At 36.5% G+C, this 40,871-nt stretch carries 29 protein-coding genes, 2 tRNA genes, 1 pseudogene and 3 riboswitches; of the genes and pseudogenes, 8 read left to right on the top strand and 24 right to left on the bottom strand.

Annotated elements, in window-relative coordinates:
- Nucleotides 1-129 precede the first annotated feature (129 nt).
- From AC3WOM_RS18790 to AC3WOM_RS18770, 5 genes are all read right to left on the bottom strand, one after another.
- Nucleotides 130-651, bottom strand: a complete 522-nt coding sequence (locus AC3WOM_RS18790) for a DUF2179 domain-containing protein (protein ID WP_427549047.1) — start codon at nucleotides 649-651, stop codon at nucleotides 130-132.
- Between the two features lie 121 nt (nucleotides 652-772).
- A complete protein-coding gene (locus AC3WOM_RS18785) occupies nucleotides 773-2,158 on the bottom strand; it encodes an aspartate ammonia-lyase (RefSeq protein WP_492447928.1) in 1,386 nt (461 codons plus the stop codon).
- A gap of 33 nt (nucleotides 2,159-2,191) precedes the next feature.
- Complete coding sequence (locus AC3WOM_RS18780; protein ID WP_427549051.1) at nucleotides 2,192-3,301, bottom strand: Zn-dependent alcohol dehydrogenase; 1,110 nt, start codon at nucleotides 3,299-3,301, stop codon at nucleotides 2,192-2,194.
- A gap of 25 nt (nucleotides 3,302-3,326) precedes the next feature.
- On the bottom strand, nucleotides 3,327-4,838 hold the full coding sequence (locus tag AC3WOM_RS18775; RefSeq protein WP_492447927.1) for an aldehyde dehydrogenase family protein: 1,512 nt from the start codon (nucleotides 4,836-4,838) through the stop codon (nucleotides 3,327-3,329).
- A gap of 14 nt (nucleotides 4,839-4,852) precedes the next feature.
- The gene (locus AC3WOM_RS18770) at nucleotides 4,853-6,133 is read right to left on the bottom strand and encodes a lyase family protein (protein WP_492447926.1); all 1,281 of its coding nucleotides are present in this window, start codon (nucleotides 6,131-6,133) and stop codon (nucleotides 4,853-4,855) included.
- Nucleotides 6,134-6,375: 242 nt separating this feature from the next.
- Between AC3WOM_RS18770 and AC3WOM_RS18765 the strand changes: the two are divergent.
- The 3 genes and pseudogenes from AC3WOM_RS18765 to AC3WOM_RS18755 all read left to right on the top strand — a co-directional run.
- Nucleotides 6,376-6,573: pseudogene (locus tag AC3WOM_RS18765) on the top strand (helix-turn-helix domain-containing protein); the annotation flags it as partial.
- On the top strand, nucleotides 6,574-7,164 hold the full coding sequence (locus tag AC3WOM_RS18760) for an IclR family transcriptional regulator (RefSeq protein ID WP_427549080.1): 591 nt from the start codon (nucleotides 6,574-6,576) through the stop codon (nucleotides 7,162-7,164).
- 299 nt (nucleotides 7,165-7,463) lie between these two features.
- Nucleotides 7,464-8,804, top strand: a complete 1,341-nt coding sequence (locus AC3WOM_RS18755; RefSeq protein WP_427549057.1) for an MFS transporter — start codon at nucleotides 7,464-7,466, stop codon at nucleotides 8,802-8,804.
- A gap of 56 nt (nucleotides 8,805-8,860) precedes the next feature.
- Here AC3WOM_RS18755 and AC3WOM_RS18750 read toward each other — a convergent pair whose 3' ends face one another.
- The 7 genes from AC3WOM_RS18750 to AC3WOM_RS18720 form a co-directional block, all read right to left on the bottom strand.
- Nucleotides 8,861-10,159: a nucleobase:cation symporter-2 family protein gene (locus AC3WOM_RS18750; protein WP_427549059.1), complete on the bottom strand. Its 1,299-nt coding sequence runs from the start codon at nucleotides 10,157-10,159 to the stop codon at nucleotides 8,861-8,863.
- A complete protein-coding gene (locus AC3WOM_RS18745; protein WP_427549061.1) occupies nucleotides 10,159-10,743 on the bottom strand; it encodes a xanthine phosphoribosyltransferase in 585 nt (194 codons plus the stop codon). Before AC3WOM_RS18745 ends, AC3WOM_RS18750 begins: the two co-directional genes overlap by 1 nt.
- A gap of 198 nt (nucleotides 10,744-10,941) precedes the next feature.
- Nucleotides 10,942-11,043, bottom strand: a riboswitch (purine riboswitch).
- 184 nt (nucleotides 11,044-11,227) lie between these two features.
- A complete protein-coding gene (locus tag AC3WOM_RS18740; RefSeq protein ID WP_492447925.1) occupies nucleotides 11,228-13,051 on the bottom strand; it encodes an APC family permease in 1,824 nt (607 codons plus the stop codon).
- A gap of 187 nt (nucleotides 13,052-13,238) precedes the next feature.
- Nucleotides 13,239-13,388: riboswitch (cyclic di-AMP (ydaO/yuaA leader) on the bottom strand.
- A 185-nt stretch (nucleotides 13,389-13,573) separates the two neighbouring features.
- A complete protein-coding gene (locus AC3WOM_RS18735; protein ID WP_492447924.1) occupies nucleotides 13,574-14,098 on the bottom strand; it encodes a PepSY domain-containing protein in 525 nt (174 codons plus the stop codon).
- Between the two features lie 89 nt (nucleotides 14,099-14,187).
- Nucleotides 14,188-14,859: a PepSY domain-containing protein gene (locus tag AC3WOM_RS18730; protein ID WP_492447923.1), complete on the bottom strand. Its 672-nt coding sequence runs from the start codon at nucleotides 14,857-14,859 to the stop codon at nucleotides 14,188-14,190.
- Nucleotides 14,856-16,151, bottom strand: a complete 1,296-nt coding sequence (locus AC3WOM_RS18725; protein WP_492447922.1) for a sensor histidine kinase — start codon at nucleotides 16,149-16,151, stop codon at nucleotides 14,856-14,858. Before AC3WOM_RS18725 ends, AC3WOM_RS18730 begins: the two co-directional genes overlap by 4 nt.
- On the bottom strand, nucleotides 16,141-16,836 hold the full coding sequence (locus AC3WOM_RS18720; protein WP_492447921.1) for a response regulator transcription factor: 696 nt from the start codon (nucleotides 16,834-16,836) through the stop codon (nucleotides 16,141-16,143). Before AC3WOM_RS18720 ends, AC3WOM_RS18725 begins: the two co-directional genes overlap by 11 nt.
- Nucleotides 16,837-17,294: 458 nt before the next feature.
- On the opposite strand from AC3WOM_RS18720, the gene AC3WOM_RS18715 reads away from it, so the two are divergent.
- Nucleotides 17,295-18,560, top strand: coding sequence for an Nramp family divalent metal transporter (locus AC3WOM_RS18715; RefSeq protein ID WP_492447920.1), 1,266 nt, complete (start codon nucleotides 17,295-17,297; stop codon nucleotides 18,558-18,560).
- Between the two features lie 73 nt (nucleotides 18,561-18,633).
- Here the strand turns inward: AC3WOM_RS18715 and AC3WOM_RS18710 are convergent, their stop codons facing one another.
- From AC3WOM_RS18710 to AC3WOM_RS18690, 5 genes are all read right to left on the bottom strand, one after another.
- Nucleotides 18,634-19,323 (bottom strand): ABC transporter permease, encoded by a 690-nt coding sequence (locus AC3WOM_RS18710; protein ID WP_427549073.1) that lies wholly within the window; start codon nucleotides 19,321-19,323, stop codon nucleotides 18,634-18,636.
- A complete protein-coding gene (locus AC3WOM_RS18705) occupies nucleotides 19,316-20,239 on the bottom strand; it encodes an ABC transporter ATP-binding protein (protein WP_427549075.1) in 924 nt (307 codons plus the stop codon). The genes AC3WOM_RS18710 and AC3WOM_RS18705 overlap by 8 nt, the downstream gene beginning before the upstream one ends.
- A 135-nt stretch (nucleotides 20,240-20,374) precedes the next feature.
- Nucleotides 20,375-21,310, bottom strand: coding sequence for a sensor histidine kinase (locus AC3WOM_RS18700; RefSeq protein ID WP_492447919.1), 936 nt, complete (start codon nucleotides 21,308-21,310; stop codon nucleotides 20,375-20,377).
- 3 nt (nucleotides 21,311-21,313) lie between these two features.
- On the bottom strand, nucleotides 21,314-22,006 hold the full coding sequence (locus AC3WOM_RS18695) for a response regulator transcription factor (protein ID WP_492447918.1): 693 nt from the start codon (nucleotides 22,004-22,006) through the stop codon (nucleotides 21,314-21,316).
- Between the two features lie 182 nt (nucleotides 22,007-22,188).
- Nucleotides 22,189-23,652 (bottom strand): amino acid permease, encoded by a 1,464-nt coding sequence (locus AC3WOM_RS18690; protein ID WP_492447917.1) that lies wholly within the window; start codon nucleotides 23,650-23,652, stop codon nucleotides 22,189-22,191.
- A gap of 83 nt (nucleotides 23,653-23,735) precedes the next feature.
- Nucleotides 23,736-23,912, bottom strand: a riboswitch (Lysine riboswitch).
- Nucleotides 23,913-24,090: 178 nt separating this feature from the next.
- Here AC3WOM_RS18690 and AC3WOM_RS18685 point away from each other — a divergent pair.
- The gene (locus AC3WOM_RS18685) at nucleotides 24,091-25,299 is read left to right on the top strand and encodes a CynX/NimT family MFS transporter (RefSeq protein WP_492447916.1); all 1,209 of its coding nucleotides are present in this window, start codon (nucleotides 24,091-24,093) and stop codon (nucleotides 25,297-25,299) included.
- 62 nt (nucleotides 25,300-25,361) lie between these two features.
- Here AC3WOM_RS18685 and AC3WOM_RS18680 read toward each other — a convergent pair whose 3' ends face one another.
- Both AC3WOM_RS18680 and AC3WOM_RS18675 read right to left on the bottom strand, forming a co-directional pair.
- The gene (locus AC3WOM_RS18680; protein ID WP_492447915.1) at nucleotides 25,362-25,904 is read right to left on the bottom strand and encodes a hypothetical protein; all 543 of its coding nucleotides are present in this window, start codon (nucleotides 25,902-25,904) and stop codon (nucleotides 25,362-25,364) included.
- A 271-nt stretch (nucleotides 25,905-26,175) separates the two neighbouring features.
- A complete protein-coding gene (locus AC3WOM_RS18675; RefSeq protein ID WP_492447914.1) occupies nucleotides 26,176-27,222 on the bottom strand; it encodes a nitric oxide synthase oxygenase in 1,047 nt (348 codons plus the stop codon).
- 628 nt (nucleotides 27,223-27,850) lie between these two features.
- On the opposite strand from AC3WOM_RS18675, the gene AC3WOM_RS18670 reads away from it, so the two are divergent.
- Nucleotides 27,851-28,753: a hypothetical protein gene (locus AC3WOM_RS18670; RefSeq protein ID WP_492447913.1), complete on the top strand. Its 903-nt coding sequence runs from the start codon at nucleotides 27,851-27,853 to the stop codon at nucleotides 28,751-28,753.
- A 90-nt stretch (nucleotides 28,754-28,843) separates the two neighbouring features.
- Nucleotides 28,844-30,811, top strand: coding sequence for an ATP-binding protein (locus AC3WOM_RS18665; RefSeq protein WP_492447911.1), 1,968 nt, complete (start codon nucleotides 28,844-28,846; stop codon nucleotides 30,809-30,811).
- 80 nt (nucleotides 30,812-30,891) lie between these two features.
- Here AC3WOM_RS18665 and AC3WOM_RS18660 read toward each other — a convergent pair whose 3' ends face one another.
- The 3 genes from AC3WOM_RS18660 to AC3WOM_RS18650 form a co-directional block, all read right to left on the bottom strand.
- Nucleotides 30,892-36,861, bottom strand: coding sequence for a DUF8202 domain-containing protein (locus AC3WOM_RS18660; protein ID WP_492447910.1), 5,970 nt, complete (start codon nucleotides 36,859-36,861; stop codon nucleotides 30,892-30,894).
- Between the two features lie 479 nt (nucleotides 36,862-37,340).
- Nucleotides 37,341-38,489 carry a response regulator gene (locus AC3WOM_RS18655; RefSeq protein ID WP_492447909.1) on the bottom strand — a complete coding sequence of 383 codons (1,149 nt, stop codon included), beginning with the start codon at nucleotides 38,487-38,489 and terminating at the stop codon, nucleotides 37,341-37,343.
- 685 nt (nucleotides 38,490-39,174) lie between these two features.
- Entirely contained in the window at nucleotides 39,175-39,549 is a 375-nt protein-coding gene (locus AC3WOM_RS18650; RefSeq protein ID WP_492447908.1) for a winged helix-turn-helix transcriptional regulator, read from the bottom strand.
- Nucleotides 39,550-39,677: 128 nt separating this feature from the next.
- On the opposite strand from AC3WOM_RS18650, the gene AC3WOM_RS18645 reads away from it, so the two are divergent.
- Nucleotides 39,678-40,304 (top strand): nitroreductase family protein, encoded by a 627-nt coding sequence (locus AC3WOM_RS18645; protein WP_492447907.1) that lies wholly within the window; start codon nucleotides 39,678-39,680, stop codon nucleotides 40,302-40,304.
- 417 nt (nucleotides 40,305-40,721) lie between these two features.
- Here AC3WOM_RS18645 and AC3WOM_RS18640 read toward each other — a convergent pair.
- Together AC3WOM_RS18640 and AC3WOM_RS18635 are read right to left on the bottom strand one after the other, a co-directional pair.
- Nucleotides 40,722-40,793: transfer RNA gene (locus AC3WOM_RS18640), tRNA-Glu, on the bottom strand.
- A gap of 1 nt (nucleotide 40,794) precedes the next feature.
- Nucleotides 40,795-40,871: transfer RNA gene (locus tag AC3WOM_RS18635), tRNA-Asn, on the bottom strand.

The following is a 40,871-nucleotide window of genomic DNA, read 5'->3' as shown; positions in this document are numbered from 1 at the left end:
AGCCTGGAACGGAAATCACCTTCATTTTGACTAAATATTCACAAAGAGTCCCTTGACTATTTAATTTTTCAACACTACAAACATAGACCTCTGCCAAAAAACAGAGGTCTATGTTTGTAGTAAATCGCATTATTTTTGCTTTACCTTCATTCGATTCAGCAAAAATCCACCTTTGAAAGACTTAGGCTCATAAGAAATAATAAACGCATTTGGTTCAAATTGCTCCACGATTTGAAAAAGTTCCGTCTCACGATTTCTCTTTGTTAATATTTCATATTTATAGCGATTACTATCTCGTCCTTCACCAACATAGATGGTCACAGCAAAGCCTTCATTACGCAGATAATTTATGAGCTCTTCGTTTTTATTCTGAGTATTGATAGTCGAATAAACGTAGCCTATCGCTAATTTTCGTTCGATTTTTGCACCTAAAAAAATGCCTAAACCAAAACCAATAGCATAAACGACCATGGCTAACATACTTTGTTTTCCACTAAAAACAAGGGAAAGGCCAAATACATACACTAACATCTCCATCATACCGAATAAAGCAGCAAGAAACGTTATATTTTTTACCAAAAATATTGTTCGTAACGTTAAAAAAGGTACATAAACCAATTGAAGTATTAAAATCAGAACTATACTTTGCATTTGTAAGAGACCTTTCAAAAAGTAATGGATATACACTATAAATTATATGTTTATTTAAGTAGTTGCATTCTATTAATAAACAAGCCTATAGTTTATTTAGCAATTCCCTATTCTTTTTATTTTAAACATCTACATGGACTAAATTCATCGGATTTAGTAATTCTTCAGCGTCTTCCTTACTAAGCAAACCGTTCTTAATAACAATTTCTTTAATGGTAGCGTCTGTTTTAAAAGCTTCAGTTACTACTTTGTTTGCCATTTCATAGCCAAATAATTTAGAGATGACAACAGAAATTGAATAGGAACTTTCAGCGCGCATCTGATTTATTGCCTCATTTATTTGAATGCCCTGTACACATTTATGATTAAAAATAGGAATGCTTGCTATTAAAAGTGAAAATGCATCAAATAAATTTTTCATAATAATAGATTCCCATATATTCAGCTCTAGCTCGCCTCGATCAACAGCGATTGTAATCGTCTGATCCATCCCATATATATCAAAACAAACCTGCATCATCATCTCCGGAATACACGGATTGATTTTCCCAGGCATAATGGATGAACCTGGCTGTACAGATGGAATAGTAATTTCAGCTATGCCTGCTCTAGGTCCTGAGGCAAGTAGTCTAAAATCACCAGCCATTTTAGATAACCCACTACACAATCCCTTTAAGCAGCCGGAAATTTTTATATAACTATCTGCATGTTGTAAGCCATCAAAATAATCTTCTATTTTGGTCACTGGCATTCCGGAAACTTTAGGTAAATATTGATACATTGCTTCGATATAGCCTTTTGCTGCACCTAAGCTTGTACCTATAGCGGTAGCACCAATCACTAGTTTTAGACAGTCTTGTTGAACCTTTTGTAATTCTTTCTTCTGTCTTGTAATAAATGATAAATAAGCATTAAATTGCTGACCAAAAGTCATGGGGAGAGCGTCCTGCAAGCAAGTTCTAGATAATTTAATGCTTGATTGCAACTCATTGACTTTACTGTCTAGCGTCTTCTCAAGCTGCTCTAAGTGTTTAATCAAGTCCTCCATATAAAGATAGCAAGCCATTTTCATAGCACTTGGCAATACATCATTTGTAGACTGAGACATATTCACATGCTCATTGGGATGTACACATGTATAGCCTTTTTCACCAGTAATAATTTCATTCGCACGATTGGCAATGACCTCATTAACATTCATATTTGTTGAAAGACCCCCGCCCCCCTGATAAATATCAACAGGAAATTGGTTTTCAAATTTTCCTACTAAAATTTCATCTGTCGCCTCTACAATGGCAGCTTTGATATGGCTATCAAGTGCTTCAACATGATGATTTGAAAGTGCTGCTGCTTTTTTTATATAAGCCATAGACTTTATGAGGTAGGGATAATTTTCAATGGATCTCCCTGAGATAGGAAAATTCTCTAGGGAGCGCATTGTTTGAATACCATAATATACATCGGAACTAATCTGCATTTCACCTAAGAAATCTTTTTCTATACGCATCCTTTAATCCCTTTTCTTCTATTATGAATTGCCTTAAAATTCAATGACAGCTCGACCAACATTAACACAGCTACAATCATGGAAGGAATCAAATGCTTTATTAATATTTTCTAGCTTAATACGCTCTAAAACTAGCTCGTCAAGCTTAAATTTCCCATCTAAATATAATTGTGCAATCATTGGGAAATCACGGAATGGCTGTGTATCTCCATAGAAGCTGCCTTTTAGTACCTTTCCAACCCGATGGAATCCACCCGCAGGTAAATTTAATTTCTGCTCTGGATTAAAGGCACCCACTACAACCACTGTTCCACCTTTACGTGTTATTTTCCACGCATTTTCAGTAGCAATCGTATGACCTGAACAGTCAATTGCATAATGGACACCCACACCGTTTGTAATTTCCTTAACAATTGCTTCAACATCTTGATCTTTTGTGTTAATAGTGTGCGTTGCGCCAAATTCCTTAGCAATTTCAAGATTGGCATCTTTTACATCACAGGCAATTATTTTAGCTGCCCCCGCTATGGCAGCTCCTTGTATTGCATTTACACCAACCCCACCAATTCCGAAAATCGCTACTGTGGAGCCTGGTTTTACACCCGCCGCATTGACTGCAGCACCATAGCCAGTAGCTACACCACAGCCAATAAGTGATGCTTGGGCAAGTGGCATTTCATCTGGTATTTTAATACAAGACATCTCTGGCACAACTGCATATTCAGCAAATGTTGAAAGCAATGAATTATGGTACACCTTCTCATTGTTCATGCTTAATCGAGTAGTACCATCCAGTAAAGTACCATCAAACATTGGTCCAAACGCAGATTCACAAAGATGGACCTTTCCTGTTACACAGAATTCACAAGTACCACAGTAAGGAACCCAGCTCAACGCCACCTTATCGCCGACTTTCACATTCGTTACACTTGAACCAATAGCCTCCACAATGCCTGCGCCCTCATGACCTAGAATAGTTGGTGTTGGTGTTGTTGCATCACCTAATGCATTTAAATCACTATGGCATACACCTGTAGCCGCTATTTTTACTAATACTTCATTGTGCTTTGGCTCCGCAAGGTCCACTTCTAAAATTGCTAATGGTTTATTTATTTCTGTCATAACAGCAGCTTTCATTTTCATAATGATTTCCCCTTATAATATCAAATTAATATGCAAACCAAATTGCTCTTGTTTTAGTAAAAGCAGATAAAGAATGGATGGCGTATTCTTTGCCCCAACCACTTTGCTTAACGCCTCCAAATGGACTAGCAAAATCATAACAGCCATATTTATTTACAAATACCATACCTGCATCTAATTGATTGGCTACACGGTGGGCACGTGATGTATCACCTGTCCATAGACCGGCAGCTAAGCCATAGATCGTATCGTTCGCCATTTGAATAACATTTTCTTCCGTATCAAACGGTATGATGCAAAGTACTGGACCAAAAATTTCTTCCTGTGCAATTTTCATCTTGTTATCTACATCAGCAAAAATGGTTGGCTGTACAAAATAGCCTTCCGCATTTGTACCAGTTAGATCACGCTCACCACCAGCAACAATTCTTGCCCCCTGCTCTTTACCGCTTTCGATATAGCTTAAAATTGATTCCATATGCTCTTTTGATATTTGGGCACCCTGCTTGCTGTTTGGATCAAACGGATCACCACATTGATAATTTTTGGCATAGTCAGCAATCTTCTCGACAACTGTATTATAAATAGCATTCTGAACAAATAATCGTGTTGGTGAAGAGCACTTTTCACCTTTATGTGTAAACAAACCATAGAAAGAACGTTCAATTGCGCCCTCTAAATTTGTTACGTCCTCAAAGATTATGTTTGGTGATTTACCACCCAATTCTAAAGTGACTGGTTTCAAGTTGCTATCAGCGGAATCACGCAATAATTGTTTACCTATTATAGTACTACCAGTAAATGATAGCTTATCAATATCCATATGCTGGCTAATATAGGATCCTACTTGACCGTCTCCCAAAATTAAGTTAATAACACCCTTTGGTAATAGCTTTGCTTCATCAATAATTTCAAACAGTCGTATAGCAGAGAAAGAAGTTTTATCAGCAGGCTTTAAAATAACGGTATTCCCCATAGCTAGGGCGGGTGCCATTTTTAAAACTGCCATTTGAATCGGAAAATTAAATGGTACGATTTGACCGCAAACTCCAATTGGGTCACGCGTTGTTACACTTAAAAAATCGCCTTCCACTGGATTATTTTCACCATAGAATTTGTCAGTCCATCCAGCATAATATTCAAATAAATCGTGTGCCTCTTGCACATCATCATTGTAGGCCTCTGTATATAATTTGCCATTATCAAGTGTCTCTAAGGTTGCTAACTCTGCGTGATGCTCAGCAATAAGTTCACTAATTTTACGTAATACTCTGCCGCGTTGCTTTCTGCTCATACTTTTCCATTCAGGATTATGAAGTGCCTCTCTCGCTGCTTGAACTGCTGAATCTACATTCTCCTTAGCAGCACAATAGAAATTGCCAATAACCTTCCCATTTGCAGGATTAATAGAATCGATTGTATGACTACTACTATCTATCCACTGTCCATTGATATAACTTCTTTTTATTGTTGATAACCAATTGTGAGCCCACTCAAGCTTTGGCTGTTCAATACCATCAAAAATTTTCTGACTCATAATTTTTAATCCTCCTATTTCTCTAAAAATTGTTGTTTCAGTAATTTTGTAGCCTCGCTGTATCCTACTTTGTCTTTTAAATCGCAAATTTTCGGTATACGCGTATTAGATAGTTCTAGACATCTTTGCTCATTGGCTTGAATCCCCACAAGACAAAGATTTGTGAAGCTTTTTAAGCAATTGGAAAGCATATAAAAGCCATCTAATATATGCACACCCGCAAAATTTTCAAATACATTTAAGTCCAATTCTCCATGCTCAAATGCTGTCTGAACTACTCGCTCAATGCCAATGATTTCACTGCAGCATTGAATTATTGTTTCAGGCATTACGGGATTTATTTTTCCAGGGAAAAAAGATGACCCTGCCTGTATAGCTGGCAATGATATTTCAGCAAAACCTGCTTCTGGTCCCGAAGATAACAATCGAAGGTCTTTAGCAATTTTCATTAATGCCGTAGCAAACAAACTTAATTGTTTAGAAACCTCAGCTAAATCATCTATATTTTGAGCAGCATCAAATAAATTCTCTCTGCGCCTTATCGGTAATTGTGTAACTTCCTGTAATTTTTTAATAACAGTTTGTTTATAGTTCTCACTAGCACCATCACCTTTACCTATAACAGTTCCTCCAAGATTAATCGTCAGCAGCTCGTTTATGGATACTTGTAATTTTTGATGCCTTCTTTTAATAACTGCCTCAAAGCCGCTAAACTTTTGTCCAAGCTGAATACGTGAAGCATCCTGCAAGCATGTTCGTGAAATAGTTGTAATGGGCATAAATTGTATTGTTTTACTGTTTAAAATTTGCGATAAATTCTGTATCTCTTCATCTAAACACTTGTAGCCACTCATTAACGCTAAACGTATAGCAGTATGGCAGGCATCTGCTGTTGATTGTGAAGCGTTTACATGTTCGATCGGATGGACAGGAGCATAGGCACCATTCACTTCATTAGATAGATTGGCTACTACCTCATTTATGTTCATATTAATGCCAATACCGCCCCCACCATGGTATACATCAACAATAAAATGCTCAGTATACTTCCCATCAATCAAAGCATTACACGCTAAAATAATTTTTTCTTTAATTGATAATGAGATTACCTTGGCTTCATAGTTTGCTAAAGCAGCAGCCTTTTTTACCATCGCTAAGGATTGAATATAATCTGGATAATCTTTTAGTATGTTTTTTGAAAAAGATAGATTTTCTTTTGTTCGAACAGATTGAACACCATATAAAGCCTCATCAGGAATTTCAACAGTCCCCAAGAAATCAGTTTCTATTCGCATAGTTTGAATGGCTCCCTCTACAACAATTAATGACCTCTACACCATTAATTGTTCACATTATGAACTTTTTATTCGCATTAAGAACTTTAGGCTATTATATGTCTGAAAATTACGAAAGTCAACACGAAAAATAGCGTTGATTTTTGAATTTTATTCAGTTCGTTTATTTACCACCATTCAAATAAATTACCTGTAACACGGACAGCTTTGATTTTCAAAACTAACTATGTATAATTAAAAATATGGAAACGAATAAACTTATAACTAATAAAAATGGTAAAGACGGCACTACAGTTCAAGCAGTGGATAGAGCTTTACTCCTACTAAAACTTATCGGAGAAAACAGCTCCCCTATTTCTGTAAAGGATTTGTCTCTCAAAAGCGGTCTAAATAGGACAACTGTTTGGAGGTTAATTGGAAGTTTAGAAAATGAGGGTTTTGTGGAAAAAGACATCGCAACGAATAGCTATCAGCTTGGATTTACATTCTATCGATTAGCTTCTCAAAATAATCCATATAGCTCGTTAATTCGCAGAGCTAGAAGTACATTAGAGGCATTAAGGGAAAAGGTAGGTGAAACAGTATTATTAAGCGTTCCAAAGCACAACGGTATTTTAACAATTGATCAAATCGATACAAACCATAGCGTAAGATTAGTTGATTATACAAATACTGTTACACCATTTCATTGCACCTCTAATGGAAAAGTATTATTAAGCTTACTTTCTAAAAAGGAACTCGAACAGTTTTTAGAAAAAGAGCTTATTGCAACATCGAAATATACCATTACAGATCCTAAACTATTGCAAGAGAATCTTGAATGGGTACGTTCTCATCACGTGGGATTATCAATTGGTGAATTCGATGAAAATGAAAACGCTATTTCTGTACCTATATTTGATAATAGAAAGAGCCTAGTAGCATTTTTAACATTAGGCGGCCCTAGCTTTAGACTTTCAAAAGAAGACTTATTAAATCTTAAGGATACGATATTAGATGCTGCTAAGGATATTGAAAGACAGTTAACATAATTTATCTAGTAAACAAGACAAAGTCGAACTTACGGCATTGTCTTTTTTTATTGAATCATTTCTGCAATTTTCAATAAATAAAGAGAATAATGCTATATAAGAGAAAAATTCGCATTGAATTCGCTTTCAAAAAGCAATTGACAACATATTCACCATAGACATATAATTTACATATTCGCATAACGACCATATGGTTCGTATTATGAACTTTAATTAAGAACAATTTCCTCTACTAAAGATTTATTCATATTACTTCAAACAAGAATATGTTGACTAAAGGGCGATGGGAGGAATTTGATATGAGTAGTAACACAATGACAATGGACAACTCGTTAAAGATTAAGCTAGATGATGCACCACTTAATAAGTTTCATATTAAAATCGCAGGCTTAACATTCGGAGCACATTTCACTGATGGATATATTTTAGGGATTGTAGGCTTTGCACTAACATTACTTACTCCACAAATGGGTTTGTCTTCATTTTGGGTGGGGTTGATTGGAAGTTCAGCCTTAATAGGTTTATTTTTAGGTAGCTTAATTTTGGGCTGGATTTCTGATTATATTGGTAGACAAAAAATTTTCGTTCTCAGTTTTACGATTATAACAGTTGCTTCTATTCTTCAATTTTTTGCTGATTCACCAACTGAATTAGTTATTTACAGGATATTAATCGGGATAGGTCTCGGCGGAGATTATAGTGTGGGACATACTATGCTTGCTGAATTTTCACCTCGTAAACATCGTGGGGTTTTACTTGGATCATTTAGTGTGATATGGACAATTGGTTATGTTGCAGCCAATATTGTCGGAATTTTCGCAACGGATGCTTCTCCTGATGCATGGAAATGGATGTTAGCCTCTTCTGCTATTCCAGCATTTATTATTTTAATTATCCGCATGGGTACACCAGAATCGCCAAGATGGCTGGTAAGCAAAGGCAGAAATGAAGAAGCTCTTCAAATTGTACAAAAATATATAGGACCAAACATTATTTTGGATGATGAAGTAGCACAAGCTAAGAAAAGTAGCTTCGCATCTTTATTCCATAAGGATATGATTAAACGAACAGCCTTTAACAGTATTTTCTTCGTATGCTTAGTAATGCCTTATTTCGCTATTTACACATTTTTACCAATCATCCTAGATGAAATAGGCTTAAGAGCAGGTCATACTACGGATTTCTTATTAAATGGTCTTTTAATTATAGGAGCATTATTAGGAATTTGGTTTACTATTAAGTATTCTAGACGTGGTTTCTTAATCTCTTCCTTCATTATATTGGTTATTTCTTTAGGCCTTTTAAGCGTATTACCAAGTAATTTAACGGTTCTTATGATTATTGCTTTCTCTGTATTTACATTAATTTTATCTGCCGTGAGTAATCTTGTAGGTGTTTTCCCTGCTGAAAGTTTCCCAACAGACATTCGCTCCTCAGGGGTTGGCTTTGCTACAGCAATTAGTCGATTAGGCTCTGCTGCTAGTACGTTCCTGCTTCCAATGAGTATGGCTAACCTTGGTGTACAAAATACAATGCTTTGTTTAACGGGTATTTTAGTCATCGGTACCATTGTGTCGATTGCTTGGGCTCCAGAGACTAAAACACTGTCTTTAAGTGATGCTAGTAATGTTTCTGAATAAATAATATAAAAATACCGCCTGCTTCTTAGGAATATCTAGAAGCAGGCGGTATATGGTTATATCTCCCCATGCATTGGGTCTTTCTTATGCTTAGGCCCAATCATGTTGAATAAAATATTAAGGATAATCGCTGTTACTGAACCACAGACGATACCATTTGACGTTAAGATTGAGACTTTTGCTGGTAATGCATCGAAAATTCCCGGGACTACTGATACACCGACACCTAAACTTACTGCAATGGCTGCAATCATGGCATTTTCCGCTGATTCATTCATAACAGGTACAAGCATGCCCATACCTTGCGTAATGACCATACCGAACATCGCTAACATTGCTGCACCAAGTACTGGTGTTGGAATAATCGTTGTTAACGCTGCGATTTTTGGTAGGAAGCCAAGTGCTACAAGTAAGCCACCTGTGATATAAATAACTTTACGGTCCTTCACGCCTGACATACGAGTTAGTCCCACATTTTGTGAGAAAGTCGTATAAGGGAAGGCATTGAAAATACCTCCGATCACAGAGGCAAGACCTTCTGAACGATAACCTCGCGCTAAATCCTTTGAATCGATTTTTTTGTTACAAATATCACTTAGTGCAAAATAAACACCTGATGATTCTACTAGAGATACCATCGCAACAAGTGTCATAGTGACAATTGCGGATGCATTAAATGTTGGCATACCAAAGTAAAAAGGCTGAACCATGTGTAAAACATCAGCATCTGAAACTGGACTAAAGTCAACCATTCCCATAAACACGCCTAGGATTGTCCCAGCAACTAGACCAATTAAAATAGAAATTGCACGCACAAAACCTGTAGAGAAACGATAAACTACTAAAATCATAACTAATGTAATGAATGCTAAAGCGACATTAGCACCTGATGCAAAATCCTCTGCCCCTTGTCCACCTGCCATATTGTTCAATGCTACTGGTAATAAAGAGATACCAATAATCGATACTACAGAACCTGTAACAACTGGCGGGAAGAATTTTACTAGCTTTCCGAAGAAGCCAGCAATAATGACTACAATGACACCTGAAGCAATAATAGAGCCATAAATATCTGTAATCCCCTGCTCAGGATTTGTCCCAATTGCAATAATTGGACTAACCGCAGTAAACGTACAGCCTAGCACTACTGGTAAACCAATACCGATAAACTTACCTGAATATACTTGTAAAAGTGTTGCGATCCCACACATCATAATGTCAATCGCCACTAAATAGGTCATTTGCGCTGAATCGAAGCCAATAGCACCACCGATAATTAGTGGTACTAAGATGGCTCCTGCATACATCGCAAGTAAATGCTGAATCGCTAGCGTTGTCGATTTAAAGGAATTCATTACGCGCGAGCCTCCGCAGCAAATGTTACTTTGCCATCTTCAAGAGAGTCAATAATTGCTAATGATTCTACATGAACTCCTTGTGCACGTAATAATTTCCCACCATCTTGGAAGCCTTTTTCGATAACGATGCCAACCCCAACCACATTTGCACCTGCTTGGGCTGCAATGTCAAGTAATCCTTTTACTGCTTCCCCATTCGCTAAGAAGTCGTCAACGATTAGTACATTATCCTCTTCATTTAAGAAATTACGTGATACGGAAATATCATTTGTTTCATTTTTTGTAAATGAATGTACTTTTGAAGAAAAAAGATTATCTGATAATGTTAACGATTTACGTTTACGTGCGAACACTACAGGAGCACCGATTTCCAGCCCTAACATAACGGATGGTGCAATTCCAGAAGATTCAATCGTTAAGATTTTTGTAATAACTTGGTCAGAAAAGCGGTTGGCAAATTCATGACCAATTTCTTTCATTAGCATTGGGTCGATTTGGTGATTTAAAAAAGAATCTACCTTTAATACAGATGAAGATAAAACTTTTCCCTCTTGCATAATTTTGTCGTGTAGTAACTTCATTTCCTTTATGTCCTTCTTTCTTATAGTAATAACTTTTTATGAGCTTAATAATATCCATTATAGGAGAAAGTACAAAACGTTCATTTCAAGTGATAAAAAAACGCTGAATACTTTGATTCCATTCATCTATGAGTGGAGCAAAGCATTCAGCGTTAGACGTCGAAACGAATAGAAAACATCATTACCTTGTATGAGGTTTCCTAAAGCATTGCTACCCATAGTCGATTTATTTACGGTAAATCGGTAGAAACTCGCGAGCCCTATTCTCGCTATTATATGAGTGAAACGGTATGAAACTGTAAAAACTTCCTTATTGCTATTCCGTTTTTCATTCAATACTTCATTTGGTATGTGCTTATATGACATATGAATAAAGTTTGATTTTTCGGAATTTACTGGTATTCTACTAATTTTCAATTGTAAACGTTCGTGTTTTACAATCAACGTACTGATTATATCAGACAATTTTCAAGCTTGCTAGTCATTATTTTGATAAATGAAAAGGTACTGTCATAATGACGACATTTTTGTGAAATAACAGCGAAGCGCGAATTAATAGACTCGATTGATTGTGTAACATATGATGCCAGCCTTTTTTCGGTAAAAACTGTGGAATCACAACTGTTACTTGATGCCCTGTTTTCAGACATTGATGCTCAACCTTATCTATAAATTTCATTAACGGCTGTGTGATACTTCTATATGGAGAGTAGTATGTTACAAGCCGTATAGTTGGCTGCCAGGCTTTCCATTTCTCCTCAAAAGCTTTTGCATCAGCCTGATCAAAAGCTACATAAAAGGCAATAATTTTATCTACATTTAGTGACTGTGCATAATGCAAGGTGTTTTCCACTACCTTTGTAATCCCAGCAACAGGTACAATGAAAACATTTCCTTCAATCTTTGGTAGCTCCTGATCCACTAATCTGAGCTGTTCACCAACTGCCTGATAATGATGCTTGATGCGATGAAACATCAGAATAATGATGGGTAAAAAGATAAACACAGGCCACACCTGAGGTAATTTCGTCACAAAAAACATCATGGCAACAACAAAAGAGATAATCGCTCCAATTGTGTTAATTGTAAATTTAGGTATCCAACCTTTTGGCTTTTCACGCCACCATTTCCGCATCATCCCTGCCTGTGCTAAAGTAAACGGAATAAACACACCAACCGCATAGAGTGGAATTAAATGCTCTGTCATTCCATCAAATAAAATGATTAACACGATGGCTGCTAAGCCCAGCATCATAATACCATTCGAATAGCCGAGGCGATCCCCGCGAATTTGGAATATTCGAGGGATAAAACCATCCTTTGATAAATTAACAGCGAGTAAAGGAAAGGCTGAATATCCTGTATTAGCAGCAAGTACTAATATCATCGCCGTCGTTCCCTGAATAATAAAGTAAAAAATATTTCTACCAACACTTGCCTCTGCAATTTGTGAAACTACCGTTGCTTTTGCATTTGGGGCAACCCCATAAAAATAAGCTAGGCTAACAATACCTATAAATAATACGGCTAAAATTGCCCCCATAGCTAATAATGTTTTTGAGGCATTGCTTGGTGCCGGATTTCTAAAATTAGGTATTGCATTTGAAATGGCCTCAACACCAGTTAAAGCAGAGCTTCCTGATGCAAATGCCTTTAATAATATAAATAAACTAATTCCAGCTACAGGTGTCCCGACCATTGGATGCAGCTCTGCAGGAACCTGACCTGTAATGACGTTGTATATCCCTACTCCGATCATTACCAGCATAACTACTACAAACAAATAAACGGGATATGCTAGAACAGATGCCGATTCCGTTACACCACGTAAGTTTAATATCGTTAGACAAATAACAAAAAACACAGCAATTATGACATTATACGAATGCAGACTTGGGAATGCCGAAGTAATTGCATCGGTTCCAGCTGATACACTAACAGCTACTGTTAAAATGTAATCAACAAGTAATGATCCCCCTGCAACAAGACCAGCATTGACCCCTAAATTTTCCCGAGATACAACATATGCTCCTCCGCCATGTGGATAAGCAAAAATCACCTGACGATACGAAAAAATAAGTGCTGTGAGTAACACAATTACCCCAGCAGCAATCGGTAGTGAATACCAAAAGGCAACCGTACTTATTGTCATAAGTACAATTAATATTTGCTCAGGTCCGTATGCCACCGATGATAAAGCATCAGATGATAAAATGGCAAGTGCCTTTGTCTTACTTAGCTTCTGTTCCCCTAACGCTTCGGATCTTAATGGTTTACCGATAACATAACGTTTTAAGGAAGATTTCATAATAAACACCTTCTAGTTTCATAGAATGTGTTTCGCATTTCTAAATCGATTACGCCCTCGCATAATCGGTTATTGTGTTATACATTGGGGCTTTTCTTCATCCCTAGAACGAGAAATGGGATAAAAAAAGTCCACAAGTCATCACTAAATAAGACTTGTAGACGTTCATTCGTCTGCCAAGCTCCACTTTTCTGCTCTTAACGCTTACGAGGTTAGCTGTCGGATTCGGGCCTGAGTAGCCCTACCCTTCATATTGAAGAGATTCACCCCAAGGATTACCTAAGTTATCCGTAAAAATTGGGTCCCCCGCGTTTAGTTGCTTCAGCGATTTAGAAATTTGAAACTTTTATAATGATGTCATATTACGCCTGTCGATTAAAAAAGTAAAGCAGAAAATTTTTCATTGAAACGTGTGAAAAACATAAGCTTCTTTAGCCATGCAATAACAAAAACTTTTATGGGATTTGAGATGAAAAAAGCTAACTTAAAAGTATATTCCCACTTTTAAGTTAGCTAAGCATATTAATCTTCAATATCCTGTTCAAACCATAAAATGTCCCCTGTTGAAGAATCAATGTCAATTTCGTATTCATATTGTCCGTTTTTAATTTCTATTTCATATATTCCATCATCAAGCTTTATTTTTGTAACTGTTCCCTTTACTTTAGTTAGGGCCTTTTCAATAGCCTGTTCTTTTGTAATTTTTGTTGTTTTGTTAGTAGAGATTGTAGAGTAATCATCCATATCATCCGAATCACGAAGCTCTTTCTTTTGCTTTAGCAGTTTCCCTGTAAAAGCGTCAAATTTTAAATCATGTTCTTCCGTCTCTGTATGCACCTCAACCTCGTAAATAGAACGATAACGGTTTTGATCGAACTCAATATCCGCAACTGTACCATTAACAACAGCTAATGCTTTTTTCTCAATCTCCTGCATTGTTAACACTTTTTTCTCTTCCGCATTACCTGTTAGTAATGTTGTAGAACCAACCACTGCTCCGACACCAAGTACACCTAAAATTGCTGGAATTAAAATAATTTTCTTCATGTTCCTCTCTCCTTTGTCTTAACTGTCCTCAGCATAGCAAGTTAAGATGATAGAACAATAAGAGAAACATTAGAATTTCATGAGAACACTTAATGATCTTCATCCCATGAGACAGACATCACTTTTCCTGAAATTGCATGTATTTGAAACACGGCTTCCTCATCCTTTGTTTCAATTTCTACTAGATAGTAGCCACCATCCTCTGTCTCCTCATAATCAACGGAATCTATCTCACCATTTAGTTGTTGTAAAGCAATTTTAATTGCCTGCTGCTCAGAAAGCACTCCTTCACCTTCTGGTTGCTTGACGGGCTGTATATCTTTTTCTGTTAAAATCTTTCCAGTATAAGCGTCTATAGTTAGCTCCTTTTGCGTATCTTTATTTTCTATCAGTACTGTATAAATCGTATGATTTAATTTTATATTTTCGACTTCCCCATAGGCACTCGCCATAAGCTGCTTTATTTGTTTTTCTGATAATAACGCTTTTCTATCATTTTCTTTTAATTCCAATTCTTTAACCTGTCCTGAGGCAGCATCAAGCAGTACTGTATAAATCGCTCCGTCACGGGCAAATACCATATTGTAATCAGTTCCTCGTTTTTCAGTTTGCTTTACTTGTCCATTATAGATAGCTTCGATATTCTGAATGGCTTCTGCTTCACTAAAGGGCTCTGTTTGAAAAAAGCGGTTTTGAATAAAGAGTAGAATGATACATGCCATTATGAGGAAAGCGGCACTAATGATGAGCCACTTTTTCATTGCTGTCCCTCCTTTGGCACACGTAACATAAAGCTTGAGCCCTGACCAATTTTGCTTTCAACCTCTATTGTAATATCCAGTTGCAGCGCAAGTTCTTGTGCGATCGCAAGACCTAAGCCTGAGCCGCCAGTTTTTCGATTTCGATCCTCAGCCACGCGATAAAAACGTTCAAATAAATGAGGAATATTCTCTGCTGGAATTCCTATTCCATTATCCTGTATCGTTATTATCACCTGATTTGTTGATTCTGTTGCATGTATATAGATATCATCCTCACTATATTTACGCGCGTTATCAAGTAAAATGAAGAGTAGCTGCTTTATCAATTTTTCATCACTATACATATAACGTGGTACTTCAGCATCGACAATGAAGGATCGATGATAGGCCTGCTGCATTTGTAAGGCAACCTTTCTTAACAAAGGGGCAAGCTCTAGCTGTGTGAATTGAATAGCAAGATGCTCCTTATTTTTCGCTAATTCTAGTAATTGCAAGACCATTTCATGCATACGAGAGGATTCATTGACAATTGCCTGTAGTGACTCTTGTGCCACCTCTTTATTATCAAAGCCTCTTCGTAATAATAATTTTGCATAGCTTTCAATAACAGTAATAGGGGTCTTTAACTCATGTGATGCATTTGATACAAATTGCTGTTGCTTTTGATAATGCTGTTCAAGCTTTTCCATCATCATATTAAAGGTATGATTAATTTTTGCTAACTCATCTCCACCTTTTTCAGGGAGGTCAATTTTTTCATAGCTTCCTGTATCTGCACTTTTGAGCATGGTTTTATTTAAACGCTCCAATGGCTGTAAAATTAAACGACCAAGGGCTAAACTTGCTAAAAAGATTGGGATAGATGCAACAATAGAGACAATGATTAATATAACCTTAAGTAAACTCAAAGTTGCCGCCACATCTTCCATCGGTTGCTTTAATTGAATTTGTATAACTGTTCCATCCATCCAGATGGCAGGCATTGAATAGCTAATAGAAGGAGCATCTGGCATTTCAAGAGTAGCCTGAACCTTTGTTTTTAACTGCTCTCCTTCATAAATATAGACAGCTCCATCCGTTGGCATATACGCTCTTAATACTTGTTGCAAATTGGTCTGCTCATTCAATTGGCTTAGTGCTGAACTAAGCTCGTTAGCACGTGCTTGGAGTTGCTTATTTTCAGTGTTATAGGCAAGCCGCTCATACAAAAAATAAATCCCACTGTTCGTTGCCACTAAAATCACGAGCATTAACAGTGTTGTTAGCAAATGAATTTTCGTTTTAAGTCGCATGCCTATGCTCCTTCAGTACATAGCCAACACCACGTACTGTCTGAATTATAGGTGTATCGTTAGCAGCTTCTAACTTCTGTCGAACATAACGAATGTAAACATCCACAACATTGGTATCTCCATAATAATCATAGCCCCAAACAGCCTGTAAAATTTGCTCTCGTGTTAATACCTGCTTTGAATGCTTGAGTAAATATAAGAGAAGATCGTATTCACGAGGTGTTAAGTCAATATTTATTCCATAATAGATAACCTCTCGTGTTTGCTCATTAATGGATAACTGACCAAATGCGGCTTGTTCTTGCTGTGTAGAAGTTTTTTGTGAGAATCTTAAAGCACTCCGAATCCGTGCAAGTAATTCTTCAATTTCAAATGGTTTTGTCACATAGTCATTTGCCCCAAGATCTAAACCCTTGACCTTATCCTCCACCTCATTTTTAGCTGTCAGCATGATAACAGGCGTCTGTGATTCAGTTGCACGAATACGCTTTAGTACATCCATACCACTCATTTCAGGTAGCATAATATCCAATAAGATTAAATCCCATTGCTGCTCACGATATTTCAGTAAGCCATCTGTTCCTGTATGCGCCATCACAGCCTCATAGCCTTCAAATTGCAGCTCTAGTTGTAGCACCCTTGCAATATTTTCCTCATCCTCTATTATTAAAATTCGATTGGTCATGTCGAATCAGTCCTCATCTTTTCTTTTCATCGTAAACTAAGCAGGATATGAAAGTCTAATTAGAAAATGATGAGAACTTATTTATTTAGTCTACAGATCGAATAACTGCACTAAATTTTATACCAACTTAAGTACTGCAAATTGTGCTCTTGTAACAGGCGCTTTGGATTTAAGTTACCATTATCCTTGAAGGAATGTATCGTATTCACAATAGGTTGTATGCACGCTCTTCTTTCTTCCTATAATTAGTTTAATTTGATATATTTACCATTTTATATCTAGGTATATTTCCATTTATTTACTCCGTTATCACTTCTTCTAAATAGCGCATACTTATATTATAAAAGTTGAGGCAAACCACTTCACATTTTTTAATCCTAGCGTTAGAATACTATTATCTTATTTTCCTATAGGAAACTTTATTTCGCTTACGATATTTTTTGAAACGAGGGAACAATATGGTTTACAAACAAGTCACAAAATCGTCAGCCGAGGCGGTTTTAGATGGAGATATAAAAGGTTGGCGACGCATTTTACCGTTTCTTGGACCTGCTTTTATTGCAGCCGTCGCCTATATTGATCCTGGCAACTTTGCCACTAATATTACAGCTGGCTCTCAATATGGTTACTTACTGCTTTGGGTTATAGCCTTCTCCAATTTAATGGCCGTGTTAATTCAATCCTTATCTGCAAAGCTTGGGATTGCAACGGGAAAAAATCTACCTGAGGTGGCCCGTGAGCATTTTTCAAAAAAAACATCTATTTTTTTATGGATACAGGCAGAATTAGTCATCATTGCGACAGACCTTGCCGAATTTATCGGTGCAGCATTAGGTCTTTATTTGCTATTTAATATTCCTATGCTCCCAGCAGCATTAATTACAGCCATTGGTTCATTTGCTATTTTAGAACTTCAAAGAAGAGGATTCAGAGCCTTTGAGGCAGGTATTTCTGGCATGGTTTTAATTGTCGTATTAGCATTTGCTTTCCAGACATTTTTAGCACAACCAGATTGGGGAGAAGTAACGCTTGGAATGTTTACGCCACATTTTGATGGGGTGGATTCTTTATTACTAGCTACAGGTATTTTAGGAGCAACTGTCATGCCTCATGCTATTTATTTACATTCTTCCTTAACACAAAATCGTATTATTGGTCGTAATGAAAATGAAAAAAGACGCATTTTCCGTTTTGAATTTATTGATATTATCATCGCCATGATTATTGCTGGAGCTATCAATATGAGTATGCTCATTATTGCCGCAGCTGTATTTCACACACAAGGTGTAATAGTAGAAGATTTAGATGTAGCTTACAATGGATTAAAGGATGCACTCGGTCCAATGGCAGCCGTTTCCTTTGGTCTTGGCTTACTCATCGCAGGGCTAGCCAGTTCCTCTGTAGGGACTTTAGCGGGTGATGTTGTCATGCAAGGATTCATCCGTAGAAAAATACCACTGTATTTACGTAGAGCGATTACAATGTTACCTCCGCTAGTAATCATTGCCTCAGGTGTCAATGCAACCTACGCTCTGGTTCTTAGTCAGGTTGTCTTATCCTTTGGTATTGCATTCGCCCTTGTCCCTCTTGTTATGTTTACAAGTAAACGGGACATCATGGGCAGCCTAGTTAACCATCGTATTACAACCATTTTAGGTTGGTTTGTCGTTGTCATTGTCGTTGCTTTAAATATTTATTTATTGTGGGAAACGATATTTGGATAAAAAAATGCCAGACGCAAAGATTATTGCGCCTGGCTTTTACGTTATGGGTGGTCCTAGACTTTCAGAGCAATTTTTAAATATCCATCTTCTCAATTTTTCGAAACGAAGCATAAGCCACGCTTATACCGATAATTGCTAAAACAATTGGTATAAAAATAATATCATTTAAAGAGAAGTTCCCTGTATTGGATGATACAACTGAGACAATGAAAATAGATGAGATAATGGTTACTGGAATGGAGTATTTTCTCATTCCAAAATACAATGGTATTAATGCGATGCATGATGCTGCAATTGCATTCATAACAACAACAGGGATCCGTTGTATGATTAAAGAAATCGTTAAGGTATCTGAAAGTAAATGGAAATTACTACTGATTACACAAAAAACCGCTGTCACAAAAACATTTGATACGATTATTGCACTAAAGGTAAAAAGAACAATAATAGCTAGCTTTGAAGCAATTAATTTTTTCCTATTTATTGGATACATGAATGCTAAAGTGATTGTTTTATATTTAAATTCACCAATAATAAGCTTAGCGATTAATGCACTAGCAAAGATAATAAATACCGCTCTTACAGTTGAATCTATAAGACTAAGAGCAGTTTGATAATTTTCAAAGCCAGGATCTCCTTCTATTTTTGTGATAAATAAAAGCATAAACATAATCCCTAATATCACAAAATTTGCAAAGATAGCTCGTTTTATATAGGAACCCATATGAAATTTTTTCATTTCAAGACGCATTAAGTTAAGCATTAGCTACACCCCCATTGATTAATTTTAAGAAATAATCCTCCAATGAGCTTGATTTTTTACTAATTCCCTCGATTTCAATATCATGCTCAATCAATGTTTTAGATAGTACCTTTTGTGAAGCTGTCGTATCATATATACGAATACAATTGTCATCTATTAGTTTAAAATTAGTAATATTTAATGTACTTTCTATAATAAAGGCAGCCTTTTTCCCATCATTAACAATCATTTCGATATAATCTACCTGACTACGATTAACAGCGTCCATTGATACTTCCGTGATTAATCTTCCATTCTTAATAACGCCAATTGTATCAGCTAGTTGTTCAATTTCACCTAAAATGTGGCTAGAAACAATAATTGTAATGCCATACTCTTTGCAAAGCATTTTGAATAACTCTCGTATTTCTTTAATGCCTACTGGATCTAGCCCATTAATCGGCTCGTCTAAAATAAGTAATTCCGGCTTCGTAATAATAGCCCGTGCAATGCCCAATCGCTGTTTCATTCCTAGGGAAAAGTCTTTAACACGCTTCTCCTCTGTATTTGTTAGTTTCACTAGATCGAGAACATGACTAATTTCTTTCTTATCGTAATAGCCCATATATTCGCAGTGTAATTCTAGTGTTTCCTTTGCTGTTAAATCTTCATAGAAAATTGGATATTCAATAATCGTACCCAACCTTTTTAGCACCTCGTATGATTGGTCTGTTAATTTTTCGCCAAAGATTTCAATATCTCCACTCGTTGGCTTTGTTAGGTTCGTTAGCATTTTCATAACTGTCGTTTTTCCGGCACCATTTGGACCTAAAAAGCCATAAATCTCTCCCTTCTTCACATGCATATTGACAGCAGAAACCACTTCTTTTCCGTCAAACACTTTCGTAAGTTGATTTGTTTTCACAATATATGTCATGTCAATCTCTCCCTCAAATGTAGCTAAACTTATTATAAAAAATGAAGCTCTCTAATTTATTAATTGATTCTTACAAATTTCTTAAGTACAAAAGAAAGGCCTGTAAAGCGTTTAAAGCTCTACAAGCCTTCTGTTTTAGTACTTCATTCTTTTTAACGTTATTGTAAAAATGGTCTTTTCATATGGAATACTGGAGAGCTGAATAGAGCCACCCATTAGTTTTATAAGACGCTTGGTGATTGTTAAGCCAAGACCGCTGCCTTGAAAGGATTTATTTCTGGAATCCTCAAGCGTATACATTCTTTCAAAGACATTATCAATATGATATTCATCTATTCCCTTACCTCTATCCCATACATCAATATAAATACTTGTATCATCATTTCTTACAGACAGTCCAATCACATTGCCATCTGCACCATAAGCAATAGCATTTGACAATAAATTGTTCAAAGCCCTCTCTAATGCTTCTTCATTACCTAGCGCATATATTGGTGTCTCTAGTATTGCAATCTCTATCTCTAACCCCATAGATGTAACCATATCGTAAAATGATAAGATATTTTTTCGGCATATTTCACCTATATTGATTTTTGTCATCGGATAATCAGTATCTCCAGCCTCTAATTTTGCTAGGTCAAAAAATGTATGGATGATTTTTAATACTTCCAATGTCTTCGAATGAATGCCAGTTAATAACCGTTGCCGCTCCTCCACACTAATCGAGTGCTTAAGCTGCAGTATTTCAGTATAGCCTAGTACAACTGTTAATGGTGTTTTAAGATCATGCGAAATATTCGCCAGCATCTTTTTCATAGAGCTTTCCATTTTCCGATGTGTTGCCAACACTTTTTGATTGTGATCCAACAATGCATTCAACACAATAAGTAGCTGCTGTATTTCTTGATTAGCTGTCGGTACTAAAATTTTTTCACTTGTTTCTTCGTTAATAATTGCTTGCAGTTTTCTATGCATGTACTGAATAGTAGCACTTTGTTGTTTTTTTGCCTTCACTTGCACAATAATAATTCCTATGAGTAACACAATAATCAATAATAGAAATATAATCATCTGTTATCCTTCAAATTTATAGCCAATTCCCCAAAGCGTTTTTATATATTGAGGGTTGGACGGATCGTCTTCCATTTTTTCACGCAATCTTCTTATATGTACATTAATAATATTTTCATCACCATAGTAATTATCATTCCAAATCAACTGATAAATTTGCTGTTTTGTAAAAACTCGATTACGATTTGTCACGAATAATTTTAAGATAGCAAATTCCTTTGATGTGAGCTTTACGTTTTGTCCATTCTTCTCTACTGAAAAATTAACAAGGTCGATTAATAAATTATCTATCTCTAATATATCTTTCTTATCCTCTACATGATTGGCGTATTTTGTTGCTCTTCGAATGGCAGCCTTGACACGTGCCGAAAATTCCAGCATTGAAAATGGCTTTGCAATATAATCATCTGCCCCTAATCCTAGCCCTAATGCTTTATCAACATCGCTATCCTTAGCTGACATAATGATAATCGGCAGTGATGCCTGCTCTCGTATTATCTTTAAAACTTCTAATCCATTTAGTTTCGGTATCATAATATCTAAAATCACTAAATCAAAGGGTTTATTTAAACAATTTTGCAATGCCTCTTCTCCATTCACTGCTGAAGTAACAAGGAATCCCTCCATCGTTAAATAACTCTCCACCATTTCCCTAATGGCTTCATCATCTTCTACTAGTAAAATACGCTTTTGCACTTTCATATACCTCACTTTTAAAATCTATTTATTATTACTACTTTTAAAAAAACAAAATCAAGGTGAAAACGATTATATATAATTTACCATATATTATTTTTTTCGTTTCATTCGATATTTACAAAATAATAAAAAAGCTGTTCTAAAGCCATTGATGATGGCTTATAGAACAGCTCAATAATTTAATCCTCCACTCTTAAATCACATTCTTTCAGCGGAAGCATTTTTGTTTTATATTTGATTTTGTATCCAAACCATAACAATAAAAACAGCGGGATACCAATATAAGAAACGAGTATTCCATACCAATCAATTTTATCCCCCATAAAGGCCGTATAATTTTGTCCAATAACAACAATCATACAAACCGTAAAGGCAAAAAGCGGGCCAAAAGGATATAGCTTTGCTTTATATGGCAGCAATTGAGGATCCAAGCCCTGCGCTTCGAAAGCTCGGCGGAATCGATAATGACTAAATGCAATGCCGAGCCAAGCAATGAAGCCGGACATTCCCGAGGCATTTAAAAGCCAAATATAAACAACCCCATCACCAAAAAAAGATGCTAAAAATGCAAGACAGCCTACAGCTAATGTCGCCATTAATGCATAGATTGGAATACCGCGGCGGCTTAATTTTGCGAAAAATTTTGGTGCATGCCCGTCTACCGCTAATTGCCATAGCATACGAGATGATGCATATAGTCCTGAATTCCCAGCTGATAGCATGGCCGTTAAAATAATGGCATTCATTAAGGAAGCAGCAAAGGCAATACCTAGGCGATCAAACACTAGTGTAAATGGCGATACAGCGATGTCTTCTGATAGTAAACGTTCATCGGTGAATGGAATCAGCATCCCTATCGCACCAATCGCTAAAATATAAAACAAAAGAATACGCCAGAACACAGATTTTACTGCCTTTGGAATATTTTTTCCAGGATCATCCGTTTCACCAGCTGTAATCCCAAGAAGCTCTGTTCCTTGGAATGAAAATCCTGCTGCAAGGAAAATACCAAATGTAGCAAGGAACCCCCCATGAAACGGTCCATCACTAATAAAGAAATTTGTAAAGCCTACAGGTGCCTGTCCACCTAGAATACCAAAAATCATTAATAAGCTGATAATAATGAACACAATCACAGTTACCACCTTGATCATGGCAAACCAATATTCACTTTCACCATAGCTTTTTACAGATAATAAATTAAAGGTTAACACAACAGCTATAAATAATACTGTCCATAATGCAGATGAGCTATCTGGGAACCAATATTTCATAATTAATGATACAGCCGCAATTTCTGCAGCAATTGTGATAGCCCAGTTATACCAATAGTTCCAGCCAAGTGCAAAGCCCAAAGCTGGATCAACAAATTTCGTAGCATACGTACTAAATGAGCCTGAGGATGGCATATAGGCTGCCATTTCCCCTAAGCTTGTCATTAAAAAGTACACCATGACACCGATTAGGGCATAGGCTAGTAATGCCCCGCCAGGACCTGCCTGTGCAATGGCACCACCACTGGCTAAAAATAGCCCTGTACCAATTGTACCACCTAAAGAAATCATTGTAATATGACGGCTTTTTAATTCTTTTTTCAGCTTCGGCACTTTATGACCGAGCTGATTCACTTTTATTTCACTCACGATATGGCGTCCTTCCTAATATAAGAGGCAAAAAAATACCATCACATGAACACTGTGATGGCTAAGTTAATCCTCAGTTTTTTCTAAATGATAGCTCAACACGTTGTCCAAACGTGACAGTTCTGTTCCTTTCGGAGACAGCCCCAGCATGAGGTTTTCAAGTCCCCTCACACTTCGGCAGTATTTCCTTTCAGCTAATCTCGTCAATGCTTGTCATTTCCATTAGCATACTCATAAATACCGCGACCTCTACCTCAATACAAACATGAGGCATATAATTATTAAATTTATGATGTCTTCAAGTTTAACATAAGACATTTTACATTTCAATACGACGAGTAAAGTTCTATATTTTATGAATATTCTACTATTTTGAATAATGTGATAAAGTAATATAGTGGTTCAATTATAATTGAATGTAAACAGGGGGGATTAATTTTGACAGCAAATGAAGATTCCACTAGTTATCCTAGCAGGAAAATTAGCTGGAGAGGAGCTACCTTACTATTAGTCATTGGCGTTATTTGTATTGCCTCGACATTACGAATGCCTTTAACAGTTGTGGGACCTATTATTTCTTTTATACGAGAAGATCTAGGTATATCAAATGTATTAGCTGGATTTCTAACTACTATTCCACTTCTAGCCTTTGCGGTTATATCGCCATTTGCACCAGTTGTTGCACGTAAATTAGGACTTGAGCTAACATTATTTTTATCCACTATTCTTTTAGCAGTAGGTATTGTACTGCGCTCTCTAGGAACAACAAGTTTGCTCGTTTTTGGAACTATGCTAATTGGTGTTGCTATTGCATTTGGAAATGTACTTATTCCAGGATTACTTAAATTAAAATTTCCTTATCACGTAGGTTTGCTTATGGCATTTTTTACAATGTCCATGAATTTAACAGCTGGACTTGGTGCTGGGATTAGCTACCCTATTGCCCAATCATCTTTTGGCTGGCAAGGAGCACTGGCTATTGCACTTAGTTTAGTTGTGTTAACCATTTTAATTTGGATTCCACAATTAAAGTTTAATAAGCCTGAGCCCGCTGTTAAGAAAACGAAAGAACGTATACCTTTATGGAAATCCCCTGTTACCTGGGCAGTAACAGGTGCTATGGGATTACAATCATTATTATTTTATACAACTGCAGCATGGATTCCTGAAATTTACATATCACAAGGATTAGCTGCTGATCGTGCAGGCTGGATGTTCTCCATCATGCAATTTTCGCAAGTTCCAATGGCTTTAGCCGTGCCAATCATTGCTAGTAAAATGACGTCTCAGCGACCTCTTGTATTAATGTTTACAGCATTTTATTTAGTAGGCTTTGTTGGCGTTGTCATGGAGTGGACAAGCCTTGGGGTGCTTTGGATGATTCTATTAGGCTTAGCAGGCGGGGCTTCATTTGCCTTAGCCATGATGTTCTTTACACTCCGCACTCGCACAGCCTTTGAAGCGGCTGATTTATCCGGCTTTGCGCAATCATTAGGCTATTTATTTGCCGCAATTGGTCCTATCCTTTTTGGCTACCTGCATGATTTATTTGGTGGCTGGAATATTGCAGGGTGGCTCTTTGTAGTTGTAGCTATGATACTCTTCTTATGTTCAATGAGAGCATCTAAAAATGAATATGTCCATTAAATTAAAGCAGATGGGAAAACCAATCTTGTTTCCCATCTACTTATTTCTGTACCTATACTTTTTTATTTATCAGATTGTGTACCATGCTGCTTTAGTAAGGTTAACAGTTCATCAAGATCTTCTGCTGCTTCTTTGTTATGAGCATTAATTGCAGTGAAAATAGGAAGAGCCTCTTGTAGGAGTAAATGACTAAAATAATAATAGCCTAAAAAAGCCTGCTGCTCATAGCCCTTTGGCGTTTCCTCCTCCCACTCCAGCTCATCATCCTCCTCGTCTTCTGCCCATAAATATTTAACATCTAGTAGCTCCTGCATAGTTTGAACGGTATGTGCAGAGTCTAGATAATCCTCAGTAATCACTTGAGCTACAGCTAAATAAAGCTCTATTTCTTCTAATGAAATTTCCTCCGTATTTTTGCTAGCAAGCTTTTTTAAAAGGATAAGTAAAACCCATGGCGTCACCTGCCATAGTGTACCTTGATGCTCAATTAATTCAGCAAGCTGCTGATATTGCTCCTGTTCAATTAGCTGTGGGATAGCTGTTCCTCTACCATAAGGTGTCGTCAATTGTTGCCATGGAATATTCGGGGTATTCTGGTTCAACATTTGGATTGCTCCTCTCCTGAAAAATAAGATAGGTTAAGTGTAAATGGTCATATGGGGATTGTATATAGGTACTAAGAGAGGGATTTTATACATGCTCTAACGATTGGTTCACTGTACTTTTGACTGCATGAATAGTGCTATGAAGTAATTAAAAGGGGAAATTATTGTGGAAGATGTAATTAATAGAGAAGTTTATAGGGTTTAATAGAGAGCTCTATTATAAAGTGATCGTATTCAGGAGCTGTTTGGAAAACGAACAGCCCCTTTACAGTTAATAGCATGGCTTCTGATAAAAATAATTTGGTGTATGATAAATATTTACATAGGGTTTATGAAATATATGAGTCGTTGCAGGCGAAAGTGGCGGGATTAACCATGTCCAGTTGCCTGTCATTTCTCGCCCTACGGATTCCTCCGCTTCTTCAAACAATTTAAACTGTTGAGCTGCTGTATGATGATCCACAATGCTCACTCCATCTTCTTTAAAAGAATGAAGAACAGCAATATTGAGCTCCACTAATGCACGGTCTCGCCAAAGCGAGATTTGCTTACTTGTATCAAGATTAAATATCTCTGCAATAGCTGGCAGCATATTATAGCGATCATGATCTGCTAAATTGCGTGCGCCGATTTCTGTTCCCATGTACCAGCCATTGAACGGAGCTGCTTGAAAATCAATACCTGCCATTTGAAAACGCATGCTTGAAATAATCGGTACGGCATACCATTTCAACCCTAATTTCTCCACACCTACTGACTCTGGATGACGAATTGGCACCTCTAAAATATATTCTGCAGGAATTGCAAACAATTGCGGAGCCCGCCCATCAACCTGTACGACAAGTGGTAAAATATCAAATGGTGTTCGTTGACCTTTCCAGCCTAATGATTCACATACTTTTGTAAATGCGATGGAATTTGAATCACCAATAACTCCTGTCTCCGTTTCATAGCCTGCATAACGAATTAGCTGATGATTCCATATCCGTACTCGATCTGAGGCAAACACGGTTATCGTTGGACGAATTTTACCTTTATTTGTCGCATATTCAATATGCTCTAGTAACTTTTGAAAAATGTTCTGTTCATCTAAAACATCACGCGCATCTACTACATGTAATGACTGCCAAAACAGGCGTCCAATACATTTATTGCTATTACGCCATGCCACCCGTGCACCAAAAATTAGTTCGTCTGTTGTTGGATAGTATTCTCCTGCATTTTGAATCTGTTGTAATCTATTTTCTAACCAAAGTTCTGATTCATTTTGCTCTACCTGATATAGATTTAAGAACTGCTTGATCTCCTGTATATTCATGTCGATTCCTCCACCTACCCTCATATTAGTGGAACAAAACAGGAAGCACCATGAAAATATCTATAGAAAAAACATACATATTGTATATATGAAATAGTTTGTTCAAATTTAAGGGTAGCTGTCATGTAATTTCATAGGATATCAAAAGCATATTTATCAAGCTCTAATTCATCACTAATTTCACTAAAATTATTTACGAGTGACTTTTGATTAATTGTTATGACTTTCTTCTATTATATATAGTCTCTATTATCCGAAATAATTTAGAATACCCAAAAGAAGCGCCATGTTTCATATATATGCAATTCACAGGCTCTTCTATATGACATGGTTCTATTTTATTAGTTTAATTACACAGCAGATAATTCCTGTTAAATTACTAAAAAGATGATTGATTCCAAATTCAATAGTTTTCATTGTTTAATCTCTCCAAATAAAATCTCATTTGGGAAAATGTTAATATTATCATAAAGAATTGATAGGTAATCATTATTTTTGAAGGAGAAATAAACCTATTTGTCGAAATCTATTTTTTATGATTAAAAAGCAAATATTCTCTAAAAAAATATCGATTTTTCTAATTTCTGGGTTATTCTTTTGTTTTCTAACCTTTTTACACTTTACTTGGATGAATTTCACAAACATTTCAGAAGGAGTCAATGCTATACAAGGAACGTTAGATTTAAGGAGAATTGATACAAGCCAAAATTTCAAAGTTAAGCTACAGAAAGAATGGGAATTCTACCCTAACGTCCTCCTCGCTTCTGAAAATGTCCAATCAGTTGAACAAAATAAGGTTTTTACGAATCAGCCAGAATCTTGGGATCAATACTTTAAAAATAGCGAGAAAACTCATTATGGTTCTTATCGTTTAAAAATTTTAAAAGAACACACTTCCTCTCAGATGTACGGTATTACGATTCCTGAAGGTTTAGCACCCTATGAGCTTTATATAGACGGTCAATTTATTGGAGGATTAGGAAATCTTACGACGAATCTTACTCAAAATGCTCCTATTGGCAGACCTATAACTTATTTTTTTACGCTTGATACTAATGAAAGCGAAATTATTATACAAGGCGTTCAAACAAATCCTTATGAACAAGGTGGGTTTCAACGAGAAATTATTCTTGGCGATCTACACTCAATGGAACAATCAACGTCCTTTTCCATTGAAACTCAAATGGCCGTTTGTCTAGTCTTTCTAATTTACCTACTATTTACAATTTTGCTTTGGGGTATAGGCATTCGAAATAAAACTTTATTTTATTTTGCCATGATTACTATTTCAGCTTGTTTAACGATACTCACTTCTAGCAATAGAATATTATTTAGTTATTTACCAATAAATTGGATTTGGGCAAACAAACTAACGTATTTCTCTTACATACATAATGCGTTGTTTTTTGTTTTATTACTACGTGAATTGATGAAGGAATACTCTAAGCCTAAAATATTAACTATTGTCCCATTGGTATGTACTTTCTATTTATCTTTTATTGTAGTAGCGCCCATTGAATATATTTTTTAAACCAAATTGATATTTATAATACTTTTTATCGTCTCTCCTATTATTATAACTATTTTCACATTGATCATAGCTTTAAAAGGTCAAAAAGGCGTGATATTTTTATTATTAACAGGTACAGCAGTGGTAACCAATTCATTATTTTTACCTATAAGACAGAATACAACATTACCTTATAGTCATTATCCTTTTGATATATTTATTGGTGTATCTGCATTATCCGCATTTTGGTTTACAAGCTATTTTCAAACAACTTTACAAACAGAAAAACTTTCTGTGAAATTACAAAAAGAAATAAATACAAAGGATGATTTTCTAGCAAATACCTCTCATGAACTGCGTAACCCTTTGCATGGCATGATGAGTATTGCCCAAACGATGTTAGCTAAGCAGGTAGATAAAGAAGATCAAAATGATTTAAAGCTAATGGTAAGAATCGGAAACCACATGACCCACATGTTAGATGATTTATTGGATTTAGTAAAATTAAAAGAAAAAACGCTTCAACTACAACCAAAACCTTTGAATGCTTATAACCTCGCAAGTGGGGTCAGTAATATGTTTCGTTTTATGCTGAAAGGAAAGCCAATTGAACTTATTGTGCGAATACCTATTAATTCACCATTTGTTTTTGCCGACGAGACACGACTTATTCAAATTTTTGCGAATTTAATTCATAATGCCATTAAATTTACTGAACAAGGTTCCATTACGATTGATGCTGAAGTAGTTGGGAAACAATTATATATTTCCGTTACAGATACGGGAATTGGCATTGATAAAAATATGCAAGAAATCGTATTTGAGCCCTATGAACAAGTGGATTCGACAATGACATCCATAGGTGGTGGCCTTGGATTAGGTTTAAGCATTTGCCATAAGCTTGTTTCCTTACACGGGGGAACAATGTCGGTATCATCTACTATCGGCGTTGGCTCAACCTTTACTTTCTCATTACCAATAGCGAAGTCGCAGAATGTGGAAGATAGTGAATTAAATGTTGAGAAGGATACTGCATTCATCAAATATTCATTTTTAAATGATTTTTCGAGAGAACACAATATTGCTGCTACTACAGAAACGAACTCTTTAGTAACTAGCCATGCAAGAATTCTCATTGTTGACGATGACGCTGTAAACTTACAAGTACTTGTCAATGCATTTTCAACGGATTCCTTTGAAATTGAAACAGCTTTAAGTGGGGTAGAGGCTCTCGATATGCTTCAAAACAATAGCTATGATTTAGTTATTTCTGATATTATGATGCCGCATATGTCTGGCTATGATTTGGCCAAGCACATTCGCGAAAAACTTTCTATCTCAGAGTTACCGATATTGTTCTTAACAGCTCGACAGCAAAGTGAAGATATTCAACTTGCCTTTTTAAGTGGCGCCAATGATTATGTTAAAAAACCAATGGAATATATGGAGCTTAAATCACGTGTTCAAGCTCTTATTCAAGTGAAGCAATCTAGCGAAGAGCGTCTGCGCATTGAAGCTGCATGGCTTCAGGCACAAATTCAGCCACACTTTTTCTTCAATACTTTGAACTCTATTATTTCTTTACATGGTGTAGATGAGGAGAAAATGGAAGAATTACTACTTGCCTTTAGTGATTATCTACAAACGAGCTTCGATTTCCAAAATGTCGATTTAGTCGTGCCAATCGACTATGAATTAAAGCTCGTTCGTGCCTATCTTGCCATAGAACAAATACGCTTTGGCGATAAAGTTCAAGTAATATGGGACATCCCTGAGAATATAGAACTGTCCATCCCTCCACTATCCATACAGACACTTGTCGAAAACGCCATCCAGCACGGCATTTTACCTCAACGCGGAGGAGGAACCGTGACAATTCGGATTGTAGAGACTGAGCAACACTTTAACATAACCATTTCCGATAATGGCGTTGGCTTTGATAACAATGGTCCTAAAGAGAAAAGAAGCGTGGGCCTCGTCAATACCCAACAGCGCCTAAAACAATTATTTGGCGTAGAATTAACCATAGAAAGCGTGGTTGGACAAGGCACAACAATCTCCTTACAAATTCCTAAATAAGTAGAGGGCGATGTCGAGTCTATCCGTCTCTATTCAAAAAGCAGGCTAAGGTTTCCCCTAGCCTGCTTTTGCTATATGTCTTATTTTGAAAGTTGCTCGTCCCCATCTTCATCAATAAAATAAGTATGAGATTTCGCTGCTTCCTCAATTTCTTTGAATGCCCAGTGTGTTGCTTTTACATCTGGGAAGCTTGGTGCTGTTACGCCTTGTAGCGGACCGCGCTCAAACATGCGGTTCATCATGATCACCGCTTGAGCACGTGTTAAATATTCTTCTGGCGCAAAGCTACCATCCTGACGACCGTTGATGATGCCTGCCACACGGTTCGCTTCGATTATCCATTGTGCCCAATGACCTTTTGTATCGTTGAATGTAATCGCTACATTCTCTTCGATATGCAGTTGCTTAAAGTTCGCCACTACCGTTGCCATTTGTGCACGTGTAATGTTTTCACTGGCACGGAAGTTACCATTAATATCGCCATTCATAATGCTACGCTCTTTGACAAAGGCAATAGCTCCCGCTGCGTAATGATCACTTGGAATATCCTTAAATGGTGCAGTGTTTACTGGTCCATCTGTATAGCCTAAGATACGCGCAATCATCGTTGCCACTTGAGCACGTGTTACGTTTTTCTCTGGACCGAATGTGCCATCTGGGAAGCCCTTAATGTACGCTTCATGCTCTTTTACTTCAAGAGATGGTTTTGTTTCTTCGACCTTATTCACCTGAATAATTGTGAATGTGCTGAACTTCTCTACTGTAAAGCGTAAGCCTAGCTCACCCTTCGCCATTGTTACTACCTCAGGGATAACGACTTTCTTCTCCCCATCGGAGTGTTCAATAAATACCGCTAATTGCTTCAGGAATGCCTCACGCTCTGCTGCACCCGTTGGGATTTTCACGCCTTTTAATGGCAATGTTACCTGCACAGGACGATTTGGCATATTCGTTTCGATTGTCATTGGACGTGCTACTACATGTACATCATTGCTTTGCAGTGTTGCTCGCACAACGCGCTCTGCTCGTGCACGTTCTTCAATCGCTTGACGCCCGCTTTCCTTTTTCACGGGTACTAAACGGAAGTAGAAGTTATCGTCAATGCCCTCCATTGAACTCACAGGAATCGCAATATGTCCGTTTTCCGTTGAAATTTCTAATGCTATCCCATTATCGCGTAATAATTTCAAGGATTCTTTCGGAATTTCGACTTTCGCTTCCTTCACTTCATCATTCACATCTGGTAATACGATACGCGCAATATCGTTACCGATTGCTTTTGCCTTTGCCACAGCTTCTTTGGCATTCGCTTCTGTGAGAGCTACAAAGTCTGTGATATCGCCATTGTCATGTTTTGTACGCTCAATCTCTACAGTTGTTTTTTCTAGTGGTTTTTCGCCATCGATTTCAAGCTCCACTTGGATTTTTGTTTTTGTGTCGCCTGGTGTCGGTGTTACTGGTGTTGTCGTACCACCGTTACCTGAATTCCCACCACCCGGGTAAGATGTATCAGCTTGACGATAGATTTTTATGGTATAGTGCTTCTCATTACCATTTGCATCTTTTACTGTAATGACAAGTATGTTTTCGCCTACACGCAATGGAATTTGGCCAATACTGCCTGGCTGCCCATTAACTGTTGTCGTTACTGTAGCACCAGCCTCAACTGGAATTGCTGTAAAGTCAATCACATTTGTTGGATAACCAACAGTCATTGTGTAATCTGTGACACCTGTTTGGAAGCTTGGGCTTAATGCACCGCCTGTAGATGGTGTTAATGCACTCAATCCTTTGCCTAATTTCACAAGTGCATTTTGTGCCGCTGTTAATGCTGCTAATGCTTTATCTACTTCTTCCTGTGTTGCATTTGGATTCGTCAGCACTTCATTCGCTTTCTTTAAAGCATCTTGATACTGTGCCCAGCTCGCTGGTGTATACTCACCTGCAACTAGATTTTTAGCATCGTCAACCTTTTGTTGTAGTGGTACTTTGTTTACTATTGGTGTTGTTGCCACTGTAAATGTATGTTTCTTCGTTACCGTTTGTTGTCCATTTGTTGCTGTTGCAATAATTGTGTATGTGCCATCTGGTAAACCTGTTGGTGGTGTATATGTCCATTCACCTGTTAGTGGATCGACTGTTGCCGCCACATCTACCAGCAGAGACTCATCCTTGTTATTTTTCAAGACAATTGTCACAGTAGATGGTGTTGTGGTTACATCCACCTTCCCACCAATTGTTGGTTTCGGATTAGCTGTCACTGCGTCTGGTTTCGTAATTTGGAACGCTGCGCTGTATGGGTCCTCTGCCACCATTTCAAAATTCTCTACAGGCGCACCTGTCGCTCCCTTACCTTTTAAATTACCTGCACCATTATAAATTACCTTCACTTCTTTATTCGTTACGTCTGTGCCATTCGGTAATGTAAAGATCACCTTTTTACTATCAGTTGGATCAACTTCAACTGTCGGTGTTACTGGTGTGCCATCCACCATGACAGTAAAGCCTGTTAAATCTGTTAGCTCTACTTCTTGATTGAATGTCAGTGTCACTTTATTACCTTCTGATACTGTTTGTGTCAGTGCCACACTTGTTGGTTTTGGTGCTTTTAAGGCATTTTTTGCATCTTCCAATGCCTGTAATGCAGCATTTACCTCTTGTTGTGTAGCAGTAGGATTCGTTAACACTGCTTTTGCCTCAGTTAATTTCTCCTGTAATTTTGACCAGCTTTCTGATGTGTAATGTGTTGGTGTTAAGCCTTCTATTTCCGTTACTTTATTTTGAAGCGCTGTTTTATCAACAATTGTTAACTCTTTTTCAAAGGTATTTACTGGAACATTATTTGTGCCTGTTAAATTACCTTGTCCGTTATATTCAACTTTAACAGCTTTACCAGTCGTTTCTTTCCCTGCTGGTAATGTAACCAGCAATCGTTTTGAATCTGCAGGATCTACTTTAAAATCCGCATTTGTAAGTGTAATTGTTTCAGTACCTATAGTTACTGTAAACCCAGTTGCTTCAGGTGCCGTTAATTTGATGTCTTTATCAAATGTCACAACAATTTGATTTTGATTCACAGAGATATCTTCCACTTTCACGCTTTGTGGAACCGGTACATCCGCTGCAAAAGTGAAATACTGACCATTGGCTAATGTCGCTTTTGCTACATAGTATTCTGTGCCTCCAACTGTCGCCTCTGTCATCGGATAAGATGTAACAGTAGTGAAATCCGTCTCACTTGTTCCCACTAATAATGTTGTACCAGTTGGCACAGAAGCTTTTGGAATCGCAATATTTACCTCACCAACACTTTCCGTATTTTGCACTTTCCAAATACGTTCTGCATGATTTTTGTCTGTAGTGCCAAGCTGCTTCGTAAATTTCAATTCAGAGCCGTTATCACCCCAAACTAATGCTTGTTGATTAATTAAGAGATTATCAGCAATTGCTTCGTTTTTCTCAGACAACGACGGTCCAATACCAATAATCAGCCCTAATGTATCGTTTGTTGCACGACTTTGTTTTTGGTGCAGGTCTTGCGCATTATCACGAGCAATACCAGCAATATTATGGCTATAACCTGAATTTACTGTTTTATCCCAAACTGTTGTACCGTCTGAGAATAAATAACTCGTATCAATTAATGATATTCCATATTTAATTGCTAGATAAGAGTTAATTTTTTGTTTATCTAAAGCTGTTAAAGGGGATGTATAAACGATAAATTCGCCTATTTGCCCGTTGTAAAAACTTTTTTCAGCTCCATTTTGATTTTCCGCACCAAGTGTCATTGGTTCTTTATTACCTGTAATCTGAGTAGTTCGACCAGCTGCAGTAATCAAACTCTTTCCATCACGATATATGGACTGTACACCTTGATCCTCAGTAGCTGTACTTTGATTATTACTGTAGTTCAAATTCCAAATGTAAGATGTATTAATATCTATTTTATCTGAAGCTATAGTTGTAATACGATTAGAAACGCCGTTATTCACGTCCCACATTGCTGATGTTCCCCAAGGTATATGAGCTTGTATTCTGTTGAGAGAAGCACCACCTGGAACCGATTGCCAAAATAGACTATTACTTGTGTTTAGTTTATTTTTCGCTACAACAAATACATTAAAGTCATGATAAGTCTTTTTATCAAGAATACCATCCGAATCTATCAAAGTATCATTCGTACCATCGAATTGTACTGCTTTATTGAAATTTAATCGATTGCTGTCATCATTTAAAGCAGGTTGTTTATTAACATTCGATTGATCAAAACTATTATTATTTGTACTACGATCTTTCCATGTCCCAACAGTACCATTTGTTGTTGTTACTTGTTTGTTCGAATCTAACCATAGACCTGCTCGGCCTATACCTCCAGGACCAACGTCGACTACTAGTGGTTCTAAATTCTGTCTTGCAGTATTTAAAGCTGTTAATGCCGCTTCAACCTCAGCAGCCGTTTTTCCTGAATCAGTCAATACACTTTTCGCAGCTAATAAAGCTTGTTCAAAGGCTGTCCACGGAGCAATTATATAATTTGCTTGTTGCAAGTTTTCAGCATCAATTTCATTTACACGTATTTCTAAGTCTTTTTTATCCACATACTGAATAAATGTAAAATAATTAGCATTTGATAATTGGCTATTTTTAATGGTTACTTTACCTGTTACTTTATCCGTCGGCACAACGATTGTTGCAGCACTATTGAATCCTTCAACATCACTAATATACAAAGCAAATCTGTGTGAATTTTTGTCTGCCCCATCAACTTGTAAAGTGAGATCTTGGTTATCTTGCCATGTACCATTTTTTTCTACCTTGAAAATCCGTTCTAATCGGTTGGCTGTTGTTTTTGTATCACTATTCACATATGCTAATGTGGCAGGCAAGTTGTTGGATAAATCTATATTGTATAGTGCCTGACCATTGTTATCGCTAAATGAAAGAAATGCTAAATTTTCAATCTGTGTATTATTCTCTCGATTTATTGGAGCGATTATATCTCCTGCCGCAATCGTCACCAATGCCCCATCAGCTTGCGATTTAGATTGCTTTTGATCAATCCCACTAGCAACGTCATGCCCAATACCTGTAACGCGCTTACCATAACCAGTATTGTTGCCAGCAGTCCACATTTTTGTGCTACCATCGCTTGCAACATAGTCATCCGTTGTGCCATCATCCTTTTTCAACGTAATCCCATATTTAAAAGCAAGATAACTGTTTATTTGATGGCGTTCTGATGGAGTTAATTCTCTATTAGATATCAGTACCTCGGAAATATTTCCATTAATAAAAGGGCTACTTTCAGAAAATCCAATATACTCCTTGCCTGCTTGTTGACCAGTTGTAGTAGTCCAATCAACTACATGTCCATCGACTGCTTTTGTTTCTGTATGCTGTGTACGACCATTAATGGATAAGTTCCATTTCTCGTCTGTACTTAATATATTTAAAATGCTAGGTGATGAAACTATCTCAGTAAGTGATGTAATTGTTTTCTTCTTAGCTTGTGTTGTGCCTGCTGCTGTAATAATTTCATTATCAGTATATTTTGCACCATCTCCGCTTAAGTGGGCATTAAACTCCCACGGAAACCCTTGTCCACCTGATTTTTGAATAGAAAATACTTCCCTTGCTCTTGTTGTAGCATCAGGATTAGGTAGATTTGTGCTATCTTTTAGGGTTCTAAAAAGCATCTTAGTATTTTTAGCATCTGTTGCTTGGTGGAAATTAATTCTTCCACCTATCACATGATTATTAAATGTAATAGGATCACCTATAGTCGAATTGTAAATCCAATCAAAACCACCAGCCAAATCCTGCAATACAAATGCGTTAGAACCATTATTCTTTGCACTTTGTTCAACATCTACATGTGATATAAAATCAGTAATAGGTACTCCACCTGGTCCTACATAACTAGCTGTTGGAGCCGCTTTTGCTTGCTGTGGAGCACCCACAAATGATACGCTACTTGCCACTAATGCTGTTGCAAGAAATGTGTTTAACGAGCGCTTCCACCATTTTTGTTGCTTTGTAACTTCCATTTTTGTTCCTCCAATCTTAAAAAAGTGTCATAAAATTCTTGGTAAAGAGCTACTCATCCTCCTTTTATGAACTAGACCAACTCCAAGAAATCTGAGGTTTTTCGATATTTCCTCACACTTAACTATAGAACATCAACCTATACAAAATATTTACATCAGTAATTTGGCACAATGTGCTCTTTAGACATTGGTTATACAAGCTTCTACAACATAAAAAATAGGCAATGTCATTATTTCACATTACCTTTCGCAAAATTTCTATTAACTTTACAAGTCTTCAGCTTTCATAGCACAGCTAATTGGATTTCTTTATATGATTAAACAATATTATTAACTAATACCAAATATCTTTTTATTATGAAAGGAAAAGATTCTTTTAAAAAAAGTTGAACAGTTTTAAAGAAGAGTGAGTTATGAAGAGAAGAATCCATGCGCTAAAGAACGTGGCCATGAGAACTGCTCTTTAAGTTTTAGATCAATTAAACCTGCAAAATCGCGCTCATTTGTCTCCATTTTTGATACCATCTTTCAATTTCCTCACTTGGCTCCATTGCTACTTGCTTCTTTAGCATTTTCTTTAATAACCAGTATTGTTCCTCAACAGCAGCTGCATTGCTCAGTAAATCGTAGAGCTTCATCAAGGTAAAATACCTTTCTTCCTCATCAGGGAAAAATGACTGAACCTTTACTTGCACCTTTACAGCAGCAAAGTAGTTCTCATTTTTAATATAATATTTACTTAATTGTTGTGCATGGTATAACCATAAACGTCTTAGTCGTTCCCTTTCGCTTTTTGACCATAAATAATCACTATCACCCAAATAATTGCCTGAATAGGCTTGGAATACCTGCTCATGTGCCCTTATTGTAGTCAATTCAAGCGGAGGTAAAGACTTTAATTGTGTTAACCATTGTTCCACATCGATTTCCACATCTTTCAATAATAACTGATAGCCTGATTTCAATAATGGACTGGAAATTTCCACTCCGTCTAATCCATAATTCTCCAAAGTTTGACGGATGGTATAAATAACTGTGTAAAGCTGCTTAGAGGCCTTATCCATATCAATTTCTGGCCAAAACAGCTTCAAAATGAGGTCTCGTTGAATGATTTCATTGCGATGGGTAAGCATATAAGTAAACAATTCCTTTGCTTTTGATGTGCGCCACTTCATTACTTGCGCATTTCCATCAGGCATTACTACCTTTATACTTCCTAACAGTTGAATCATTTTTTGCCTAGTTGTGTTTGGTTGTTTTTTTTCGATAATCTTTTGAAGTCGTTCCAATGTTTTATGTAAACGTGGCTTTTGCACAGGCTTTAATAGATAGTCTATGGCATGCAAATTGAAAGCTTCTATCGCATATTTGTCAAAGACTGAAGTAAAGACAATTTCTATGTTTGGTAATAGTTCCCGAACCCTTTTACCAAGTGTTAGGCCGTCCATATCAGGCATTACTATATCTAAAAATACAACATCTGGTTGCATTGTTTGTATTTGAGCAACCACTTCTAGAAAATTTGTATATTCTCCAACTATGTCGACTTCCGAGACATTACTTTTTTTAAGTAAGTTTTTTAGTCTTTTTAATGATTGATTTTCATCATCTACTATCACAATTTTCATAACATCCCCTCCTTAAAAGTTAGTCTAGAAAACAAGTAAAGGTTATCACATGGGTCTATACAACTTCTACACAACTCCACTTATTCTAGAGATGTTTTGTATTTTTATTTGCGCAGATATATTACAAAGGCAAATCCATCCTTACAAATACAAAAAAGATGACCAGCTTGGCTAAATTTAGCTTGCTGGTCATTATCCTTTATTGATGAGGTATTAGAGTAAAAAAAGCTATTGGAAATTTACTTAGTCCTTTGAAAGCTGAAAATGTTAACCTATTGATTTTATTTTCATTAATACGGCTGGTTCCTACACGCCCATCTGCAATAAATGTTGCTTGGAATAAAGTAGTCTCAAAATTATAGTTAAACAAAAGAAATTCCACGCACACTCATTCACTTCATTTCTAATTCGCAGAAATGTTAACTTCAAAATAATATAGAGCAGTTAGATTCACAATGCTATTAGAATGACTACTAATACTGATAGTCACTTAACCGCTAAAAATGAAAGTGACCAATATAATTATAGTGTAATAATATTGGTCACTTTTCCCCTCTTTATATACAGTCACCTTTAACCTTATATGAAATAGTTTTATAGAGGCTGTCATGTAATTCCATAAAATATCAAGAGCTAATTTATCAAGCATATTGAAAAGGAACAACTTAGGAACAAGTGACAATTACTATATCTTTTCGTTTTGAGAACTAAGGAACATATCACAATAAATTTGTTGATCTTTCTCTATACCTTTTATACGTGCATACGTATTACCGAATTCACACATTGTGTTTAATACTGGTACAAATGATTTTCCTAGATCAGTTAAGCTGTATTCCACTTTTGGAGGTACTTCTTTAAATACTTCTCTTTGTACAAGTCCATCTCTTTCTAACTGTTTCAATTGATCTGTTAGGACTTTTTGTGTAATTCCAGGTATAAATTCGTAAAACTCTTTTGTCCTTACTGATTTTTGGCTCAAGAAAAAGAGTATCAGACATTTCCACTTTCCACCTGCAATGTTCATAAAAATGTTGATTCCAGTATTATAGTTAACCATGTGCTTGTGCTTTTCCTCCTAAATAGGCACTTAAAAGTGGCTATACCACATTTTTGTGCGTTATTTTCTTATTTATTATTGCTTACTATAATTAAAGGTGCAATAAATAAAATTTCGGAGTTGATAAAATGAGTGTAAAAAATATTTTAGAAAAAAGACGTTCAGTTAGACATTATGATCCAAGTTATAAAATTAGTTCAGAAATTCTAACCTCATTAATTGAAAGTGCAAGTAAGTCACCTAATGGAAATAATATTCAAGCTACTCGATACTTAATTATTGATGAACCAGATTTAAGAAATTTATTATTGCCTATAGCCTTTAATCAACAACAAGTGATAGAGGCTTCAACATTAATTGTTATGTTAGGTGATTATCAGGCATTTGATAAAGGTAATATTATTAAGATACATGAAGAAGGCTTTCAGGCAGGTTATTTTGATGAATCACTAAGAGATTATCTAGCGAATGCTGCCATAAATTATTATGAAAATAAATCTAAAGAAGATCTAGAACTAGAATTAACTAGAGATGTAAGTCTTGCGTCAATGTCATTAATTTTGTTAGCAAATGAAGCTGGTTTTGAGACAATCACTATGTCAGGCTATGATTCTAAGAAATTAAAAGAAATCTTAAATATTTCCGAAAGGTATTTAGATGTTATGCTTATAGCTATTGGTAAAGGTACTAAAGCTGGTCATAAGACCGTAAGACATAATGTAAATAAAGTAATGTATAGAAACCAAATCATTTAGGTGCTCTCATAGTATCTGATTATGTTAATAGGTAGGCAAAGAAATAATGTATTGTTGATGTAAGCAAAAATGACCAGTTACTCATTTAAAGTGAGTACTGGTCATTTATTTATATGATTTAAATTGTAAGTCTTCACCTTGTGTTTCAAGGCTTAATTAATCCACACAAATGATTTCTTCTTTATAAAATTAAAATTATTTACCTCAGACTTTGAACTGTCTACAGATTCATTAATTGGCTCTATCTAGTGCAGGATCGCACTTTCTAATGCACTATGATTATTCCTCTCAAATGACCATGGTTTCATTTAGGATGGTATTATAATTTTTGGCTTATAATTTCACTATTTTATAAGGCAATTGATTGACATACATAAAGAAAAAAGCATGTAACACACAACTGTGCTACATGCTTGATGACCCGTACGGGATTCGAACCCGTGTTACCGCCGTGAAAGGGCGGTGTCTTAACCACTTGACCAACGGGCCGTGGCTCCGAAGGCAGGACTCGAACCTGCGACAACCTGATTAACAGTCAGGTGCTACTACCAACTGAGCTACTTCGGA

The sequence above is a fragment of the Lysinibacillus sp. FW301-JW8 genome (assembly GCF_058788755.1).
This window is presented reverse-complemented; position numbering and strand designations above follow the sequence as displayed.

Coding starts and splice junctions, on each gene's coding strand:
- AC3WOM_RS18790 (WP_427549047.1), bottom strand. CDS start 651: ATGCAAAGTATAGTTCTGATTTTAATACTTCAATTGGTTTATGTACCT.
- AC3WOM_RS18785 (WP_492447928.1), bottom strand. CDS start 2,158: ATGCGTATAGAAAAAGATTTCTTAGGTGAAATGCAGATTAGTTCCGAT.
- AC3WOM_RS18780 (WP_427549051.1), bottom strand. CDS start 3,301: ATGAAAATGAAAGCTGCTGTTATGACAGAAATAAATAAACCATTAGCA.
- AC3WOM_RS18775 (WP_492447927.1), bottom strand. CDS start 4,838: ATGAGTCAGAAAATTTTTGATGGTATTGAACAGCCAAAGCTTGAGTGG.
- AC3WOM_RS18770 (WP_492447926.1), bottom strand. CDS start 6,133: ATGCGAATAGAAACTGATTTCTTGGGGACTGTTGAAATTCCTGATGAG.
- AC3WOM_RS18755 (WP_427549057.1), top strand. CDS start 7,464: ATGAGTAGTAACACAATGACAATGGACAACTCGTTAAAGATTAAGCTA.
- AC3WOM_RS18750 (WP_427549059.1), bottom strand. CDS start 10,159: ATGAATTCCTTTAAATCGACAACGCTAGCGATTCAGCATTTACTTGCG.
- AC3WOM_RS18745 (WP_427549061.1), bottom strand. CDS start 10,743: ATGAAGTTACTACACGACAAAATTATGCAAGAGGGAAAAGTTTTATCT.
- AC3WOM_RS18740 (WP_492447925.1), bottom strand. CDS start 13,051: ATGAAATCTTCCTTAAAACGTTATGTTATCGGTAAACCATTAAGATCC.
- AC3WOM_RS18735 (WP_492447924.1), bottom strand. CDS start 14,098: ATGAAGAAAATTATTTTAATTCCAGCAATTTTAGGTGTACTTGGTGTC.
- AC3WOM_RS18730 (WP_492447923.1), bottom strand. CDS start 14,859: ATGAAAAAGTGGCTCATCATTAGTGCCGCTTTCCTCATAATGGCATGT.
- AC3WOM_RS18725 (WP_492447922.1), bottom strand. CDS start 16,151: ATGCGACTTAAAACGAAAATTCATTTGCTAACAACACTGTTAATGCTC.
- AC3WOM_RS18720 (WP_492447921.1), bottom strand. CDS start 16,836: ATGACCAATCGAATTTTAATAATAGAGGATGAGGAAAATATTGCAAGG.
- AC3WOM_RS18715 (WP_492447920.1), top strand. CDS start 17,295: ATGGTTTACAAACAAGTCACAAAATCGTCAGCCGAGGCGGTTTTAGAT.
- AC3WOM_RS18710 (WP_427549073.1), bottom strand. CDS start 19,323: ATGCTTAACTTAATGCGTCTTGAAATGAAAAAATTTCATATGGGTTCC.
- AC3WOM_RS18705 (WP_427549075.1), bottom strand. CDS start 20,239: ATGACATATATTGTGAAAACAAATCAACTTACGAAAGTGTTTGACGGA.
- AC3WOM_RS18700 (WP_492447919.1), bottom strand. CDS start 21,310: ATGATTATATTTCTATTATTGATTATTGTGTTACTCATAGGAATTATT.
- AC3WOM_RS18680 (WP_492447915.1), bottom strand. CDS start 25,904: ATGTTGAACCAGAATACCCCGAATATTCCATGGCAACAATTGACGACA.
- AC3WOM_RS18675 (WP_492447914.1), bottom strand. CDS start 27,222: ATGAATATACAGGAGATCAAGCAGTTCTTAAATCTATATCAGGTAGAG.
- AC3WOM_RS18670 (WP_492447913.1), top strand. CDS start 27,851: ATGAATTTCACAAACATTTCAGAAGGAGTCAATGCTATACAAGGAACG.
- AC3WOM_RS18660 (WP_492447910.1), bottom strand. CDS start 36,861: ATGGAAGTTACAAAGCAACAAAAATGGTGGAAGCGCTCGTTAAACACA.
- AC3WOM_RS18655 (WP_492447909.1), bottom strand. CDS start 38,489: ATGAAAATTGTGATAGTAGATGATGAAAATCAATCATTAAAAAGACTA.
- AC3WOM_RS18650 (WP_492447908.1), bottom strand. CDS start 39,549: ATGGTTAACTATAATACTGGAATCAACATTTTTATGAACATTGCAGGT.
- AC3WOM_RS18645 (WP_492447907.1), top strand. CDS start 39,678: ATGAGTGTAAAAAATATTTTAGAAAAAAGACGTTCAGTTAGACATTAT.